This window comes from Pelagerythrobacter marensis, assembly GCF_036700095.1.
GTDB classification, from domain to species: Bacteria; Pseudomonadota; Alphaproteobacteria; order Sphingomonadales; family Sphingomonadaceae; genus Pelagerythrobacter; species Pelagerythrobacter marensis_A.
On sequence record NZ_CP144918.1, the window covers coordinates 2,268,826 to 2,326,496 of the forward strand.

General features: G+C 61.4%; 51 protein-coding genes, 1 tRNA gene and 2 pseudogenes (1 of these 54 running past the window's edge). 22 read left to right on the top strand and 32 right to left on the bottom strand.

What is annotated here, in order from left to right; translation table 11 throughout:
• Both rimK and V5F89_RS10730 read left to right on the top strand, forming a co-directional pair.
• Positions 1–609: the 3' portion of a 30S ribosomal protein S6--L-glutamate ligase gene (gene rimK, locus V5F89_RS10725; RefSeq protein WP_338445641.1), read on the top strand. 297 nt of this gene lie to the left of the window's left edge; only the last 609 of its 906 coding nucleotides appear in the window; its start codon lies beyond the left edge, outside the window; the stop codon is at positions 607–609.
• A 76-nt stretch (positions 610–685) separates the two neighbouring features.
• On the top strand, positions 686–985 hold the full coding sequence (locus V5F89_RS10730; protein WP_338445642.1) for a GIY-YIG nuclease family protein: 300 nt from the start codon (positions 686–688) through the stop codon (positions 983–985).
• Positions 986–1,054: 69 nt separating this feature from the next.
• Here the strand turns inward: V5F89_RS10730 and V5F89_RS10735 are convergent, their stop codons facing one another.
• The 5 genes from V5F89_RS10735 to rpsF all read right to left on the bottom strand — a co-directional run bounded on the left by V5F89_RS10735 (position 1,055) and on the right by rpsF (position 4,404).
• Positions 1,055–1,579: an N-acetyltransferase family protein gene (locus V5F89_RS10735; RefSeq protein WP_425334349.1), complete on the bottom strand. Its 525-nt coding sequence runs from the start codon at positions 1,577–1,579 to the stop codon at positions 1,055–1,057.
• Positions 1,576–3,015, bottom strand: coding sequence for an AMP nucleosidase (locus V5F89_RS10740; protein WP_338445643.1), 1,440 nt, complete (start codon positions 3,013–3,015; stop codon positions 1,576–1,578). The genes V5F89_RS10735 and V5F89_RS10740 overlap by 4 nt, the downstream gene beginning before the upstream one ends.
• Before the next feature lie 135 nt (positions 3,016–3,150).
• Positions 3,151–3,801, bottom strand: a complete 651-nt coding sequence (gene rplI / locus V5F89_RS10745; protein ID WP_338445644.1) for a 50S ribosomal protein L9 — start codon at positions 3,799–3,801, stop codon at positions 3,151–3,153.
• 13 nt (positions 3,802–3,814) lie between these two features.
• A complete protein-coding gene (gene rpsR, locus V5F89_RS10750; RefSeq protein WP_047805858.1) occupies positions 3,815–4,039 on the bottom strand; it encodes a 30S ribosomal protein S18 in 225 nt (74 codons plus the stop codon).
• Complete coding sequence (gene rpsF, locus V5F89_RS10755) at positions 4,039–4,404, bottom strand: 30S ribosomal protein S6 (RefSeq protein WP_338445645.1); 366 nt, start codon at positions 4,402–4,404, stop codon at positions 4,039–4,041. Before rpsF ends, rpsR begins: the two co-directional genes overlap by 1 nt.
• Positions 4,405–4,622: 218 nt before the next feature.
• On the opposite strand from rpsF, the gene V5F89_RS10760 reads away from it, so the two are divergent.
• On the top strand, positions 4,623–5,567 hold the full coding sequence (locus V5F89_RS10760) for a DUF808 domain-containing protein (RefSeq protein ID WP_338445646.1): 945 nt from the start codon (positions 4,623–4,625) through the stop codon (positions 5,565–5,567).
• Between the two features lie 136 nt (positions 5,568–5,703).
• On the opposite strand, the gene V5F89_RS10765 is transcribed toward V5F89_RS10760, so the two are convergent.
• Positions 5,704–7,131, bottom strand: a complete 1,428-nt coding sequence (locus V5F89_RS10765; protein WP_338445647.1) for a glutamate ligase domain-containing protein — start codon at positions 7,129–7,131, stop codon at positions 5,704–5,706.
• A gap of 190 nt (positions 7,132–7,321) precedes the next feature.
• On the opposite strand from V5F89_RS10765, the gene secG reads away from it, so the two are divergent.
• Together secG and V5F89_RS10775 are read left to right on the top strand one after the other, a co-directional pair.
• Positions 7,322–7,699 (top strand): preprotein translocase subunit SecG, encoded by a 378-nt coding sequence (gene secG, locus V5F89_RS10770; RefSeq protein ID WP_338445648.1) that lies wholly within the window; start codon positions 7,322–7,324, stop codon positions 7,697–7,699.
• A 92-nt stretch (positions 7,700–7,791) separates the two neighbouring features.
• Entirely contained in the window at positions 7,792–9,426 is a 1,635-nt protein-coding gene (locus tag V5F89_RS10775) for a CTP synthase (protein WP_338445649.1), read from the top strand.
• Positions 9,427–9,899: 473 nt separating this feature from the next.
• On the opposite strand, the gene V5F89_RS10780 is transcribed toward V5F89_RS10775, so the two are convergent.
• Complete coding sequence (locus tag V5F89_RS10780) at positions 9,900–10,397, bottom strand: Hsp20 family protein (RefSeq protein ID WP_338445650.1); 498 nt, start codon at positions 10,395–10,397, stop codon at positions 9,900–9,902.
• A gap of 168 nt (positions 10,398–10,565) precedes the next feature.
• On the opposite strand from V5F89_RS10780, the gene grxC reads away from it, so the two are divergent.
• From grxC to V5F89_RS10800, 4 genes are all read left to right on the top strand, one after another.
• A complete protein-coding gene (gene grxC, locus V5F89_RS10785; RefSeq protein ID WP_338445651.1) occupies positions 10,566–10,829 on the top strand; it encodes a glutaredoxin 3 in 264 nt (87 codons plus the stop codon).
• On the top strand, positions 10,826–11,656 hold the full coding sequence (locus tag V5F89_RS10790) for a carbon-nitrogen hydrolase family protein (RefSeq protein ID WP_338445652.1): 831 nt from the start codon (positions 10,826–10,828) through the stop codon (positions 11,654–11,656). The genes grxC and V5F89_RS10790 overlap by 4 nt, the downstream gene beginning before the upstream one ends.
• Before the next feature lie 9 nt (positions 11,657–11,665).
• On the top strand, positions 11,666–12,127 hold the full coding sequence (locus V5F89_RS10795; protein WP_338445653.1) for a DUF1178 family protein: 462 nt from the start codon (positions 11,666–11,668) through the stop codon (positions 12,125–12,127).
• A 39-nt stretch (positions 12,128–12,166) separates the two neighbouring features.
• Positions 12,167–12,243 (top strand) — tRNA-Arg (locus V5F89_RS10800).
• Between the two features lie 287 nt (positions 12,244–12,530).
• Here V5F89_RS10800 and V5F89_RS10805 read toward each other — a convergent pair.
• A complete protein-coding gene (locus V5F89_RS10805) occupies positions 12,531–13,334 on the bottom strand; it encodes a recombinase zinc beta ribbon domain-containing protein (RefSeq protein ID WP_338447563.1) in 804 nt (267 codons plus the stop codon).
• Between V5F89_RS10805 and V5F89_RS10810 the strand changes: the two genes are divergently transcribed.
• Positions 13,230–14,362 (top strand): IS3 family transposase gene (locus tag V5F89_RS10810; protein ID WP_425334350.1). Its coding sequence is split into 2 segments (ribosomal slippage): positions 13,230–13,485 and positions 13,485–14,362, totalling 1,134 coding nucleotides; the frame shifts between segments, so codons are not numbered across the junction. The genes V5F89_RS10805 and V5F89_RS10810 overlap by 105 nt on opposite strands.
• Positions 14,363–14,709: 347 nt before the next feature.
• Here V5F89_RS10810 and V5F89_RS10815 read toward each other — a convergent pair.
• From V5F89_RS10815 to V5F89_RS10880, 15 genes are all read right to left on the bottom strand, one after another.
• A complete protein-coding gene (locus tag V5F89_RS10815; protein WP_338445655.1) occupies positions 14,710–15,180 on the bottom strand; it encodes a hypothetical protein in 471 nt (156 codons plus the stop codon).
• A complete protein-coding gene (locus V5F89_RS13910) occupies positions 15,177–15,578 on the bottom strand; it encodes a Mov34/MPN/PAD-1 family protein (protein WP_425334351.1) in 402 nt (133 codons plus the stop codon). The genes V5F89_RS10815 and V5F89_RS13910 overlap by 4 nt, the downstream gene beginning before the upstream one ends.
• A 27-nt stretch (positions 15,579–15,605) precedes the next feature.
• Positions 15,606–15,950: a hypothetical protein gene (locus V5F89_RS10820; protein WP_338445656.1), complete on the bottom strand. Its 345-nt coding sequence runs from the start codon at positions 15,948–15,950 to the stop codon at positions 15,606–15,608.
• Positions 15,950–17,311, bottom strand: coding sequence for an RHS repeat-associated core domain-containing protein (locus V5F89_RS10825; protein ID WP_338445657.1), 1,362 nt, complete (start codon positions 17,309–17,311; stop codon positions 15,950–15,952). Before V5F89_RS10825 ends, V5F89_RS10820 begins: the two co-directional genes overlap by 1 nt.
• Before the next feature lie 35 nt (positions 17,312–17,346).
• Positions 17,347–17,841, bottom strand: coding sequence for a hypothetical protein (locus V5F89_RS10830; protein ID WP_338445658.1), 495 nt, complete (start codon positions 17,839–17,841; stop codon positions 17,347–17,349).
• 3 nt (positions 17,842–17,844) lie between these two features.
• Positions 17,845–19,557, bottom strand: coding sequence for an RHS repeat-associated core domain-containing protein (locus V5F89_RS10835; protein WP_338445659.1), 1,713 nt, complete (start codon positions 19,555–19,557; stop codon positions 17,845–17,847).
• Positions 19,558–19,929: 372 nt separating this feature from the next.
• Positions 19,930–24,198 (bottom strand): RHS repeat-associated core domain-containing protein, encoded by a 4,269-nt coding sequence (locus tag V5F89_RS10840; protein WP_338445660.1) that lies wholly within the window; start codon positions 24,196–24,198, stop codon positions 19,930–19,932.
• A 66-nt stretch (positions 24,199–24,264) separates the two neighbouring features.
• Positions 24,265–24,477 carry a hypothetical protein gene (locus tag V5F89_RS10845; RefSeq protein WP_338445661.1) on the bottom strand — a complete coding sequence of 71 codons (213 nt, stop codon included), beginning with the start codon at positions 24,475–24,477 and terminating at the stop codon, positions 24,265–24,267.
• Positions 24,478–24,605: 128 nt separating this feature from the next.
• Positions 24,606–25,574 (bottom strand): P-type DNA transfer ATPase VirB11, encoded by a 969-nt coding sequence (virB11, locus tag V5F89_RS10850; protein ID WP_338445662.1) that lies wholly within the window; start codon positions 25,572–25,574, stop codon positions 24,606–24,608.
• A 2-nt stretch (positions 25,575–25,576) separates the two neighbouring features.
• Positions 25,577–26,638 carry a TrbI/VirB10 family protein gene (locus tag V5F89_RS10855; protein ID WP_338445663.1) on the bottom strand — a complete coding sequence of 354 codons (1,062 nt, stop codon included), beginning with the start codon at positions 26,636–26,638 and terminating at the stop codon, positions 25,577–25,579.
• On the bottom strand, positions 26,631–27,344 hold the full coding sequence (locus tag V5F89_RS10860; protein WP_338445664.1) for a TrbG/VirB9 family P-type conjugative transfer protein: 714 nt from the start codon (positions 27,342–27,344) through the stop codon (positions 26,631–26,633). The genes V5F89_RS10855 and V5F89_RS10860 overlap by 8 nt, the downstream gene beginning before the upstream one ends.
• The gene (locus V5F89_RS10865; RefSeq protein WP_338445665.1) at positions 27,341–28,087 is read right to left on the bottom strand and encodes a virB8 family protein; all 747 of its coding nucleotides are present in this window, start codon (positions 28,085–28,087) and stop codon (positions 27,341–27,343) included. The genes V5F89_RS10860 and V5F89_RS10865 overlap by 4 nt, the downstream gene beginning before the upstream one ends.
• The gene (locus tag V5F89_RS10870) at positions 28,084–29,289 is read right to left on the bottom strand and encodes a type IV secretion system protein (RefSeq protein ID WP_338445666.1); all 1,206 of its coding nucleotides are present in this window, start codon (positions 29,287–29,289) and stop codon (positions 28,084–28,086) included. Before V5F89_RS10870 ends, V5F89_RS10865 begins: the two co-directional genes overlap by 4 nt.
• A gap of 3 nt (positions 29,290–29,292) precedes the next feature.
• Positions 29,293–31,668 carry a VirB4 family type IV secretion/conjugal transfer ATPase gene (locus tag V5F89_RS10875; protein WP_338445667.1) on the bottom strand — a complete coding sequence of 792 codons (2,376 nt, stop codon included), beginning with the start codon at positions 31,666–31,668 and terminating at the stop codon, positions 29,293–29,295.
• Positions 31,647–31,880 (bottom strand): type IV secretion system protein VirB3, encoded by a 234-nt coding sequence (locus V5F89_RS10880; protein WP_338447564.1) that lies wholly within the window; start codon positions 31,878–31,880, stop codon positions 31,647–31,649. The genes V5F89_RS10875 and V5F89_RS10880 overlap by 22 nt, the downstream gene beginning before the upstream one ends.
• 254 nt (positions 31,881–32,134) lie before the next feature.
• On the opposite strand from V5F89_RS10880, the gene V5F89_RS10885 reads away from it, so the two are divergent.
• A complete protein-coding gene (locus tag V5F89_RS10885) occupies positions 32,135–32,482 on the top strand; it encodes a TrbC/VirB2 family protein (RefSeq protein WP_338445668.1) in 348 nt (115 codons plus the stop codon).
• Positions 32,483–32,524: 42 nt separating this feature from the next.
• Here the strand turns inward: V5F89_RS10885 and V5F89_RS10890 are convergent, their stop codons facing one another.
• The 7 genes from V5F89_RS10890 to V5F89_RS10920 form a co-directional block, all read right to left on the bottom strand.
• Positions 32,525–33,148, bottom strand: coding sequence for a hypothetical protein (locus tag V5F89_RS10890; RefSeq protein ID WP_338445669.1), 624 nt, complete (start codon positions 33,146–33,148; stop codon positions 32,525–32,527).
• 519 nt (positions 33,149–33,667) lie between these two features.
• Positions 33,668–34,819 (bottom strand): RHS repeat-associated core domain-containing protein, encoded by a 1,152-nt coding sequence (locus V5F89_RS10895; protein ID WP_338445670.1) that lies wholly within the window; start codon positions 34,817–34,819, stop codon positions 33,668–33,670.
• A 163-nt stretch (positions 34,820–34,982) separates the two neighbouring features.
• Complete coding sequence (locus tag V5F89_RS10900) at positions 34,983–35,477, bottom strand: hypothetical protein (protein WP_338445671.1); 495 nt, start codon at positions 35,475–35,477, stop codon at positions 34,983–34,985.
• Between the two features lie 51 nt (positions 35,478–35,528).
• Positions 35,529–37,376, bottom strand: a complete 1,848-nt coding sequence (locus V5F89_RS10905; RefSeq protein WP_425334352.1) for an RHS repeat-associated core domain-containing protein — start codon at positions 37,374–37,376, stop codon at positions 35,529–35,531.
• Between the two features lie 186 nt (positions 37,377–37,562).
• Positions 37,563–37,835 (bottom strand): hypothetical protein, encoded by a 273-nt coding sequence (locus V5F89_RS10910; protein ID WP_338445672.1) that lies wholly within the window; start codon positions 37,833–37,835, stop codon positions 37,563–37,565.
• Positions 37,832–41,944 (bottom strand): RHS repeat-associated core domain-containing protein, encoded by a 4,113-nt coding sequence (locus V5F89_RS10915; protein WP_338445673.1) that lies wholly within the window; start codon positions 41,942–41,944, stop codon positions 37,832–37,834. Before V5F89_RS10915 ends, V5F89_RS10910 begins: the two co-directional genes overlap by 4 nt.
• A gap of 115 nt (positions 41,945–42,059) precedes the next feature.
• Positions 42,060–42,587 carry an Ig-like domain-containing protein gene (locus V5F89_RS10920; protein WP_338445674.1) on the bottom strand — a complete coding sequence of 176 codons (528 nt, stop codon included), beginning with the start codon at positions 42,585–42,587 and terminating at the stop codon, positions 42,060–42,062.
• A gap of 208 nt (positions 42,588–42,795) precedes the next feature.
• Between V5F89_RS10920 and V5F89_RS10925 the strand changes: the two are divergent.
• From V5F89_RS10925 to V5F89_RS10960, 8 genes and pseudogenes are all read left to right on the top strand, one after another.
• Positions 42,796–43,577: pseudogene (locus V5F89_RS10925) on the top strand (IS5 family transposase).
• Positions 43,578–43,749: 172 nt separating this feature from the next.
• Positions 43,750–44,394, top strand: coding sequence for a tetratricopeptide repeat protein (locus tag V5F89_RS10930; RefSeq protein WP_338445675.1), 645 nt, complete (start codon positions 43,750–43,752; stop codon positions 44,392–44,394).
• 233 nt (positions 44,395–44,627) lie between these two features.
• On the top strand, positions 44,628–46,082 hold the full coding sequence (locus V5F89_RS10935; RefSeq protein WP_338445676.1) for an RHS repeat-associated core domain-containing protein: 1,455 nt from the start codon (positions 44,628–44,630) through the stop codon (positions 46,080–46,082).
• A 388-nt stretch (positions 46,083–46,470) separates the two neighbouring features.
• Positions 46,471–47,412, top strand: a complete 942-nt coding sequence (locus V5F89_RS10940) for an RHS repeat-associated core domain-containing protein (RefSeq protein WP_338445677.1) — start codon at positions 46,471–46,473, stop codon at positions 47,410–47,412.
• A 450-nt stretch (positions 47,413–47,862) separates the two neighbouring features.
• Positions 47,863–49,020, top strand: coding sequence for an RHS repeat-associated core domain-containing protein (locus V5F89_RS10945; RefSeq protein WP_338445678.1), 1,158 nt, complete (start codon positions 47,863–47,865; stop codon positions 49,018–49,020).
• Positions 49,021–49,228: 208 nt separating this feature from the next.
• Positions 49,229–49,639, top strand: a complete 411-nt coding sequence (locus V5F89_RS10950; RefSeq protein WP_338445679.1) for a hypothetical protein — start codon at positions 49,229–49,231, stop codon at positions 49,637–49,639.
• A 236-nt stretch (positions 49,640–49,875) separates the two neighbouring features.
• A complete protein-coding gene (locus V5F89_RS10955; protein WP_338445680.1) occupies positions 49,876–50,955 on the top strand; it encodes an RHS repeat-associated core domain-containing protein in 1,080 nt (359 codons plus the stop codon).
• Positions 50,952–51,308, top strand: coding sequence for a hypothetical protein (locus tag V5F89_RS10960; protein ID WP_338445681.1), 357 nt, complete (start codon positions 50,952–50,954; stop codon positions 51,306–51,308). The genes V5F89_RS10955 and V5F89_RS10960 overlap by 4 nt, the downstream gene beginning before the upstream one ends.
• 88 nt (positions 51,309–51,396) lie before the next feature.
• Here V5F89_RS10960 and V5F89_RS10965 read toward each other — a convergent pair.
• Positions 51,397–52,178 (bottom strand): annotated as a pseudogene (locus V5F89_RS10965) (IS5 family transposase).
• 99 nt (positions 52,179–52,277) lie between these two features.
• Between V5F89_RS10965 and V5F89_RS10975 the strand changes: the two are divergent.
• The 3 genes from V5F89_RS10975 (at position 52,278) to V5F89_RS10985 (ending at position 56,421) form a co-directional block, all read left to right on the top strand.
• Positions 52,278–52,898 carry a hypothetical protein gene (locus tag V5F89_RS10975; RefSeq protein ID WP_338445683.1) on the top strand — a complete coding sequence of 207 codons (621 nt, stop codon included), beginning with the start codon at positions 52,278–52,280 and terminating at the stop codon, positions 52,896–52,898.
• Between the two features lie 167 nt (positions 52,899–53,065).
• Complete coding sequence (locus V5F89_RS10980) at positions 53,066–54,259, top strand: DUF1624 domain-containing protein (RefSeq protein ID WP_338445684.1); 1,194 nt, start codon at positions 53,066–53,068, stop codon at positions 54,257–54,259.
• 92 nt (positions 54,260–54,351) lie between these two features.
• Positions 54,352–56,421, top strand: a complete 2,070-nt coding sequence (locus tag V5F89_RS10985) for a TonB-dependent siderophore receptor (protein WP_338445685.1) — start codon at positions 54,352–54,354, stop codon at positions 56,419–56,421.
• Positions 56,422–56,575: 154 nt separating this feature from the next.
• Here the strand turns inward: V5F89_RS10985 and V5F89_RS10990 are convergent, their stop codons facing one another.
• Complete coding sequence (locus V5F89_RS10990) at positions 56,576–57,667, bottom strand: FecR family protein (RefSeq protein WP_338445686.1); 1,092 nt, start codon at positions 57,665–57,667, stop codon at positions 56,576–56,578.
• Between the last annotated feature and the right edge of the window lie 4 nt (positions 57,668–57,671).

Below are 57,671 nucleotides of genomic sequence, written 5' to 3' on the forward strand. Positions count from 1 at the left end.
AAGCTGCGCTCGATGCAGATCCTTGCCAAGCACGGACTGGGCCTGCCGCTGACCGCTTTCGCGCACGACCCGAAGCAGACCGAGGAAGTCATCCGCTCGGTCAAGGGGCCGCCGGTCGTGATCAAGCTGCTCGAAGGGACGCAGGGGATCGGCGTCGTCCTGGCGGAGACGGAAGCGAGCGCCAAGTCGGTGATCGAGGCGTTCCGCGGCGCCAACGTCAACATCCTGGTGCAGGAATTCATCAAGGAAGCCGGCGGCACCGATATCCGCGCGCTGGTGATCGGCGGCAAGGTCGTCGCCGCGATGCAGCGCACCGGCGCGCCCGACGATTTCCGTTCCAACCTCCACCGCGGGGGCAGCGCCAAGCTGATCAAGATCACGCCCGAGGAGCGCTCGACCGCGGTACGCGCGGCGCGCAAGATGGGCCTCAACGTCTGCGGCGTGGACATGCTGCGCAGCAACCACGGCCCGGTGATCATGGAGGTGAACTCCTCCCCGGGGCTGGAGGGGATCGAGGCGGCCACGGGCAAGGACATCGCCGGCATGATCATCGATTTCATCGCCACCAACGCCAAGGCGTGGAAGACGAAGACGAAGGGGAGGGGGTGACGACAACCGGTCATCCCATCACTCGCCCGTCACCCCGGGCTTGACCCGGGGTCCCGCTGCCTTTCAGTTCGACGGTATGGACAGGGAACGACGTGGTGGCTGGGTCTACATCATGGCGGACCGCTATCGCGGGACGATGTATGTCGGCGTCACATCCTCGATCGCCGACCGTGTATTCCAGCATCGCAAGAGAACCGGTTCATCCTTTTGCGCGCGCTATGGGCTGAATCGGCTGGTCTGGGCCGAACGAGGGGACTCGATAGAGGACTGCATCGCGCACGAGAAGCGGTTGAAACGCTGGAGGCGTGAGTGGAAATTTGCGCTTATCGAGAAAGGGAACCCGGACTGGCAGGATCTTTTCGATACGCTCGTGTAGCGCGCAGCAGCGGGACCCCGGGTCAAGCCCGGGGTGACGGTGGCGTGAGTGCACGCGAATGGCGGCGCGCTATAGCGTGCGAAACATCACCAGGGCATCGATATAGCCGAGCCTGGGATGGTCGAACGCCTGGGGCAGGCGGCCGACGATATCGAAACCCATCGATTGCCAGAGCTGCACGGCGCGCTCGTTCGAACCGACGACGAAGTTGAACTGCATCGCGCGGAAGCCTTGTCCCCGCGCGTGATCGAGCGAGTGGCGGCACATCAGCCGCGCTATCCCGCGGCCTGCCGCATCGGCAGCGGTTACATAGCCGCAGTTGCAGACGTGGCTGCCGCCGCCGGCCTGGTTCGGGCGGATGTAATAGGTTCCGAGAATGCGCCCGCCTTCGTCGGCGACGAAAGCCCGCGTGCGGCCCCCGGTCCAGTAGGCAAGCGCCGCCTCCCTGCTCATGTCGCGATCGAAGGCGTACGTCTCGCTTGCGCGGATTACCGGCTCGAGGATGGACCAGATGGCGTCGTGGTCGCCGGGGCCGGCCGGGCGCACATCGACGGCCGTCTCTCGCGGCGGTGGAGGCGCCCCGGTTTCCTTCACCGGAACGGCGGCTCGTTGAACGCCCGCAGCTTGCGCGAGTGCAGGCGATTGCCTTCCTCGCGCAGAAGGCGGCAGGTGGTGACGCCGATCTGCATGTGGGCGGCAATGGCCTCTTCGTAGAACCTGTTCGCCTGCCCCGGCAGCTTGATCTCGCCGTGGAGCGGCTTGTCCGACACGCACAGCAGCGTGCCGTAGGGGACGCGGAACCGATATCCCTGGGCGGCGATGGTCGCGCTTTCCATGTCGATCCCGACTGCACGGCTGAGCGACAGACGGCGGGCCGACTGGCTGTAGCGCAGTTCCCAGTTGCGGTCGTCGGTGGTGACCACGGTGCCGGTGCGCATCCGCCGCTTGAGGTTGGCGCCGTGGGTCCCGCTGACATCCTCCGCCGCCCTGGCCAGCGCCTGCTGCACCTCGGCAATCGCGGGCAGGGGGATTTCGGGCGGGAGAACGGGATCGAGGACATGATCGTCGCGCAAATAGGCGTGGGCGAGCACGTAGTCGCCGATCTTCTGGCTGGGGCGCAGGCCGCCGCAGTGGCCGATCATCAGCCACGCCTCGGGCCGCAACACGGCGAGGTGATCGCAGATCGTCTTGGCGTTCGAGGGGCCGACGCCGATGTTGACCAGCGTGATCCCGCCGCGGTTCTTCCCGATCAGGTGATAGGCCGGCATCTGATGCCGCCGCCAAGCCGTGTCGGACAGTTCGACGCGCGCGTTCTCGCGCGGGCTATCGAGATAGAGGCCGCCGGCCCCGGCGAGTGCGGTGCAGTCGTCGCTGCCCAGTTGCTCGCCCGCCCAGTCCACGAACTCGTCGACGTAGCGGTGATAGTTGGTGAACAGGATGAAGCGCTGGAAATGCGCCGGATCGGTGCCGGTGTAGTGCGCCAGCCGGGCGAGGCTGAAATCGGTCCGCAATCCGTCGAACAGCGACAGCGGAAACGGGTCGCCGGGCGCGCCGAGTTCGTATCCGTCGGCGATCTCGTCGCCGATATCCGCCAGCTCGGTCGCGGGGAAATGACGCGCCAGCTCGTTCGGGCTGATCCCCGCCAGCTCCGCCCCGGCCTCGCCATCGAGCACATAGGGGAAGGGGATTTCCTGCCGCGACAGCGCGACTTCGCAATCGACGTCGTAATCGCTGGCGATCAGGCGCAGCTGTTCGGCCAGATAGTCGGCGAAAAGGCGGGGCCGGGTCACCGTGGAGGCGTAGATCCCCGGGGCATTGAGGCGGCCATAGGCGCGGCTGCTGTCGGCAGGGCGCGTGCCGCCGCGAAAGCGCAGCCGGATTTCGGGATAGGCGTAGCTGCCGTCGCTGCGCTTTTCCGGCTTGGGCAGGGTGCCTTCGCGGGCGAAGGCAACGATGTCGGCGCGCAGGCGGTCGACCGATTCGCCATAGAGGCGGATCAGGTCTTCGATGATTTTTTCAGGTGATTCCATCGGCGGCAGATAGCGCCGCTCGCATGACATTTCAAAGTCCGGCGTGCCGTGTGGACAACGAAAAAGGGCGCGACCTCCAGACGAGGCCGCGCCCTTCGCGTGTTTCTTCCGGCTCGCGCCGGCCGTGCTCCGGGATCAGCTTTCGCGGCTATCTTCCCCGGCATCGGCATCGGCCGCGTCGCCTTCGGCGTCCGACTGTTCGAGCATGTCGGCCGGGATTTCGCCCGGTTCGAGCGTCGGATCGACGGCATTGGCCTGGGCCATTTCCTCGATTTCCTTCTGCTCGTCTTCGAACATCTGCGCGAGCACGTCGATGCCCTGGCTCTGCAGTTCGGCCTCGTCTTCCGAGCGGGCGACATTGGCCTTCACGGTGACGTTGACTTCGGGGTGCAGCGCGATCGTGACGTCGTGCATGCCGATGGTCTTGATCGGATGCCCCATGACGACCTGGCGCTTGTCGATCTCGTGCCCCTTGTCGGCGAGGCCCGCGACGATGTCGCGCACATTGACCGAGCCATAGAGCTGGCCGGCATTGGACGAGGCGCGGATCAGGACGATCTCGACGCCGTCGATCGTTTCGCCCTGCTTTTCGGCTTCGCCGCGACGTTCCGCGTTTTCCTTTTCCAGGCGTTCGCGGTTGGCTTCGAAGACCTTGCGGTTCGCCTCGTTGGCGCGCAGCGCCTTCTTCTGCGGCAGCAGGAAGTTGCGGGCGTAGCCGTCCTTGACCGAGACCACATCGCCGATGTTGCCCAGGTTGCCGATGCGTTCGAGGAGGATAATGTCCATGTCTATTCTCCTCTCACTTCACGACGTAGGGCAGCAGGCCGATGTGACGCGCGCGCTTGATCGCCTTGGCGAGTTCGCGCTGCTTCTTGGCACTGACGGCGGTGATACGGCTGGGGACGATCTTGCCCCGTTCGGACATGAAACCCTGGAGCAGGCGCACGTCCTTGTAATCGATGGTCGGCGCGTTCTTGCCCGCGAAAGGGCAGGACTTGCGGCGGCGGAAAAACGGACGGGCCATCAGTCGCGCTCCTCGCGGTCGGCGCGACGCTTGCGGTCGCGGTCGCTCTTGCGCATCATCACGCTGGGGCCGCTTTCGTGCTCGTCGACGCGCACGGTCATGTAGCGGATGATGTCTTCGTTGATACGGGTCTGGCGCTCCAGCTCCTCGACAACGGAGCCGGGGCCCTCGATGTTGAGCAGGACGAAATGCGCCTTGCGGTTGCGGTCGATCTTGTACGCGAGGCTCTTGAGGCCCCAGGTCTCGGTCTTGGTGACCTTGCCGTCGTTCTTCTCGACGATTTCGGTGGCGGTTGCCGCCAGCGCGTCGACCTGGCTCTGGCTCAGGTCCTGCCGCGCGAGAAAGACATGCTCGTAGAGAGCCATGCTTCGCTTCCTTCACTCTGCAATGCCGATCGCTGGCTGATCCGCGGGATTGCGGGGCCCCTCCGGCTTTCTTCGTTTCCCTGCCCGGGCGGATTCGTCCGGGGCGGGGAAGGCGGGCACATAGCGCCGTGGGCGGGGAATGCAAGGCAAAGGTTGGGCTTGTGCGACATGCGCGCCCGCGGCAGTGCGGCACAAAGGCTTGCAAAGCAGGAGGTTCGATGCCCGGCGGTCTTGTCGCTCTGCTCGACGATGTTTCGGTAATCGCCCGCACCGCGGCGGCCTCGATCGACGACGTGAGCGTCGCGGCGAGCCGTGCGGGGACCAAGGCGGCGGGCGTGGTGATCGACGATGCCGCGGTCACCCCGTCCTACGTCACCGGCCTTTCCCCGGCGCGCGAATTGCCGATCATCTGGAAGATCACCAAGGGCAGCCTGAAGAACAAGCTGCTGATTCTCCTGCCCGGCGCCTTGCTGCTCAGCGAGTTCCTGCCCGCCGCGATCATCTTCGTCCTGATGCTCGGCGGCGCCTACCTCAGTTACGAAGGGGCGGAGAAAGTCCTGGAGAAGCTGGGCGGCAAGAAGCACGGCGAGACGCTGGCCGATCCGATCGCGGACCCGGCCGCGTTCGAGAAGAAGCGCGTTTCGGGCGCGATCCGCACCGACCTGATCCTCTCGGCCGAAATCATGGCGATCACGCTCAACGAAGTGGCGGTGGAAACTTTCTTCACCCGGGCCGCCGTGCTCGCGCTGGTCGGGGTGGCGATCACCATGGTGGTCTATGGCGCGGTGGCGCTGATCGTGAAGATGGACGACGTCGGCCTGCACATGGCGGGACGGGAATCCTCGTTCTCGCGCCGGATCGGGCGGTTCCTGCTGGCGGCCATGCCCAGGCTGCTGACGGCGCTGTCGGTGATCGGCACGATCGCGATGCTCTGGGTCGGCGGCGGGATCATCCTCCACGGACTGCACGAGGTGGGCCTGCATGGCCCGTCAGACTGGGCGCACGGCGTGCAGCAGGCGGTCGAGCAGGCAACCGGCGACCTGTCGGGCATTCTGGGCTGGGCGACCTATGCCGCGCTGTCGGCGCTGTTCGGGCTGGCGCTGGGCGCCGCGATCGCCTTCGTGCTGCACAAGGTGTTGCGAGTGGGGGCCGGGGGGCATTGAAACCGTCGCGATTTCCGGCGCGGGCTGGACCTTTCAGAAACCATAATGGTGTTTTTTGCTTGACATCGTGACGCTATTTGGTTAGAAAACCGGAACATCGCGATAGTGCGATTCGGGACGGTCCCGTTCCGCCGCTCTACCCCAGCCTTTCCAGCAGATCGCGCGCGAACCCGCTCAGCGTGTCGTCGCGTGCGCCCATGATCACCACCCGGTCGCCGGGGCGGGCGATGCAGGCGATGCGATCGCCGCAGGCCTTGCGGGTGGGGATATATTCGGCCTGGCCGCCGGCGTCCTCTATCAGGCGCACGATCCGCTCGCTGCCCTCGCTGCGATCGACCGTCCCGCCGAAATAGACCGGATCGCACAGGATCGTGCGATCGTCCGGGCCAAGCTCGCGCGCGAAAGTTTCCGCCAGTTCCGCCCCCATCTGGCGCAGGGGGCCGTAGCCGTGGGGCTGGAAGAAGGCGATCACCCGCCCTTCGTGCGCCTTCAGCGTGCGCAGGGTGGCAGCGCACTTTTCGGGATTGTGCCCGAAGTCGTCGATCACCGTGATGCCCGCGGCGGAGATGCCGACCAGGTCGAACCGGCGGGCAAGGCCGCGGAAGTCGGCCAGGGCGGCGACCGCCGCACTCACCGGCACGCCTGCCGCCGCTGCGGCGGCGATGGCCGCCAGCGCGTTCGACAGGTTGTGCCGCCCCGGCATATGGAGGGTTAGTGCATGTTCGCTGCCATCGTGCCGGTCGATCACCAGCGCCGCCTGGCGGATCGGCCCTTCGGCGACCGAACCGGACACGACCCCGATCTGCGCCTTTTCCTGCGCGATCCCGAAGGTGATGACCTCGTTCGCGCGCGGCAGCAGGGCCAGCGCCTCGGCATTGTCGGCATTGATCACCGCGATCCGGCTGCGGGCGAGGAAATCGCCGAACAGCTGGCGCAGCTCGTCCATCCCCTTGTGATCGAGGCTGACGTTGAGGAGCACGCCGATGGCGGGGCGGTAAAGCGCGATCGAGCCGTCGCTCTCGTCCACCTCGCTGACATAGATGCTTTGCCCGCCGACCAGCGCGCTGGCGTTGGGCCGCTCGGCGGAGACGAAATTCTTCATCACTGCGCCGTTCATCACCGTCGGGTTGCGGCCTGCGGCGTGCATGATCCAGCCGAGCATCCCGGTGACGGTCGACTTGCCGCTGGTGCCCGCCACGGCGAGACCGGCGCCGGCGGTGTTGAACAGGATCGAATTGAGCTGCGCGCGGCTCATCCGCAGGCATCCCAGTTCGGCCGCCCGGACGATTTCGGGCACGGTGTCCTCTACCGCGGCCGAGGCGACCAGGATCTGGCGGTCGGACACGATCCCGCTGCCGTCCTGCGGGTGAAGCGCGAAACCCTGGGCTTCGAGCGCGGCGAACTTGCCGGGCGTGCGCCCCTGGTCGCGGCTGCGATCGCTTCCCGCGACGTCCGCCCCGCGCCCTTTCACGATCTGGGCGAGCGGCAACATGCCCGATCCGCCGATGCCGCAGAAATAGAACGGCCGGGCGAAAAGTTCTTCGGTGGTGGGGATTTCCTGCATCGGGCGGGTTGGTATTCAGTTGTGCGAACCGATACAAGCGCGCTTGCCCCTGCGACCGCCGGCGCCGCCGGGACGGCCGCTGCCGGCGGGCCGGGCCAATCCCCGGCTTGCCCCCGCGCGCCACAGTCCCTAGATGCCCCGCCAGAATGTGCCGCGCGCTGAACGCCGGCAAACGGATCGAGATTGATAGATGTCCCTGTTCATTTTCCTTTTCGTGCTTCAGGCGATGGTCGCCGCGGGTCTGGTCGGCGTCGTGCTGATGCAGCGTTCCGAAGGCGGCGGCCTCGGCATCGGCGGCAGCCCGACCGGGCTGATGAGCGCGCGCGGGGCGGCCGATTTCCTGTCGCGGGCGACCAAGTGGCTGGCGATCGTCTTCGTCGCTCTGTCGATAGCGCTGGCCGCGATCGCTGCCGAATCGGGCGGACAGGACAGCATCACGTCCACGCTCGACCGTTCGGTTCCGGCCGATCCGCTGGGCCAGGCGGCTGGCGAAACGCCGGCCCCTGCCGCACCCGCCGCGCCGCCTGCCGAAACGAGCGACGACCCGCTGGCCGGCGCGACCGAATAACCCTTCCGATTGCGGTAAATGTGGATTGCGGGCGCCGGCCCGCCGCATTCCGCTTGCCTCGACTCCACTCGCACGCTTAAGGCCCGACTCCCATGGCGCGGTACATATTCATCACCGGCGGCGTGGTTTCTTCGCTCGGCAAGGGTCTGATGGCGGCGAGCCTCGGCGCACTGCTGCAGGCGCGCGGCTACAAGGTCCGCATCCGCAAGTTCGATCCCTATCTCAACGTCGATCCGGGGACAATGAGCCCCTATCAGCACGGCGAAGTCTATGTGACCGACGACGGGGCCGAAACCGATCTCGATCTGGGGCATTACGAACGGTTCACCGGCGTTTCGGCGCGGCAGAGCGACAACGTCACGTCCGGCCGAATCTACCAGCAGATCATCGCGCGCGAGCGGCGCGGCGATTATCTGGGCGCGACGGTGCAGGTGATCCCGCACGTGACCGACGCGATCAAGGAATTCGCGCTCGCCGATCAGGACGATCACGATTTCATTCTGTGCGAGATCGGCGGAACGGTGGGCGACATCGAATCGCTGCCGTTCATGGAAGCGATCCGCCAGCTCAGGAACGAGCTGGAGCCCGACCAGACGCTCAGCGTCCATGTCACGCTGGTGCCCTATATCGCCGCAGCGGGCGAGCTGAAGACCAAGCCGACGCAGCATTCGGTGCGCGAGCTGGCGAGCCTGGGCATCAAGCCCGACGTGCTGCTGTGCCGCTGCGAGCATCCGTTGCCCGACAGCGAGCGGCGCAAGATCGCGCAGTTCTGCAACGTGCGGCAGGAAGCGGTGATCCCGGCGCTCGACGCATCGTCGATCTACGCCGTGCCGCTACAGTATCATGGCGAAGGGCTCGACAGCGAGGTCCTGCGCGGCTTCGGCATAACCGACGCGCCGGAGCCCGATCTTGCCGCCTGGCACGATATCGTCGACCGGTACGAAAACCCCGAAGGCGAGGTGACGATCGGGGTCGTCGGCAAGTATGTCGGCCTGCCCGATGCGTACAAGTCGCTCAACGAAGCGCTTGTCCATGGCGGCCTGGCCAACCGGGTGAAAGTCAATATCCGCTGGATCGACGCCGAGATCTTCGAGGAAGACGATGCCGAGATCGCTGCCCGGCTGGAACCGCTGCACGGCATCCTTGTGCCCGGCGGTTTCGGAGAGCGCGGATCGGAAGGCAAGATCGCCAGCGTCCGTTTCGCCCGCGAGCGCAAGGTGCCCTTCTTCGGTATCTGCCTGGGGATGCAGATGGCCTGTATCGAGGGCGCCCGCAGCGCCGGCCACCATTCCGCCTCCTCGACCGAATTCGGCGAGACCGACGAGCCGGTTGTGGGCATCATCACCGAATGGATGAGCGAAGAAGGGCTCCAGAAGCGCGAAGCCGACGGCGATCTGGGCGGTACTATGCGGCTTGGCGCCTATGATGCCAGGCTGGCGGACAACAGCCGCGTGTCGCAGATCTACGGCGGTGCAACGCAGATTTCCGAACGCCACCGCCATCGCTACGAGGTGAATTCAGCCTATCGCGAGCCGCTGGAGCAGGGCGGGCTGATCTTTTCCGGCATGTCGCCCGATGGCCTCTTGCCCGAAATCGTCGAGCGCCCCGACCATCCCTGGTTCGTTGGCGTCCAATTCCATCCGGAGCTGAAATCGAAACCGTTCGACCCCCATCCGTTGTTCGCCGGATTCGTCGCGGCGGCGCTGGATCAGTCGCGCCTCGTGTGATCGGCCGCTGCGGCGCGTTTCGTGCTTGTCATCGGTAGATTGCGCAGCAAGCGTTCCCGGCGCGTCGCGCAATTTCCCGTGCCGTTCTGGCACATCGGGCGAAGCATCCTTGCGCCGCGACTTTACATTTGTTGATTTTGGCGCATGATACGCTGCGACATTCGCGATTTTTCGCGGCTCGAGTCGTGCACATGAACGGTCAGGCAACTCGGCTTGACTCGGGAGTGATCGTCTTCTGCGACCCGGACGATCACACCTCGGGACAAGGCGGCGTACGCGCCGCGGGGGCGGGCTTTCGGGTTCGCCCCCAATTGCACGAGGCCGGGCCGATCACATGAAATCGGGGAGGCGTCGTCCTTGCCGCCTTGCTTGAAACCGGATCGGGAACCCGCCCCCGCTTCGAAAATCGAAAAACGGGGGGCGAGGTCCCCTCGCTGGGCCGTCCCGCCGATATTACCGCGGGACGCAGCGGATCAGGCCGCGTCGGCCTTCTTCTCCGCCTCGGCGCCATCGTCCGCATCGTCGTCGCGCACGACCTCGAGCGTCTTCTGGCCGTTTATGGCGATTTTCTTCGGCCGCATGGCGTCGGGCACTTCGCGCACGAGGTCGATCGCAAGCAGGCCGTCTTCGAGGCGCGCGTTCTCCACACGGACGAAATCGGCCAGTTCGAAACGTCGTTCGAACCCGCGATTGGCGATGCCCACGTGCAGCATCTCGCCGTCGTCATCGCCGTCCTCACGCTTCTTGCCCTGCACCACGAGCAGGTTCTGCTGCGCCGTGATGTCGAGGTCGCCCGGCCTGAAACCGGCGACGGCAAGCGTGATGCGATAATTGTCTTCGCCGCGGCGTTCGATGTTGAACGGCGGATAGTTGTCGCCCGAATTCGTGCGGGCCTGTCTTTCGAGCAGGTCGAACAGACGGTCGAACCCGACGGTCGAGCGGCGATAGGGAGTAAAATCGAAACGGTTCATCGAAACAAATCCTCCTTGGAGCAATTTGACATAAAGCAGGGCCCGCAAGCGGCGCCCGGCAATATTTCGGAGAACGCGTCCATTGCGGCACGCGCCTCCATTCGTCAGATAGGATGCGCTGCGATCGGTTCAAGTGTCCCATGCAGCAGAAAAAATAGAGGTTATTCAATGGCAAAGCCCCAAGTCGATATCTATACCAAGTTCGGGTGCGGTTATTGCTATCGCGCGAAACGCCTGCTCGACGGGAAAGGTGTCGACTATGCCGAGCACGATATCACGATGGGCGGTCCGAAACGCGAGGAAATGATCGCGCGCGCGCCCGGCGCCCGGACGGTGCCGCAGATCTTCATCGGCACGACCCACGTCGGCGGGTCGGACGAACTTCACGCGCTCGAACGCGAGGGCAAGCTGGACGCCCTGCTCGCCGGATGACGCGGATCGCCGTTCTTCAGATGACATCGGGCATCGTGCCGGCAGACAATGCCGCCGCGATGGCGGACGCTGCACGGGAAGCGAAGGGCGAAGGGGCGGAAATGCTCTTCACACCCGAGATGTCGGGCCTGCTCGACCGCGATCGCGGCCGGGCGGCGCAGAACATTGCGCGGGAGGAGGATGACCGCGTGCTCGCTGCGATGCGCGAGGCGGCGGCGGAGCAGGGCCTGTGGATCGCTCTTGGATCGCTCGCCGTCGCGCTGGACGAGGGCGGCGACGACGGGGCCCGATGGGCCAACCGGAGCTTTCTGATCGGGCCGGACGGGGCCGTCGCGGCGCGCTACGACAAGATGCATATGTTCGACGTCGACCTCGCCAGTGGCGAAAGCTGGCGCGAATCGAACGCCTATCGACCCGGAAACGCGGTCGTGACCGCCGCGACGCCAGCGGGCCGGCTGGGCCTTGCCATCTGTTACGACTTGCGTTTCCCCGCGCTGTTCGAAGCGCTGGGCAGGGCGGCGTGCGACGTTATCGCCATACCCGCGGCCTTCACTGTCCCGACCGGCCGGGCGCACTGGCATGTCCTTCAGCGCGCCCGCGCGATCGAGGCGAGCGCCTTCGTCGTTGCCGCGGCGCAGGTGGGGCAGCACGCCGACGGGCGGCGCACTTACGGGCACAGTCTGGTCGTCGACCCCTGGGGCGAAGTCCTGCTCGACATGGGTGGCGAGCAGGCGGGGGTGGGTTTCGCGGACATCGATCGCCAGCGGATCGCCGACGTCCGGCGCCAGGTGCCGAGCCTTGCCAATCGCCGCAAAATGCCTGACTAGCGCGCCGCCATGATCGTATTCGACCTTTCCTGCGCCGAAGGCCATCGTTTCGAAGGCTGGTTCGGCTCGTCTGGCGAGTTCGCCGAACAGCAGGCGCGCGGCCTGGTGGTTTGCCCGCAATGCGGATCGGCCGATGTCGCGAAAGCGCCGATGGCGCCAGCCGTTCCCGTGAAAGGGAACCGGCGTGCGGCGGAGCCCGGGCCGAAGCGCCAGGTCGCCGGGGGCAAGATTCCCGCCGAAGTCCGCAAGGCGATGGAGGCGCTGGCCCGGGCGCAGGCCAAGGCGCTCGAAAACAGCAAATGGGTCGGCGACGGCTTCGCCGAAGAATCGCGCGCCATGCACTATGGGGAGAAGGATCTGGAAGCGATCCACGGCAAGGCCACGCTCAAGGAAGCGCAGGAACTGCTCGACGAAGGGATTTCGGTCGCCCCCCTGCCGTTTCCGGTGACGGAGCCGGACGAACTCAACTGATTGCCAGCGCCGGCCGGGTCCCCTAAACGCCTGCCGCGTGCGCCCGTAGCTCAGTCGGATAGAGCATCGGATTCCTAATCCGGGGGCCACAGGTTCGAATCCTGTCGGGCGCACCATTCTCGAACAAGCGAGAAGCTGCGGGCGTGGTTTTGGCCACGCCCCCTGCGGCACTCCGGGCCAGCACGGCTTTCGAGCCGCCGATGCGGGTTTCTCTGTCTTCGACTCGGACTTCGCTGAGTAGTAGGCGGACATATGCTTGACGCAGATCGGGCGGGCCATGATGCAGCTTCTCGCGCAGAAGCAGAGCTAACTTCTCGATTTTGTCCGTCGTGACCACTGGCTCCGCCATGGCGAGGCGGCGCGTCAGGTCTGAAATCTGCTCGGCTAGCTCGTCCCGCCGGAATCACAGATTGATCAGACGCTCGCGCATCAACGCGTCTCCAGCATCCATCAACCCTTTCTCGACTAGCTCCAGCAGCCGGGTGATGCCTGCTTCGGCTTCCTTGTGGTCCTGTCGCATCTGCCGCAGTCGTTCGCGATTGCGATCCTCGCGTTCGAGCGCGGTACGCAGGTAGTCGCTGAGCAGGCCAACGAGATGATCGGGTTGCAATATCTGCTTCGTCACCTCGCCGATCACGATGCCATCGAGCTTGTCCATCGGCATGCGCAGACCCTTGCAGCCGAAGGGACCTTCCTTGAGGCGGGTGGAGCAGCAGTAGTAGCGATACTGCCCGCCCTTTCCGGTGTTCTCAATCAGAGCCGCTCCGCAATTGCCGCAGCGCGCTACACCCGCCAGCAGTGTCGGCGAGTAGACGATACGCGGCGCGACCCGCTTTGGCGACCTGCTCTGGAGCAGCGCCTGCACGGCGTTGAAAGTCTTTTCTTCGATGATGGCAAGAACCTCGAAGGGCACCCATTCGAAGGGCGGACGAGGCCAACCGTTGCGGCTGTCAGTGCGGTTAAAATGATGCAGACCGTGATAGGTAGTGGAGGTCAGAATATCGTGAACGCCGCCCGTGGTTGCTCTGCCACCTGAAAACTGGACCGCTTGGAAGTAGAGTTTTCTGCCGTATGTTCCTTCGGCTGGGCGAGGAGTTGTGGCATGAAGGCATCGAAGTTCACGGACGCGCAGAAGGCATTCGTGGTCAAGCAGGGTGAGGAGGGCACGCCGGTTGCGGAGATCTGCCGCAAGGCGGGGATCAGCCAGGCGACGTACTTCAACTGGAAGAAGAAGCACGCCGGGTTGCTGCCATCGGAGATGCGCCGGCTGCGGGAGCTCGAGGATGAGAACGGACGGCTGAAGAAGATCGTGGCGGATCTGACGCTGGATCGTGAGATGCTGCAGGATGTCATCAAACGAAAGCTCTGAGGCCGGATCGGAAGCGCGAGATCATCGACGAGGTTCGGCAGGACTGGCAGGTGACGATCCGCAGGGCATGTGCCGCACTGCACTTCGATCGTTCGACCTATCACTACCGGTCCCGCCGCACCGATCCGGCCTTTTTGAAGAAGCGTATCAAGGAGATCTGCGAGACGCATGTCCGCTACGGCTATCGACGCGTGTACTACATTCTTCGCCGCGACGGTTGGGTTGTGAACATGAAGAAGGTCTATCGCCTTTACAGGGAGTTAGATCTCCAGCTCAGGAACAAGACGCCCAAGCGTCGGGTCAAAGCGAAGCTGCGGGAGGATCGCACGATGGCGATCCGGCCGAACGATGTGTGGGCGATGGACTTTGTTCATGACCAGCTGGCGACTGGCCGCAAGCTGCGTATCCTGACGGTGGTCGATACGTTCTCGCGTCTGTCACCGGTGATCGACCCACGGTTCAGTTACCGGGGCGAAGATGTGGTTGCGACGCTGGAAAGGGCTTGCCGGAAGATCGGCTATCCAAAGACGATACGGGTGGACAATGGCAGCGAGTTCATCTCGCGCGACATGGATCTGTGGGCTTACCAGCGCGGTGTGATCCTGGACTTCTCCCGCCCAGGTAAGCCCACAGATAACGCGTTCATCGAAGCGTTCAACAGCAAGCTACGGAGCGAATGCCTGAACGCGCACTGGTTCCTGTCGCTGCAAGATGCTTGCGAAAAGCTGGAGGCATGGCGTAGACACTACAACGAAGAGCGACCGCACAGCGCGATCGGGAATATCCCCCCGATCTTGCTGGCAAACTCAGCCGGTGCAACCAGCCCACCGGACCCGAGAAAGGCGGAAAACTCCAGGCCCGAGTGATCCAAGGTTGGGTAGCAGTGCAACAACCGCCCGGCTCTAATCCCAGCTGGAGGAAAGCTGGGGGTCACGTCAACCTTGCTACACTTCCCCTGCAGCACCCGCTGCGTACGGTGTGCTCGCAGATTACCCACCTGCGAGTGGCGAGACCGGGCCTGCACCTGACCATGACTGGAGACCATGAACCGCGATGCCGATGGGAGCGAGGCGGCACCGGAACGGTGCCGGATCGAGCCGCTGGGGGTGCCGTCAGAACCGCCGCTAATGATGTGCCGGGGAGGGATATTCGGCGCGGTCAGTGCCAGCGCTTCTATCTTGCTGTGGCCCCAAATCCAAAGGAGCGGCATGTTTCAATCGGCTTGTGGAACATCGCGGATTTCCCCTTCGATAGAGAAGTTTCCTTTAACGACCACACCGCCGCGCAGGTCTGGCACCCTGCCGTAGATTCCCGGCGTTTCGGATTTGCTACCCTCAAACGACACGCGAAGTATCTTTTCGCGCGGCGAATCAAGCAACGCGCTAACTTCGTCCGGCGGAGTATCTAAAAAATCCAGCGAGTAGGCACTTTCGATTGACCCACGCTCAAGGTCTTCTTTATTTAGAAAAAGCAAAGAAGTATCGAAATCGACCAACCAATACCCATTCATCTGCTCAGTTTTGAACTGAGCCACGCATTCCGGAGTTCCATAAAACACCGTCTTGCCGGCAGATTCTACCGTGCAGTCTTTGCCTTGACCTTTTTCCGAATTTTCCGTGCAACCAGCGAAGAATAGCACCTCGAGCAAAAGGGTGTATGTGACTGAGGCTTTCGTTGTGCTCATTTGCAGACGCGCTCCGTGCCGACAACTACGTTGCCAAGCTCCCGTCCGTTATCGCCACCGATAAACGAGAGATATCCTCGACGCTCTGCCGTGATGCCATCCATGGACGAGGGGTATAACCGATTACCTGGATGCGTATGAAAACCTCCGACAAGGCGGTCACCATACTGCTGGGCGGCTCTGTTATATACGATCTGGTCAAGTCTGCCCGTGTTGGCCGAGTTGCCCGCATAAATATCTGTTGCCCCAAACCCACCGTCTGCCAATCGAACTATGAAAAAGAAATGCTCATTCCCTGTCTGCGCGGTTCGACCAATTGCCAGACGGGCCGCAAGGTGAAAGAGATTGCTGCGCTGAATTTCATCGGAAAGCTGGGCATCAGAGCCACTGAGGGGCACCCACGAGCACGGCGGATCATTTTGCGGCTATCCTTCAGACGGCAACTCCTTAGCTATGTACCAATAAACCACTCCAACAAGAATGGCATTGATTGGTATAAGAAGTACGAACGGAAAACCTGGCACCAGTATTAAAAAGGCAGCCATTACAACCGTCGCAGGCAGCATGAACATCGCGAGAATTCTGATGATGTCCCCTCTTGGTTTTCGCTTCTTATGATCTTGATAAGTGTAGAAGGATAAAGCCAATGCTAGTAAGAGCGAGGCTGTGAGGTCAGTTTCAACTTCGCCCATGCCAACGGCGATGGGTACAACCAGATAGAAAGCGGCCATGCTTATGAGCACTATCGCCGTTACAGCGCGATCACTCATTACGAGCCGCTCCGGCACTGCACAAAGCGATTCCCGATTTTCTGCCCTTCGTACAGGATCCCAGCTGCCGCTGTAACTCCGCCCCCGACCTTGGCGCCGCGCGCGAATGCACTGCCTACAGACGCTATGCCTCCGGCGTTCGCAGTTCCCTTGCCTGCCAAGGAAATGACGCCGCCAATCCCATCCTTTGTTGCAGCAGAGTAACCCAAGGCGGCGACACTGACGGTCCCTCCGACTAGCGCTCCGACAATTCTCGCTTTCGTAGATAGGACAAAAGCTGCTCCGCCAAGCACAGCCAAAGCCGCACCTGTTGGGTCTTCAGCGACTGCATCATAAGCGCAGGAGGAGATTGAGGGCTCCTCCTCCCTTTGCGGCGGCAGACGTCCACCGCCGAAACCATCTTCGGGTGAGGGTGAGGGGGCTGGCCCGCTGGGAGGAATGATGCCTTCACCTCCGTTGTCTTTGCCTCCGCTCCCTCCACCACGGCCAGTGTCAGCGCAGACCACAACATGGTGGTCCCATTGCTTTGTTTCCGAGTTCCAGACCCATTCGACCCCGCTTTTGCAAAGCCCCAGCGGATCGACGAAGTTAGCCGGATCGCTGCCCACATAGTTGTAGAGGTTCATCCCGTCGGCATATCCGATGGGATCGGTCTGGAGGAACCGGCCGAGGGTGGGCGAGTACATACGCGCCTTGTAGTAGTAGAGGCCCGCTTCCTCCAGCCACACCTGCCCGGTGTACTGGAACCGCCCGAGGTTGTCGTCGGCAGGGATGCCATACTCGTCGTAGGCATTGGCCCCGAGCAGCGCTCCGCTCGCATTCGACACCGCGATGATCGAGCCACGCTCGTCGGCGTGGAGGAACCGGCGGTTCGTCGTGCCTGAGCCTTCGTACCACACGATCGGGCTGTCGATCCCGGGGCCGTGGACATAGCGCCGCAGCAGCTGGTTCGAGGTATTGTACTCCCCGATCATCGCGATCCCGTCATAGCCGAACCGCGTGGTCGGGCCACCGCTGGTGAGGTCGTCCACCTGCCACAACCGCCCGAGCGGATCGTAGGCCAAGCTCGCTGCACCCGTGACCCCGGTCAGCAGGTTCTCGCTGGTATAGGCGAACGTATCGGTCCCCGAGTTGGTCAGGTTGCCGCGCGTATCGTAGGACAGCGTAACGCCGCCTGCGCTGGTCAACTGGTTGCGACCGTTGACCGTGTAGATCCGGTCGACATTGTAGAGCCCGTCGAACGCATAGGCATCGTTCGACTGTGTGGCCTGCGTTCCCCATGCAGCTCCTGCTGCGTAGGTTGTGCTCGATAAACTCCATAATTCGCGGGGATGATCCGGTTTCTGAACCCGATCGTTCAAAGGGGAAACGAAGTTGAGCCAGCGACAGATGGGGTCTAATTTTCGCCGCAGGGATTAGCATCAGTTTCAGCGGCAGAGCGGTTCAGTTGTACGCCCTCCATCGTTTCCAAGCCTGTTACAACCGCGCGGTGGAAAGCCGAATCCTTGCCTTCGTTCTTATGATAAAAGAGGCTTACGCGGAGGTCTTCACCAACGCTGCCAAAGTTCGACGCTATGAGCAGAACCTTCCCATCACCATTCTGAATGTCAGCCTGTATCGGCTTGCCTTCAGGAATGACCGCAGGATTTGCGTCAATGGTTTCGAGGTCAGCTTTCGCCTGCCCTCCATATTCGCGAAAGCGATAGCCAAATCGATCCGATATGCCGCGAAGCAAGCCCATCGCTCGATCAGCTTCGCCCGAGCGATCAAAACATACATACAGAGTCTGGTCCGCGCGTTTACTGCCCTCACAAGCTTGTAAAGCAAGAATTCCCATCAGAAGCGCGATGAGAGCGGCAATTCGACGTGCCTCGAGAGGTCGATCGATCATCTCTTACCTCTTGAGATTAGGAGTGCCATTCTTCGCAGCGCAATAGTTGGCCACAGCATGTGCCATGCCTCCGAAAATAAGTGCCCCAACCAGATTATTGAACGTCGGGTTATCTCCTGACCCCGTTCCGGTTATGTTGATGGATGAATATCCTCCGCCAAGATCATTGACTCGAATCTCCACCCTCCCAGGATGGAACCGATGATCAGGCCCAGTGACATTGGTGATCGTGCGACTTCTAGGATCGACTGTCTGGGTTATAGGATCGCCAAGGGGCGCGAGAGTGAGATCGTGAGTGCCAGATCGGGCGAAAGGCGCTCCGGGTGCTGAATTTCCGGCACCTCTAACGGCCCCAAAAGCGCTGTCGGCTGAACACTGGGTGACCACGCTGATATTATACCGATGCGTATTTTGCGGCAGACGTCCACCGCCGAAACCATCTTCGGGTGAGGGTGAGGGGGCTGGCCCGCTGGGAGGAATGATGCCTTCACCTCCGTTGTCTTTGCCTCCGCTCCCTCCACCACGGCCAGTGTCAGCGCAGACCACAACATGGTGGTCCCATTGCTTTGTTTCCGAGTTCCAGACCCATTCGACCCCGCTTTTGCAAAGCCCCAGCGAATCGACGAAGTTAGCCGGATCGCTGCCCACATAGTTGTAGAGGTTCATCCCGTCGGCATATCCGATGGGATCGGTCTGGAGGAACCGGCCGAGGGTGGGCGAGTACATACGCGCCTTGTAGTAGTAGAGGCCCGCTTCCTCCAGCCACACCTGCCCGGTGTACTGGAACCGCCCGAGGTTGTCGTCGGCAGGGATGCCATACTCGTCGTAGGCATTGGCCCCGAGCAGCGCTCCGCTCGCATTCGACACCGCGATGATCGAGCCACGCTCGTCGGCGTGGAGGAACCGGCGGTTCGTCGTGCCTGAGCCTTCGTACCACACGATCGGGCTGTCGATCCCGGGGCCGTGGACATAGCGCCGCAGCAGCTGGTTCGAGGTATTGTACTCCCCGATCATCGCGATCCCGTCATAGCCGAACCGCGTGGTCGGGCCACCGCTGGTGAGGTCGTCCACCTGCCACAACCGCCCGAGCGGATCGTAGGCCAAGCTCGCTGCACCCGTGACCCCGGTCAGCAGGTTCTCGCTGGTATAGGCGAACGTATCGGTCCCCGAGTTGGTCAGGTTGCCGCGCGTATCGTAGGACAGCGTAACGCCGCCTGCGCTGGTCAACTGGTTGCGGCCGTTGACCGTGTAGGTCCGGTCGACATTGTAGAGCCCGTCGAACGCATAGGCATCGTTCGACTGTGTGGTCTGCATCAGCTGCCCGGCGGGGTTGTAGGTAAAGCCGCGCGTGTTGTCGGCCGATGTCCCTGCAAGGTTGGCCGCAATCGACGACAGCCGCCCCACAGGATCGAACGCCAGCGACTGGCTTGCACCGTTGGCGAACGTCACCCCGGTCGGCTCGCCTTGCGTATTGTAGCCGTAGCTTGCCAGCACGGTGGAGCCGTTCTCGCGGATGGCCTTGATCGATCCGTCGGTGTGGTATTCGTAGGTGACATAGAATCCGTCAGGCCAGGTCATCCGCGTGCGGCGACCGGCGGTGTCATACTGATAGCCGACCGTCCCCAGCGGTCCCGACTGGCCGGTGTTGCGCCCCAGCGCATCGTGCGCGAACGCCAGCGTCTGGCCGCCTTGCACCGCGCTCGTCAGCCGGTTCATCAGATCGTAGCCGTAGGTCGCATCGGGCTCGTGCTCTGCGCTCGCAATTCCTTGAGCCTGGCTTGGATGTCGTCAGCAAGTCCTTCATAATAGCCCTGCACCTGTGCGAAGCCCTCCGAAGCAGAAAAGCAGCATTCAGTCCTCTATGAAAGATTCGATGATCTTCTCTTTTATGAACTTCATCGCCAAATATACGATGTAAGAGAGGAATAGAAAGCCTCCAAAAAGGGCTAATAGAACAGGGAGCGACGGAGCGCTCGGATCGTCGGTGAATGCGACAATCGCAATAACTACGACGCCTAGGGAAAGCACGCCGACCATGATTGCGAGCGTCCATTTCCAAATGGCTTCAGCGAGCGCCCTTTTAACCATCTACTGACATCCAAGCTGTGGCGTTGATATAGTACCGGAAAACCGTTGTCCTACTGCACCATAGGCTCCCGCAGCAAGTCTGCCTCCGGACCCACTCCAGTCAGCGGGCTTGTCGTTGAGGGGACGAACAATCTCAACGCCGAGACCATCACCAGCCCCACCTTGCAAAACAGTGTCCGAAGAGCCGCTGAGAATATTTGCGGGACCATCACTTCCGCTCATGCCGAAGTTTGGGCCAGCTCCTGCAAAAAGCCCTAATCCAGCGAGAGGGGTGATCGAGCCTGAAATCGAGAGCTGTGACCCTCGAAGGCTTGGCCTCCCATTGGCATCGGTCGGTATATTAATAGCCCCGGAAACGCCTAGGGATAAACCGACAATTCCTAGAAAGCCCGTTGCTCCCGTACCAACATCGAGTTTCAGACCAGGTCTGGTAGGACATGGCTCATCCCTTTGCGGCGGCAGACGCCCGCCACCGAAGCCGCCGCCAGAGGGTGAAGGGAAAGAGTGCCCCGAAGACCACGGCCAGATTGATGGCCTTCTTTTTGGAGCCGTTACGCAAATTTGTCCTTCGTGCGGGGGTGGGCAGTTCTCCAACCCCAACGGATCGACGAAGTTGACCGGATCGCTGCCCACATAGTTGTAGAGGTTCATCCCATCGGCATATCCGATGGGGTCGGTCTGAAGGAACCGGCCGAGGGTGGGCGAGTACATACGCGCCTTGTAGTAGTACAAGCCCGCTTCCTCCAGCCACACCTGCCCGGTGTACTGGAACCGCCCGAGGTTGTCCGAGCCAGGGATGCCATACTCGTCATAGGCATTGGCCCTGAGCAGCGCTCCGCTCGCATTCGACACCGCGATGATCGAGCCACGCTCGTCGGCGTGGAGGAACCGACGGTTCGTCGTGCCAGAGCCTTCGTACCACACGATCGGGCTGTCGATCCCGGGGCCGTGGACATAGCGGCGTTGCAGCTGGTTTGCGGTGTTGTACTCCCCGATCATCGCGATCCCGTCATACCCGAACCGCGTGGTCGCACCGCCGCTGGTGAGATCACCCACCTGCCACAGCCGGCCGAGCGGATCGTAGACCATGCTCGCTGCACCCGTGACCCCAGTGAGCAGGTTCTCGCTTGTATAGGCGAACGTATCGGTCCCCGAGTTGGTCAGGTTGCCGCGTGTATCGTAGGACAGCGTGACACCGCCCGCACTGGTCAACTGGTTGCGGCCGTTGACCGTGTAGACCCGGTCGACATTGTAGAGTCCGTCGAACGCATAGGCATCGTTCGACTGTGTGGTCTGCGTCAACTGCCCGGCGGGGTTGTAGGTAAAGCCGCGCGTGTTGTCGGCCGAAGTCCCGGCTAGGTTCGCCACGATCGACGACAACCGCCCCACCGGATCGAACGCCACCGCCTGGCTTGCACCGTTGGCGAACGTCACCCCGGTCGGCCGGCCTTGCGCGTTATAGCCGTAGCTTGCCAGCACGGTGGAGCCGTTCTCGCGGATCGTCTTGATCGAGCCATCGGTGTGATACTCGTAGGTGACATAGAATCCGTCAGGCCAGGTCATCCGCGTGCGGCGACCGGCGGTGTCATACTGATAGCCGACCGTCCCCAGCGGTCCCGACTGGCCGGTGTTGCGCCCCAGCGCATCGTGCGCGAACGCCAGCGTCTGGCCGCTTTGCACCGCGCTCGTCAGCCGGTTCATCAGGTCGTAGCCGTAGGTCGCATCGGGCTCGCTGCCGGGCAGGTTCTTGGAGATCAGCCGGTTCAGCGCATCGTAGCCATAACCGATCGTCTGCCCGTCGCGCAGGCGGCGCGCGGTGACGTTGCCCGCTGCATCGTAGGTCAGCTGTTCGTAGTCCGAGGCGTTGGACGTGTTCTTCGTCGTCGGATGCGGATAGCGCGTCTGCCGCAGCCGGTCGTGCCCGTCGTAGATATAGGTCGTGCGGTTGCTCTCGCCATCGGTGAGAGTCTGGGTACGTCCGTTGGGCGTGAACGTCGCCACGAACTCGTTCGAGACCGCGGTGCTTCCCACGCCGCTCTCGACACGAACGACACGGTCATCGCCATCGTAGTGGTTTCTCGTGATCCGGTCGGGCCCGTTCGCCCCCGTGGTCGACATCGTGCAGGCCGAAGCCGGGAGCGAGGCCCACACCGCCGGGTTCATCCGAACGGCCGTGCAGGTCAGGCGATTCTGCGTGTCGTAGCTGTATTGAGTAAGCTGGTAGATTACACCACCCGACACCAGCTTCTGCACCGCCAGGTTGCCCTTCGTGTCGTAGACGTTCTCGACCGACTGGTTGACTGTCATCGCGTTCAGGGCTGCCTCGGTCGTGCCGGAAGCGGTGCCGAACTCGCCTTTGATCAGTCGGTTGCCGGAATCGTACGTGTAACGTGCTGCCCCACGTCTGATGGCGCCCGAGCCATCGGGATCAGGACCAATAATGCCGCGGCGGCGATCCAGCGTGTCGTAGAAATAGTGCGTCGTGTCCGCCGACCCGGGCAGGGGCCCGTCCTCGCTGATCAGGTTGTCGCGCCCATCGTACGCGAACGCGGTCGTTGCGCTGATTGCGCCATCGCCCGATGACACCGTCACGCTGCTCGGCAGAAGGTTTGGGGTGTCGTAGGCGATTGCAACGCGCTGCTCGTTCGCCGTGCCCGAACAAGTCGCGGCGGTGGCGCACGTGCGGATCAGCGTCATCTTCCATTGCGGCGTCAACTGATTAAGAAGACTCCCGCCTGAGCCCCTCTTTTTCGCATAGAGCGATGAATAACTGTAATCGATCGTAGGGCGAGGTTGACCCGAAGCCGGGGCAGGCCGCTGAACCCGCGTCACCAGACCATGCGCAGCACCGTAAGTGTAATCGGTCCGTTTGCCGCGCTCGTCGATCGTGTAGTTCGGCTTGTTGCATTTCAGGGGGTTGGTGCAGGTCGCATCGAACCCGGCACTGCTGACAATATTGGCCACACCCGAACCAGGTTTGCCAACCCGGGTCGTGGTTGTGATATTCCCTCGCGCGTCGCGTGCGTACTCGACATAGTTGCCTTCCTCGAACGTGATTCGGATCAAGCGGCCGTTTGCATCGTAATCGAACTCTGTCGTACTGCCTGAAGCATCGGTGATACTCGTCGGCCTTCCGGTATTGGGATCGGATATGACTTCGCCATCCGAGCCGCCCGCATCGCCCATGTCGACGACGGTGTCTCCGCCGCTCGAACTCCAGCTGTATGACTTTGTCTCGCCATCGTCCGTAATCGACGTGACGCGGTTCGAAGTGTCGCGGGTGATGATCAGCGAGTCCGTACTGTGTCCCGGCTTCCGCACGGAGAGGCCCGAAGCGGTGCTCGTGATACGCCAGTTGCCGGCCCGGCTGTTGTTGATCTCGAGAACGTTTGCCGAGGGGCGATTGTAGGTCACCTTCGGCCAGGTCGAAGCGACGGTTCCGCATCCAAACGTAGAGCATGTCTCTTGCGAAGTATCGACGAACGTAACCGATTCTCGCTCGAACCAGTCTGGCGCGGGGAATCCGCCATTGTAACTCGATTGATCGGACTTGAAATCGACCAGCATCGCGTAGCTGGAATTGCTCATGACCGATTTCATGCGGATCGGAGCGAAACAGGTGTAGTTACCGCTGCCGTCGGGGATAACCAACTGCCCGTTCCTGTAGCACCTAACCGGCACGTCCCAGTTTAGGGTATAAACGGTCCCGTCCGGCCGCGAGATCGACACGGGCAAACCGCAATCTGCGTTTGAGTTGCACCCGGCCCCGCCGTACTGCATACCCGGTTCTCCGAACCCATATCCAAGGTTTTCCGGCTTTGAATAGTTGATCTGGGTTCCATCAGGCGCCGTATATCTCCAGCCCTCGGTTGTATTAACCAATGTGCCGCCATTCGCCTTAACAGCTGTCCAGGAGCCACCTTGCTGAATAAATTTGTCGGCAATCTTCCCCAGGCTGATGGTCGCACTGGATTGGCTGCCGGAAGTCTGGACCCGAAGCGTACCCGTCCAATTGTCCTGGAGGCCGCTCTGCCCGTAGTAGCGCACCAGCGCGACGCCGCCATCCTCGGGACCGATCCGTCCTTCAACAATATCGAGATAGTACCTTCCCGTAACGAGATCGACGCCGTGCTCCTCCGTATTGACGTATGGGTCGGGTGTAGCTGCCTCCTGTTGCGCCAGTGCCGGCGCCGCAAGGCCTGCGCAAAGCACGGTCGTGGTATAAAGAACTGCGCGCTGCAGTGCGCGAAATCTGCGCCCCCTGTACATATTTCCCCCCTGCGATATTATTCGATTATGCGCTTCGCCCACTGCTTCCAGGGCGTCGATTGCAGATCAGGCCGATGCCCCGGTGGTCTTTACGCGCTTCCGGTTATCGGCCTTGTCGTGCTGGTATTCTGTATCGACACCGTTATTCACCGTGCCCGACCGTTCGACCTTAACGAGGCGCCCCTTCGCATCGTAGGTGTAGGTCACTGTCTCGGTTGCCTGTGCCGCGATCGGCAACATGGCCAGGATGGCCCCTGCCAGCGCACCGATTCCCCGCATCGCTCCATCCCCCTTTGCTTGCGACTCGACAAGTTTTGCATGGAAGCGAAAAGGTGTGAAGAGGTAATTTAACACTATTGTCAAACTTGGTGCCGGATCAGGGAAATCTCATCATAATTTCGGTAACATCAGTCTTTGATGAGCACCTCTGCAACTCTCCGCCGCCCTTCGCGTCTTTCAAGCTGCACGAACACATCGACACTTTCGCGCACGTAATGCCGCACATCGTCGCGAGCGAGGCGTGATCCGGCTTGCAGAACCAGCAGCGTCAGTTGCTCGATCGCGCGCGTCGGCGTGTCAGCATGGATCGTCGTCATCGAGCCGGGATGGCCGGTATTGACCGCGCGCAGGAATGTGAACGCCTCGCTGCCGCGCAACTCGCCGAGGATGATCCGGTCGGGCCGCATACGGAGTGCGGCAATCAGCAAATCCTCGGCACCGATCTCGGCCTCGGACAGTTGTCCGCGCGCGGCGATCAGTCCGACCGCATTTTCGTGCCGGACCTTCATCTCCTCGGTATCTTCGATCAGGATCAGACGTTCGTCGCGCGGGATCTCGGCGAGCAGGGCGTTGAGGAAAGTCGTCTTGCCGGTGCTGGTCCCGCCCGAGACCACGATATTGCGCCGCTCACGCACGGCAGTGCGCAGGAAGCTTGCCGCCTCGGCTCCGCTCAGGGTACGCCAGTGATGCTCGCGATCGATCTCCGCCGTGCCGCCTTCGAGTTGTGCGAACGCATCTTCCTCCTCCCAGTCGGCAAGCGAGAGGTCGGCCGAGACGTGGCGGCGGATTGCAAAGACATGTCCGCCACGGGTCGCAGGCGGGCCGACCACCTGGACGCGCGAGCCGTCGGGCAGACTCGCGGCGAGAAGCGGCTGTGCGCGGCTGATCCCTTGCGAGGAATGCGCCGCGACCTGCCGTGCAAGCCGCGCCAGGAGCCGATCGTCGAGCGCGGGCTCCTCGACGCGCTCGATCGTGCCACCCAGGGTTTCGATCCAGACCTCGCCCGGACGGTTTATCCAGATGTCGGTGACATCTTCACGCGTGAGCCACGGCGCCAGCGGAGCCAGAAAGCTGTCGAGATAGTAGCCGGCTTCCACGCTCAGGAATCGACGGTCGAGAAGTCGAGATCGCGCGCGACGAACACCGAGACGCTCGCGCCGTGCTTGACCTTGAGCGTCCGCTGCACCTGGTCGCCCTGAGTAACGTCGATATTCTGCGTGGAGCCCGGCAGGGCAACGACCACCCCATCGGTTGCCTTGCGCGTGGCGACGCCCACGCCGATGTCGAGAACGGACTGGAGGATCGCCCCGCCGAAGCGCTGGAAGAACTTGCCGTCGACTTTCCCGCGAACGCCGGCACGGCCCAGCGGATCGGACGCGGGAGAGTCGAGCGCGATGGTCACGCCGTCAGGCCGCAGCAGCCGCGTCCAGCGTACGAGCGCGCGGTTCTGGCCCGCCTGGAGGCCGGCTTCGTACTCGCCATAGAGCCTGCTCCCACGCGGAACGAGCACGCGCGAGCCGTCGAACCCGTAGACATCTCGCTGGACGAGAGCGCGTACGCCGCCGGGCCTCGTCGAATCAAGTGCGGTTTCGAGCACCGCCGGAATGACAGTGCCTTGCGGCACGGTGAGCGAAGGATTGGCGAGACGACCGGCTCGTACGCGCGCATCGCTCCCGGGCCTGTCGGCGGCGGACGAGGGCAGCGCCGGCGCTGCCCTCGCTTCGTCGAATACGACCGCTGGCGGCGATGGCGGAGGCGCATAGGGTTCGATCGGTTCGCGCGGAACTTCGACGATACGCACCTGGGCAGGTGGAGGGGTGAGTTGCGGCTGCGGCCTCGGTGCTGGAGGTGTCGTTGGTGCATCTGCAAGCCGGTCGGGCTCGACCGGGCCGGGATCGAGAAACTCGCGCGGCAGCGCGAGCGGCGGCGGGGACGAGATACGTGATGCGGAGTCCGGCAGATTGGCGGTTATCGTCGCCCGTTCGATATCGGCGCGGTTGGCGCTCATGACCGAGAACAACCAGAGGCCGCCGATCAGCAAGGCGGCAAGGAAGAGCCAGAGGCCCAGGTTGCCGGGGCTGGCCCGCGCTACGATCGGGCGGATATCTTCGCCCGGGCTTTCCTCGATCGGATCCTGAGGGGCCGTCGCGGAATCAGCCATCGTGCCTCTCCGGCCTGGTGGAGCGCACGGCGGTCGCCTTCTCCTTGTCGATCCGGAAGACGAGTTCCTGCCACACACGGTCGATCTCGTAGACGTCCCCGCGCATATAGCCGTTCACGACCTGCTCTTCGCCCGAAGGCCCGATGGCGAACACGGCGGGCAGCGCCTGGTCGGGGCCGAACACGATCCGCGTGCGCACGCCGTCGTCGCTGATGGATACCGGTCGTACCTCCCGGTCCCCCTTGATGCGGTAGGTCCAACGCGCACCCGTCGGCTCGGTCGCAGGCTCCGGTATCTGTTCGAAGGCAGGCTCCTGCTCATATCCGTAGAGGAACCGCACCAGATAGGCGGCCATCAGGCCCGTTCCGGTCTGCAGCCGCATGCGGTAATTGCGCTGGTCGGTCGCGACCAACACCGTGCCGGCGGCGTCCTGTACTTGCGGGATCACGAACAATCCATCGCGCTCGGCCGAGACCTTCACCTCGAACGCCCTTGTCGCATCGAGCGTGACGCGCTGGACTTGTTCGCCCGGCTCGAAAAGCACGGTGAGACCCGTCATCGGGAGTGCCGTCAGCAGGTATTCCCCGTCGGGAGTCCAGTGCACCGTCTGGAGACGCGGGTTCTCGGCGCCGGGCTGCGGCATGACCTGCGCCTGCAACGGTGCTGCAAGCGCGATTATAGAGACGAGGAAGGCGGGTGCCCTCATGGTGTCCCAGCGCCGTCTACATCGCGAGCGGCTTCATCGGTCGTGCGCCGGGTCTCGATCACTTCGGGCAACGTCTCGGCATCGCGCCGGTAGCGCGTCACCTGAAATCCCAGCGGGTTGAGCAGCCGGTCGGCCTCGCTCATCTCCGCAGGTGAGAACCCGTAGTTGACCACCGCTGCCCAGTACTCAGGTGCCTGCGGCTGCGCACCCGGATCGTTTCGGATCGTGGTGAAACGCACCAGCGAGCTGTCGGCCGAGAGCGACGAGACGCTGCGTATTTCGACCGCGATCGTTCCGCCGCGCGGCATGAAGCTGAGCGGGCTCGCCGGATTCGATGCCTGCATCCGCGCGATATAGCGCTGGCGCGCCTCGGGCGCGCTCCACAGCGCGACCTTGCGGTAATCGTTCTGGAGACTGTCGGCATCGAAGCTCTCGCGCGCGGTGACGTACTGGACGAGGAACGAACGGGTGAGCGCCGCATCGGGCGCGATCACCTGCTCGTCGAGCGGCGCCAGCGCTTCGACATTGCCTGTCTGGCGGTCGACCAGCAGCGTATAGGGCTCGACCGTCTTGAGCGGCAACAGGATGACCAGCGCGATCGCCAGGAGCAGCGCGATCACGCTCGCGACTGCGGCCACGATCCATGCCGTACGGCGCGAGCGCTCGAGCGTCTCGGTGACGCTGGTCGCCCAGCTGTCGGCGATCTCGATATCTTCGTGATCGAAGGGTTCGGGCGCGTTCACGATTGTTGTCCCTCCCGGCGCCGCGCAACCATCGAAGCACGGTGCGCGGTGCGGCGATACGAACTGCCCAGCCTTTCACCGGGGCCGACCGATGGAGTCGCCGATCCGTGTACAGTGGAAGTCGTGCCCCCGGTCGTCAACGTGCGGTAGCTCATCCGTTCGTGCACAGTGCGCTGCTCGCGGTCGACCAGGCGCTCGACACTGTCCGCCGTGCGCTGTGCGCGGCTTTCGAGATAGACAGGAGCGCTGCTGGTTGTCGATGCCGGCCGCAGCTTTGCAAGGCCGTCCGGCAGCCGCACTTCCGGCACATGGAGCGAAGGCCAGCCGCGCGTGAATGCCACTTTCGCCAGCAGCCAGATCGCACCGGCCTGAATCAGCGCGAAGGCCAGCGTGATCGCGAACAGCTCGATCGGCGCGGAAGGAACGCCGTAACCGAGCCCGCGCACCCGCACGGCATCGGCGAGCCAGGGCTCGAGGATCGCCAGCTCCACTGCAAGGACCACACTGATGCCGACCGCGCCAAGCACCGAAAGAACAAGGCCTCGCAACCACCCGGCGAACAGACCCCGGGTGGCCTCGAACAGCAGCAGGCCGGCAGCAAGCGGGGCGAGCGCAAGCAGCAGGCCGGCAACAAGGCGCAAGAGGCCAACCGAACCGATCGTACCGGCCAGATAAAGCAGACGCGACCAGCCAAATGCGGCTTCGTCCTGCAGCGCGGTGCCGGCGAACGTGGTGCCCGCTGCGCCGTCGCCAAGCAGTTGCCCCGCCGTGCGGCCGGTGCCGATCTCGGTCAGGTGCATGATCGCGGCGTCGACCCGCTGCAAACGTTCGACAAATCCCGCGGAGGTATCGCCGATACCGGGCGTTGCGATGCCGCTGGCGATCTCCGCCGGGCCGGCGATCGCAACGTCATGGACCACCGTTCGGAACGCTGGCCAGGAGAAGGTGAGCGTCAGGACAATGCCGACCTTGAGTGCATCGTAGACGAGGTCGCGCGCGCCGGGGCCGGGGCCGAACAGAAAGCGCAAGCCGATGATCGCGATGAACAGCGTCAGCAGCCCGGCCACGACCGTGGAGGCGAGCGAACCCGGCTGCCCCAGCGCCTGATACCCGAAGCTGCCGAGCAGCTGCGCCTGGCAATCGATATGCTCCAGCGTTCTCGACAGGAACCGGTCGCCGGTGACGATGGCTGCGCAGGCCATGGCTCAGGCAGCTTCCCCGAGCAGGGCCGGTATCCAGTCGTCGGGATTGTCGCCGGTGGTCGGCAGCAGGCGGTCGAACAACCGCACCGTGCTTTCGCGTCCGGACAGGATCGTCAGCAGATCGTTCTCGCCCGACAGGTCGAGCCGCGCGACCACGCTTTCCTTGCCGTGCCGGATCAGGAAGCAATGCGAGGAATCGGGCAGGGTGCGAACAAGATCGAACTCGTGCCGCGTCAGCCCAAACCCGCCCATATAATCTTCCGCGCGCGCCTTGGGATTGATCATGAAGATCTGCGTCGCGGCTTGTTCGACGATCGCGCTCGCGATCCGGCTCTCGAGCGCGTCCTGCGCGCTCTGGGTCGCAAAACCGACGATCCCGTTGCGCTTGCGGATCGTCTTCTCCCAATCCTTGATCCGCCGCACGAAGACATCGTCGTCGAGCGCTTTCCAACCCTCGTCGACCACGATGATCGCCGGCGAGCCGTCGAGCCGCTCCTCCACCCGGTGGAAGAAATAGAGCATGGCCGGGGTGCGCGCTACGGGATCGTCGAGGATCGCGGTCATGTCGAACCCGACTGTCTCCTGCGCAAGGTCGGTCGTGTCGCGTTCGTTGTCGAACAGCCAGGCGCGCTCGCCATCGCCCCACCACGGGCGCATACGCGAATAGAGATCGCCTGCGCGCGGGCGGTCGCCACCGCGGAAGAGCTCGACCAGATGGCGCAGCCGGCGCCGCTCGCGCGGCTGAAGATAGTTCGTCTCGATCGCCTCGCGGATCGCCTCCTGCTCTTCGGCGGAAACGCCGCCGGCAAGCAGCGCAAGCCACTCGCCGAGAAAATCGCGGTTTGCCGGCGTGTCGGGGAGCTGCAGCGGGTTGAGACCCGAGGGCGCATCGGGCCGCAACCGGTCGTAGCTCCCGCCGATTGCGCGGATGAACAGCTCCGCGCCTCGATCCTTGTCGAAGAAGATAATCCGGGGGCTGAACTTGCGCGCCTGCGAAAGCAGGAAATTGAGCACCACCGTCTTGCCCGAGCCCGACGGCCCGATCACGGTAAAATTGCCTAGATCGTGATGATGGAAGTTGAAGAAGTATGGCCCGGCCGCGGTCGTCTCGAACAGCGTCACCGCATCGCCCCAGTGATTGCCGTGCGGCTTACCCACGGGGAAGTTGTGCAGGCTGGCGAGACTTGCAAAGTTCGTCGTCGAAACCAGCCCGCGCCGGGCGATATACCGGAAGTTGCCGGGGAACTGCGCCCAGAAGGCGGGTTCGAGCGCAATGTCCTCGCGCACTGCGTTGATGCCGAGATCGGCCATCAGCGCGATGACTTCGGCGACATTGGCATCGAGCGCCTTGAGGCTGTCGGCGTGCACCGCGATCGTCGTGTGATGTTCGCCGAAGCCTGCGCGACCCGCGGCCACTTCGTCCTTTGCATTGACGAGTTCGTCGCGCAGCGACAGCGCCTCGTCCTCGGCCGACTGCATCCGCCTGAGGACGAGGTTCATCCGCGACAAGGCTTCGCGCCGTTCCACGAGCGCGAAGCTCTGCGTCAGGTCGAACGCGAACGGCAGACGGGCGAGTTCGTCGAACATGCCCGGCATCGTCCGTCCCGGCCAGTCCTTGATCGAGATCATCGCGGTGAAGCTGCGCGGCAGATGCCCGGCGGGGGCCAGTTCGATCGCGTGCTGGCCGAAGCTGACCCGCCGCGCCGGCACATGATGGCCGAGGTCGCCCCGCGGCACAGCGACCGGGCGCATATCGTGGTTGAAGAGCCACGAGAGGAACTCGAGCGGTTCCGATCGGCGGCCTTCGGCCGTCTCGTAGATCGTAAGCAGATGCGGATCGTAGTGCCCGAGCGCCGCCATCAGTGCTTCGCGCGCGTTGTCGAGTGCGTGCTTTTCGGCTGCGAGCCGTTCGGCATTGCGCCCGCTCGAGCGCGAGAACCAGCTCTTCAAGCGGTCGGCCGAGCCAACACGCCCCTGCAACGGGCGACGAACGATCGTCAGGAACAGCTCGTTGACATAAAGCTGCCGCTCCTCGAAGCGCGCCTTCCACCGCGCATCGAGCCAGCGGCTGAAGGAGTCGGGCGGGTTTGCGCCCATCGCGATTGCCGCAGGCCGTCGCACTAGGTGGTGGTACACCGCATACCGCGACGAGCCGAGCGCGCGCAGCATCGCGTCGCGAAGGGTCGCGCGGTAGTTGAGTTCGTCGCTGTCGGCAGTCTCGAACAGCAGGCCGCCGAGGCGGATCGTTTGCATCAAGAGGCCGTCGCGTGTCTCGATCGTCGCATCGTCGATATGCCGGGCATACGGCAGGTGCGCGCCCGCCGGCGCTTCGCGCGCCATCACCTTGGGATCGCGGGTCAGGGACGGTAGGAGTTGCATCGCCACAGCGCGTGGTTCTTCACCCGCGGGCAGTTGCGCACGCGCGTGAGCCAGAGGTCGACGAACCGCGGTTCATGGAGGCATAGGACCATGCCTACGCCGTGAATCACAAGCGCCGCGAGCAGCACCCACCAGCTCTTAAAGATCAGGAACAGCTCGACCGCTATGACCGCGTTGATCACGAAATAGCTGTAGGTCACGCCCGCAAACATCTGCGGCCGGGTGAGCCCGGTAAACAGAACGTCCTGGCGAAGATCTTCGGCCAATGTGTGCGAACCCCTCCCTGAGGTTTGAGTCATACAAAATTCGGTGACGATGCAAAGGGGTGTTGGCGAAATAGCTGCTGTCGCTCGTTCAGGTCAGCTCTGTCCGAAGAGAGCGGTGTTGATTCATTGCAATGATCTGCGAAAGTTCGTTCCGGCGACACACCAAAGTGAGCGAGAATGGGCGTCCCATGGCCGGGCGGGTGACGATATTCGAACGGACTTCAGCCAGTCCACTGGGCGAGGCGGTCGGATGGCTCACTGCCACGCTGCTCGGCAGCGTGGCGACCATTCTGTGCGTGCTCGCGATCGCGTTTGTCGGACTGATGATGCTGTCGGGACGCCTCCCGATCAGGCGCGGGTTTCAGGTCGTGATCGGGTGCTTTTTGCTGCTGGGCGCCCCCCTGGTAGCCTTGACGTTCACCGACGTCTGGCGTCAGCCAATACCCTCGCAAGAGCCGGTTATGATCGCGGAACCCGCAGATCCGCGCGGAAATCTTCCGCCCGCGGACTACGATCCATACGCGGGTGCCTCGTTGAGGCGCGATTGACTTTCCGCGCTTGAATTTATCGTCCTGGGCAGACGTCTCGTCTCATCGGCGCAGTCGGAGATTCCTTCCGCCATTGAGAAAGTAATCAGAATTCGTAACAGATGACCTGACTACGTTTGAGGGGGCAGGGGTTTGACGCGATACTTCTGGCTGAGATCGTCCGCTGTCGCGCTTGTCTTGGTAGCCAACGCCAATCCCGTCCTGGTGCAGTCCAGCCTGAGGCCTGCGACTATGATCGCCCGAGGTCCGGTTGAGCCGCCCCAGGCCGTCGTAGCGCAACGCCGCAGCCGCCGTGCCGGCAAGCGTCACGCCCGTCATCCGGTTCTCCGGATCGTAGCTGTAGCTGTTCGCCCCGTCGGAGATGAGATTGCCGCTGTTGTCGTAGGCGAACACCGCCGGGCCGGCAGTGGTGTACTGGTTGAGGTTGTTCACCGCATAGTCGCGGTCGGTGTTGACGTGGTAGGCCTTGCCCAGAACGTAAGCATCGTTCGAGATCGTCCGTGTCAGCACCTGACCCGCAGGGTTGTAGGTGAAGTCGTAGTAGACCAGCCCCGAGTGGTTGAGCCGCGACGGTCGCGACAGCGGACCATGGGTTACCACTGTCGCCCGGCTGTTCGCACGGTCGATCCGCGTCATCCGGCCCGGCGCATCGTAGGTGTAACTCACCAGTGCCGTGGTGTCTCATGGGCGCGATCGCCATCGCTGCAGCCGTCATCCGATGGCTGTAGTGAATTCAAATCCTAGCCGACCGCAAAGAAACTAAAATAATTAAATAAAACATGAATAATAGATGATAGAGAAAAAGCGTATAGAATCCGAATTCTGCTACTATAAATAATAGAAGTTGAGGCGTGCATTAACAATGGAAGAATAAAAGCCGTGGTCCACAACCAGGGGCTGGAGACGATATCTGATGTCATCAACGAAAAGTTTTCACCCAACAAACTTGAAGATTTACTAAAATATGCATTATATAATTTAACAGCCATCTCAAATATAGCAAAAAACACAATGGATAAAATAATTACAAACCTATTGTGTGAAATGCGAGTGGATGATTTTATAATCTCCTCTAGCAGAACGTAGAAAACAAACATTTTAATTCCAAGGAGTAAGAAGAGCGCGCTAGAAAGGAAAGTGGCGATATACAGCGCTGCTCCAATAATTAATGATGTCATCGCCCGCTTAATTATTGCCATTTTCACAGGCCTGTCGCAAGGCTGATTTAGCGGATCCTGAGACAGCTCCGCCTAGCCCGCCTATTATTCTCTTTCTGGCACTCGACTGGGGAACAATTTCTGTAGGTGATGGCTCTCCGAGCAGTCTGCGCCCTCCTTTTTCGGCGCCATCAACGGCAACCTGACCGGCATCAATTTCTCCTTCAAGACAATTCTCAAGGTATTTCTTTGCTTTTTCTCGTTCCTTTTTAGCTTGCTCAAATATCAACTCTGAAAAATATCGCAACAACCCATAACGTTCATCCGGCTGCGGGAGGGGTACAAGTGCAGAAGCAGCGCTTCCGATAGAGACCGTCGGAATGGGTTTCTTATTCCTGAACCCTTGCACAACGATATGGTTGTCTCCATCGCTTGGTGCCAATTTATCCTTTTCGATCACGCAGTCACTTTTGACAAGCGCAATGCGCGAGCCAGTGCATAACCCCGTTGGATCGATCCCGTTCGCCGGATCGTTTCCGACATAGGCATACATGTTCATGCCGTCTTCGTACCCGATGGGATCGGTTTGCATGAACCGGCCGAGGGTGGGGGAGTAGAACCGGGCCTTGTAGTGGTACATGCCGACCTGCGGCAGCCACACCTGGCCGGTGTACTGGAACCGCCCGATGTTGTTGGGCGAGGGCATGTCCCTGTTGTCCAGGGTGCCTATGCCCCAGTCGTCGTAGCTGTTGATCGCGAGGACGCTGCCGGTGCTGCCGGTCACCGCGACGATCGAACCCTGCACATCGGCATGGAGGAAGCGCCGCGCGCTCGCCGCAGTGCCGGCGCCCTCGTACCACACCAGCGGATCGTCGGCCCCCACTGCCGCGCCGTGCACATACCGGCGGGTGAGCGTGCCGGCGCTGTTGTACTCGGCCACCAGCGCATCGCCGTCGTAGAGATAGTACCCCGTCGCCTCGCCCCCGCCCGAGGTCCGGTTGAGCCGCCCCAGGCCGTCATAGCGCAACGCCGCAGCCGCCGTGCCGGCCAGCGTCACGCCCGTCATCCGATTCTCCGGATCGTAGCTATAGCTGTTCGCCCCGTCGGAGATGAGATTGCCGCTGTTGTCGTAGGCGAACACCGCCGGGCCGGCAGTGGTGTACTGGTTGAGGTTGTTCACCGCATAGTCGCGGTCGGTATCGAAAGTGTTTCAGCCGAACACACATCCGTTCGATGTTCGCACCTCCTTGTGTAAAACGTGCTGCTCGCTTCTTTTTAACCCTTGAATACTAACGCAACGAGGTGCGAATCGCCTGACCGATCGAGCAGATCAGTTAAGGCGGTCAATTGACAGTAAAGTTCCCACCACAAAGGGTCCACATCACAGCGACCTCATCTCCACCTTGAGTGCTTAATATCTCCACAAATCGCGAAAGAGATCCATCTTGATCTATGTAAAAATTAATATGATTGCCTTCTGATGAATGACCTTCCACTATATAAGAACCGTTTCTTATTTTAAGTGAGCTATCAGATATAGCTTCTGTTATAAAATTACTCTTAGGAAAAGAGAACATAAATTCTCCGTCATATTCATAATGTCCTCCACTGTCCTTTCTTATTATTTCCCCTCCCTCGAAGTTTCCTTCTGTCATCTCGGAGGCGTCCAGCGCTCCGGAGCTCACAAAGGTTTTCATATCGTCATTTATGTACAACACGGTGTCGTAGCCAGTGCAGTATTTTGCCATATAGTCAATTTCCGAGGAGCATGACGATAACGTTGCAGGCAAACCTATTGCTGCAATTGCTACACGGTGGGATATTGATTTGCTATCCATGGCGCTCCTTTTGGAGATGATTTAGGTGTATGGCTTCCATCGCCTTTAATATTAACAGCTAGTGGAGAAGTAAAATCCCTTTAGTGGCGGACATCCCCCATCAGCCAATCCGTGCCGTTTGATGAAAGCTCGCGCGCGGTTATCAATCACCTGATGCACACCGGGAATAGGGTTCAAGAAAGAATAGAAGGGATGATACGCCTCGTGGGCGATCAACCGTGCCATGTGAGAGCCATTCATAAAACTACCTCGAAAAGAGGTGCTAATTAACATGTCACCTCGACTTCCGGATGCGTCAGGTTGAAATCGGGCTGGAGCTCGCGAAGAACCTTTATATCTGGCTCCGACATAGATGCTGTTTGTTCGGCTCAATAACTGCTGCCCCTGTGACGATTGCGTGAAAAACTGGGTGACGACACTTACAAATGCGGCCTGGGCCATGGTTGTGCCTATCCCTCGCAATATCGGGGGCACGGAGTTTACATTCTCCGAGATATCAGCGCCATCGTTCGCTACGATGGCGCTACGAAAATCATCGCCAAGATCATTAAGCTGCCCACGAGATAGGTCGTCTCTACCATTGCCGTCAAAGTCGGCATCCACGGTTACGCATGCGCCTCCTTGTCTCACCCTTGAGCCAGTAATAGGTGTGCAGACTTTCGCCATACCGAACGGATCAACCCCATTGACAGGATCGTTTCCGACATAGGCATACATGTTCATGCCGTCTTCGTACCCGATGGGATCGGTTTGCATGAACCGGCCGAGGGTGGGGGAGTAGAACCGGGCCTTGTAGTGGTACATGCCGACCTGCGGCAGCCACACCTGGCCGGTGTACTGGAACCGCCCGATGTTGTTGGGCGAGGGCATGTCCCTGTTGTCCAGGGTGCCTATGCCCCAGTCGTCGTAGCTGTTGATCGCGAGGACGCTGCCGGTGCTGCCGGTCACCGCGACGATCGAATCCTGCACATCGGCATGGAGGAAGCGCCGCGCGCTCGCCGCAGTGCCGGCGCCCTCGTACCACACCAGCGGATCGTCGGCCCCCACTGCCGCGCCGTGCACATACCGGCGGGTGAGCGTGCCGGCGCTGTTGTACTCGGCCACCAGCGCATCGCCGTCGTAGAGATAGTACCCCGTCGCCTCGCCCCCGCCCGAGGTCCGGTTGAGCCGCCCCAGGCCGTCATAGCGCAACGCCGCAGCCGCCGTGCCGGCCAGCGTCACGCCCGTCATCCGATTCTCCGGATCGTAGCTATAGCTGTTCGCCCCGTCGGAGATGAGATTGCCGCTGTTGTCGTAGGCGAACACCGCCGGGCCGGCAGTGGTGTACTGGTTGAGGTTGTTCACCGCATAGTCGCGGTCGGTGTTGACGTGGTAGGCCTTGCCCAGAACGTAAGCATCGTTCGAGATCGTCCGTGTCAGCACCTGACCCGCAGGGTTGTAGGTGAAGTCGTAGTAGACCAGCCCCGAGTGGTTGAGCCGCGACGGTCGCGACAGCGGACCATGGGTTACCACTGTCGCCCGGCTGTTCGCACGGTCGATCCGCGTCATCCGGCCCGGCGCATCGTAGGTGTAACTCACCAGTGCCGTGGTTCCGTTCTCCCGGATCGCGGTCACCTGCCCCGCGGGTGAGTAGTCATAGGTGACGTAGAACCCGTCGGGCCAGGTCAGCCGTGTGCGCCGCCCGGCCAGATCGTACTGATAATTGAGCTGCCGCCCGTCCTGCGTCGCGCGGCTCCTGCGCCCCAGAGCGTCGTAAAGATAGCTGATCGTCGAAATTCCCGAACGGCTTACCTGCGTCTCGCGCCCCAGACCGTCGTAGCTGTAGGCGATCGCCGGATCGCTCGTCGAATAGCTCGTCGACGTCAACCGGCCGGCGTCGTCGTAGCCATGGGTGATCAACTGACCGCGGCGGTTGCGCCGCTGGGTGACGCGCCCGCGACTGTCGTAGGTGAGCTGCTCATAGGTGCTGTCGGGGAAAGTCGTGCGCCAGGGCCGGTCATAACTGTCATAGGCATAGTTGGTCCGGTTGCCGTTACCATCCTCGCGCCAAGCGATCTTCCCGTTCTCGCAAGCATATCGCTGATCTTAAGAAGGAGAGAAGTGCAAGTATAAGCGAACGGCCTCCTTAACCTGATCCAAGCTTAAAAAACCAACGTCGGGGGATTTTGGATTCTGCGGGTCAAAAATCGCTAAATCTTCCTGCAACGAGAGAATTGCCCTTTGCGAAGGATGATCTAACTCATAGATTCTATCTGAGCTGACTAAATCATCGATAAATTTCATTAAATTATCGAATGATCCCTCATCATCAGAGAGAAAAAGGCTGGCTAATTTATATAGCTTCTGAATATCGTTCATTTTGGTATAAACTTTGACCCCCTGTCAATAACGGTAATGATTCTGAATCCCCTTTCATAATTAGCAATAACAGTAATCCCTCGGCCACTTTCCGAGGTTGCTGAAGCTAGATCATAGCGATAATTTCCATTATTTTGCAATGTTACGATACCTTTCCGTCTGGCTTCCTCTACCCGCGCTTCTGATATACCCCTTTCCTGCATTCTTTGCCGCGCATGGACGGTGTAACTATCTCCTGGTTGATCTGAACCTTCACCTGCCGGTTCAGACCAAAGTAGGGAGACCGCTGCACCCCCGATTCGTCCGGCAAACCGGCCGAGCCACTTCAGCACACCCTTGCTTGCATCATCCTCGTCTAAAGGCGGTCCGTTATTATGTCCCCGTCCCGGCGCCCCCTGCAACCCATTGTTGTTTCCTTTAGGCGCAACATTGGCGGTTTCCACCCTAGACGGCGTCTCCCTGATCCCGGCGAGGATGGTGTCACCTGAGCAGCTTGCGCTCACATATCCCTTAATCAGAGTCCCGCATGTCCCAGTCGGATCAACCCCATTGACCGGATCGTTTCCGACATAGGCGTACATGTTCATGCCGTCTTCGTATCCGATGGGATCGGTTTGCATGAACCGGCCGAGGGTGGGGGAGTAGAACCGGGCCTTGTAGTGGTACATGCCGACCTGCGGCAGCCACACCTGGCCGGTGTACTGGAACCGCCCGATGTTGTTGGGCGAGGGCATGTCCCTGTTGTCCGGGGTGCCTATGCCCCAGTCGTCGTAGCTGTTGATCGCGAGGACGCTGCCGGTGCTGCCGGTCACCGCGACGATCGAATCCTGCACATCGGCATGGAGGAAGCGCCGCGCGCTCGCCGCAGTGCCGGCGCCCTCGTACCACACCAGCGGATCGTCGGCCCCCACTGCCGCGCCGTGCACATACCGGCGGGTGAGCGTGCCGGCGCTGTTGTACTCGGCCACCAGCGCATCGCCGTCGTAGAGATAGTACCCCGTCGCCTCGCCCCCGCCCGAGGTCCGGTTGAGCCGCCCCAGGCCGTCATAGCGCAACGCCGCAGCCGCCGTGCCGGCCAGCGTCACGCCCGTCATCCGATTCTCCGGATCGTAGCTATAGCTGTTCGCCCCGTCGGAGATGAGATTGCCGCTGTTGTCGTAGGCGAACACCGCCGGGCCGGCAGTGGTGTACTGGTTGAGGTTGTTCACCGCATAGTCGCGGTCGGTGTTGACGTGGTAGGCCTTGCCCAGAACGTAAGCATCGTTCGAGATCGTCCGTGTCAGCACCTGACCCGCAGGGTTGTAGGTGAAGTCGTAGTAGACCAGCCCCGAGTGGTTGAGCCGCGACGGTCGCGACAGCGGACCATGGGTTACCACTGTCGCCCGGCTGTTCGCACGGTCGATCCGCGTCATCCGGCCCGGCGCATCGTAGGTGTAACTCACCAGTGCCGTGGTTCCGTTCTCCCGGATCGCGGTCACCTGCCCCGCGGGTGAGTAGTCATAGGTGACGTAGAACCCGTCGGGCCAGGTCAGCCGTGTGCGCCGCCCGGCCAGATCGTACTGATAATTGAGCTGCCGCCCGTCCTGCGTCGCGCGGCTCCTGCGCCCCAGAGCGTCGTAAAGATAGCTGATCGTCGAAATTCCCGAACGGCTTACCTGCGTCTCGCGCCCCAGACCGTCGTAGCTGTAGGCGATCGCCGGATCGCTCGTCGAATAGCTCGTAGAGGTCAACCGGCCGGCGTCGTCGTAGCCATGGGTGATCAACTGACCGCGGCGGTTGCGCCGCTGGGTGACGCGCCCGCGACTGTCGTAGGTGAGCTGCTCATAGGTGCTGTCGGGGAAAGTCGTGCGCCAGGGCCGGTCATAACTGTCATAGGCATAGTTGGTCCGGTTGCCGTTACCATCCTCGCGCCAAGCGATCTTCCCGTTCAGGGTGTAATCGAGCTTGATCTCGATATTGCCCGCCGCGCCATTGAGCACGCCGTAACCACCCACTGTCTGCTTGAGGCGGCCGAGTACATCGTAGGTATGCCGCTTGATGCGGTCCGCTCCCATGCTGCCGGTCGTGCCCAAAGAGCAGGCGGAACTCGGCAGCGAGCCGAATACGGCAGGGTTCATCCGCACGGCCTCGCACAGCAACTGATTGCGCGCGTCGTAGGTGAACTGCGTCACCGCCTTGAGAGCGGCAGTATTATCATATGTACGAGTGTGGGTGCGCAGCCGGCGGCTGTTGTAGCTGTGCCGCACGTCCTGCAGGAGAGAGAGCACGGTTGCGGTGGGGCTCGTCACATGGCCGGTCTCGATTCGCGTCGACTGATCGTCGGCGTTCCGGTACGTGATGCGCGTCGCTGCCCGATTGGTGCCGTTGGCACCCTGTGGTGCGATTTCCCAGGTTCTGCGGCCAGCAGTATCGTATCGGTAGTAGACCGCATCGCCGGTGCCCGGCAGAGGCCCGTCTTCGGAAATCAGCCGACCGGCGTTGTCGTAGCTGTACGTAGTGATTGCACTCAGCGTTCCCGTGCCGTTGGTTCGTGTTACAGTGCGCGGGAGCAGCGTGTTGTTCCAGTACGTATAAACGGTGCGCTGCTCGGTCGCAGTCCCGCAGGTGTGCGCTCCGCCACTTGCAGTTACGCTGCATACGCGTTCGCGCACGAGACGGGTAATCCCGCCGCTCGTCTGGTATTCATAGATGGTCCGCTTGCGATAGCCGTTCGCGCCTGTCGGCTCGGTCCGGGTCAACATCCCTCCATGCGTGGCCCAAGTGTAGTCCGTTTGCTTGCCGGCCGCGTCGCGGGTCCAGTTGGGCTTGAAGCACTTCACGTTGGCGCAGGCGCCGCCGCCCGGCCCGGGGGCGGCGGGCACCGTGTAGTTCGCAGTCTCGACAAGGTCGGTGCCGCTGGTCGGCCGCTCGCGCCTCTCGACGATATTGCCATGATTGTCGTAGACAACATGTACCGAATTGCCCCGAGGGTACGTGATCTGCGTCAGCCGCCGCTCGCCATCATAGCCGTAGTGCGTCGTCCGATTGAGGCCGTCCGTGACGCTCGATATTACGGCCGCAATCTCGTTGCCGGCTGGCACATCGTTGACCACCGTACGCTTGTAGTTGTTGGGGCCCGTAACAACGACCTGCTCAAGGTCACAGTGCGAGTAGCCGCACCGGCCGCTGACGGTAGTTGGCGTAACCGCATAGTTCCAGGTCACGCCGTCCTTCACCACCTTTGTTACCCAACGGCCCGAGCCTGTTGCAGAAAAGCTGTCGTTGCCCATTCCGGGAAGGCGCTGCGTCACCGCGGCCGTTGTTGAAGGGGTGTATACCAGGTCGGTGCAACAGCCCCACTGACGGCCGGCGAGATCGGTGATCGTCCCGTCCGTGCCGTAGGTATGCCGCGCAAGCGCCGTCGATAAATCGGCGGAACGGTAGATCGTGGCTTGCGCCAATTGGCTCCATTGATAGGTGTCGGGTGCACCTGCTTGATAGGTCATCCGCATCTCGTAGCCGAGGTTGCTGACCACACGTGTCGGCCTGTGGCGGATGAGGACATTGGGGATCTCCACCACTTTCTCGTAGGTGAAAGTCAGTGCTTCGCCATTCGGCCAGGTGACAGAGGAGGCATGGAGTGCGAAATCTTCCTTGGACCCGTTGTCCTGACGGTTGACCAGACTGTCGAATGTGATCCGAACACCTGTCCCGCCTTGCATGTAATAGTAGGTTCGGCCGCCGCTGACCGATGCGCCATTGTGCGACAGCGTCGATCCGTTATTAGCAACCGGCCAGCAACTATCCTCGATGCACTCAAAACTCTCTGAAGTCCCGCCGCCGGGGTTGATCTGAATAAAAGTCCGACGAATTTCCTGATTGAAGGTCTCGGACCCGGTCATCACCGGAACCAGGAGCTGCAGCCTTTCGAGCCGAAGATTGGGCGCTGCGGGCACGGAGAGGACCGGCACCGGATACTTCACTCTGCCCGAGAGCATGTCGACCCCGTTGGCATCGGGCTCCACATTGAGCGGATCGATCTCCTGCGCACGCGCCGGCGCGGTGAAGATCACCAATGCGGCGAGAAGAATAAAGCCTGCCCTCAGGGACCGTCGCGCAGTGCGTGCCACCTGCCTCCAGAAGCCTGCCGACCGCCTCTTGCTGTCCAATCCTGCCAAAAACCGATTTCTCACCGCTTCCCCCTAACGCGTCGATTCCATTATTCTGGGCTGATCAAAGATCGGCCTACATGCAGATTGCGCTGGTCACGTTGACGTACAGCACGCCGTCGCCGGTCGCGCCTCGCGAATCCTCTACGGTGTAGTTGATCGGAAAGCCGCCGGTTGCGCCAGAAGAGGCCACCTTGATCGAGGTCGTTCCAGATATGCTGGGCGACAGGGCTCCCGAGACCGCGATCACTTTCAGAGGGTAGTCTCCGTCCGCATCGGTGTCGTTTTGCACGACGTTGAACGTGGCGAACGAGCACGCTGGCATGGTCCCATAGTCGGTGTTCGCCACCGGAGGGGTATTCGGCGGAGGCGGGGGTGGGGGAGGAGACGGTGATGGGGTACCGCCCGCCACCTTGTGGTTCGAACGATTGCCTGCCGGATCGTAACTGGTGATGTTGATCACCCCGCTGGCCGGACCGCCCGAACGCGAACTCCCGATCAGCCGCCCCTGGGCGTCGTATTCATAAGTGGTCGTCTCTGCTGCGAACACGCCGCTTGCCAATGCCGCAAGCGACACGGCGGTCAGCCATCGTCCGGATCTCACGCGCCCCTCCTCGGTTGCTCCCCTGTATGCTGAAACTACCTATTCGGAGCGCTATGTAAATAGGTGATAAGACTCATGCTTTCAGAGTCGGCGAGCCTCGAAATTTATCTATACTTCATTGCGGTATTACAGTCTCTAGGCCGTGTTGACAAAAGGGGTTCCCAAGCTGTCCGGGTTCTGATTCAAGACTGCTTTTTGCGGAGCAGTTATGGGTCGCGGGGATTTGTCGGACGCGGAATGGGAGGTGATCGGGCCGCTGTTGCCGCCTGAGCGTGGGCGCTGGGCGAGGCCTGCGGGCGACAACCGGCGCTTTCTCAACGGCATGCTGCATGTCTTGCGGGTCGGTTGTCCTTGGCGCGACATGCACGAGCGATACGGCAAGTGGAACTCGGTCTATGTGCGGTTCCGGCGCTGGGCCGAACAGGGTGTCTGGGATGCCCTCCTGCAAACGCTGGTCGATCTGGGGCTTACCGACGACTGGCAGCACATGATCGACAGCACCAGCGTTCGCGGCCACGTCTCGGCAGCGGGCGGGAAAGGGGGGCTTGTGCGAACGCTCTTGGTCGATCACGCGGCGGCTTTACGAGCAAGATCCACGCCCGATCGGACAATCAGGGACGCCCTCTCGGCTTCATCCTGACCGGCGGCGAAGCCTCCGACTACATCGCCGCCGAGCCGCTGATGGCGATCCCGGTCGCGACACCCAAGGCCCTGCTGGCAGATAAGGGTTACGATGGCGACCGCTTCCGCGAGAACCTGCTGATCCGAGGCATCCTGCCGATCATCCCGCCCCGCTCTAACCGCAAGGTGCCCGAGCATCCCGACTACCGTCGCTATAAGGATCGCAACCGCATCAAGCGCATGTTCGGCAAGCTCAAGCAGCAGCGCCGCATCGCCACACGCTACGACAAGACGATCCTCTCCTTCGAGAGCTTCCTCAACCTCGCCGCAGCGCGCCTATGGCTGAAATCTTATGTCAACACGGCCTAGGGCCACACCGACGCAACCCAAGCCTACGCCGATGCCTTGGTGGCTCAGACTATTGAACAGAATTCCTGTGCCGATAATTATTGTTGATCCGCAGATGATCCCCCGATGCGACGCGCCTTCGGCGAGTGACGATGCTTGCCAAGCCTGACCAGAAAGTAGTCGAGTACCTGAAATGCAAAGGAAAAATTCGAATGAAGAGATTAGAAGTTTTTTGAGATGCGGAGAGAATTTGACCCGAGAATGGAAAGATGAAAGATTAGCAGGACAGGTCTGGGATGCTCTTTCCCTTGCGGATAGCGACGCTGAGGCAGGCCTTGAGAAGCTTACTGACTTGGCAGACCAAAATTCTGCCTTAAGCGCATATTATCTCGGTGATGCTTTCTTATTTGGCCGATACGGAATTCCAAAAAACTACGACAAAGCAGAGCAATGGCTTCGAAAATCCGCGTCATTGGGATCAGTTGAAGGTCGTTTTTTGCTTGCCCAGTTTCTTCAAGGCTCTGACAAGCCCAAGAGGGCAATCGAACACTATGAAATATTAGCAAACAAAAAATTCTCGCCAGCCACATACTCACTGGCCATCCAGTATTTGAAAGGAAATTTACTCAAAAAAGATCTCAATAAAGCCAAGCACTATTTTGAAATGGCCAGGCAACAAGGACATCTACATTCTTGGCATTGGCTATCATTCCTACAGCGAACTTACGGTGAGAATGTAATTTGCAGAACAAAGGGTCTGATCAATCTGGTGCTTATGTCTGTTCCTTTCATCTACTACAGGGTTTTCCGTCCAGAAAGTGATCGATTACGAACATGATTTATGCAGTGAGCATTTTAATTTTCCAGATTTTGTGGTTGCTGTTGGCCTACCTCGGCTCATCTGCCGGATCAACCTCCGCATCCAGCACACTGGACACGGCGCCCGCTGCATATGAAGCGCAACGCGGTCAGGGGGTTGTGCTGATTTTGGCGGTTCGACTGCAGCGATGACGATCGCGCCCATGAGACACCACGGTACTGGTGAGTTACACCTACGATGCGCCGGGCCGGATGACGCGGATCGACCGTGCGAACAGCCGGGCGACAGTGGTAACCCATGGTCCGCTGTCGCGACCGTCGCGGCTCAACCACTCGGGGCTGGTCTACTACGACTTCACCTACAACCCTGCGGGTCAGGTGCTGACACGGATAATCTCGAACGATGCTTACGTTCTGGGCAAGGCCTACCACGTCAACACCGACCGCGACTATGCGGTGAACAACCTCAACCAGTACACCACTGCCGGCCCGGCGGTGTTCGCCTACGACAACAGCGGCAATCTCATCTCCGACGGGGCGAACAGCTATAGCTACGATCCGGAGAATCGGATGACGGGCGTGACGCTGGCCGGCACGGCGGCTGCGGCGTTGCGCTATGACGGCCTGGGGCGGCTCAACCGGACCTCGGGCGGGGGCGAGGCGACGGGGTACTATCTCTACGACGGCGATGCGCTGGTGGCCGAGTACAACAGCGCCGGCACGCTCACCCGCCGGTATGTGCACGGCGCGGCAGTGGGGGCCGACGATCCGCTGGTGTGGTACGAGGGCGCCGGCACTGCGGCGAGCGCGCGGCGCTTCCTCCATGCCGATGTGCAGGATTCGATCGTCGCGGTGACCGGCAGCACCGGCAGCGTCCTCGCGATCAACAGCTACGACGACTGGGGCATAGGCACCCTGGACAACAGGGACATGCCCTCGCCCAACAACATCGGGCGGTTCCAGTACACCGGCCAGGTGTGGCTGCCGCAGGTCGGCATGTACCACTACAAGGCCCGGTTCTACTCCCCCACCCTCGGCCGGTTCATGCAAACCGATCCCATCGGGTACGAAGACGGCATGAACATGTATGCCTATGTCGGAAACGATCCGGCGAACGGGATCGATCCAACGGGTATGTGCACTGGCTCGCACATTACCAACGAAGATGGGACCTGTAAGGCAACTGGCGGTTGGACCACTGGAATTCAGGGTGCGGCGCAGGGCATGCAGATAAGGCAAGGGATTCGCGAAAATCTTACTCAACAACTAAGAATGGCGGCTGAAGGCCGGTGTGCGGGTCCAAACTGCCCGACAGATTTTGCCGAACTAAACGACGCCGACAAAAGACTTGCTGGGGAGATACTGAACTCAAAAAAAGTGGTGGCAGCAATGGTGCGATCTTGGGAGAGGACGCTTCATGGCGGCAAAGAGCGAGGCTTCTGGATTTACGAAGATAGACAAGGACGAGGATTCTTCCCTGGCAAGGAGAAGGTTGGGACTGAGAAATCGATCCAGCTTGGAAACCCGTTGAATGCGCTCCAACTAAAGAGAGAGCATGGCGGCTGGTACGGGCTACCTCAAGCTCGGTTCCATACTCACCCAGGAAATTATCCAGATGCCGTACGTCCATCTAGAGCAGACCTAAATAGACCTGCATACCTGATGTTCATTTACACATACCGAGGAATAATATACGGTAGAAACTAGAATTATTTACTTGCAAGGGAGCATCGTGAGATGAGATCGATGTCGGCTATTCTTGGGGTTTTCTGTAATGTAATTATAGCGCCGTTCCTGATGAGTCAGAGTCTATCATTAGAGATAGATGCAGAGATTCAATCCAAGATTTGTGACGTCAGAAAGGAAGATTTTTCTAGATACTATTGGTATGAATTTATCGCGACAAGAGATGGCTTCCTAATAGACACAATGAGAGTGCGGTTTGCCATCATTGAAGATGGTAGGAATATTGTTCTACCAGTCGCCCAGCTCCCGAATAAATATGAGAATTCTGATAGAATAAAGTCTTTAGGGATTTATAGTATTGAAAGCGGTGAAATAGAAAATGTGAGGTGCTTTTAATGCCCCAAGTGGTATGGCGCAGTTCATCTATGCGGGAGACGAGTTGACCGCAGAGTTTAATGCTTCGGGCACAATCCTGCGGCGCTATGTTCACGGGACACAGGCCGACGATCCGCTGGTGTGGTACGAGGGCGCCGGCACTGCGGCGAGCGCGCGGCGCTTCCTCCATGCCGATGTGCAGGATTCGATCGTCGCGGTGACCGGCAGCACCGGCAGCGTCCTCGCGATCAACAGCTACGACGACTGGGGCATAGGCACCCTGGACAACAGGGACATGCCCTCGCCCAACAACATCGGGCGGTTCCAGTACACCGGCCAGGTGTGGCTGCCGCAGGTCGGCATGTACCACTACAAGGCCCGGTTCTACTCCCCCACCCTCGGCCGGTTCATGCAAACCGATCCCATCGGGTACGAAGACGGCATGAACATGTACGCCTATGTCGGAAACGATCCGATCAATAAAACGGACCCCACCGGCGAGGCCGCAGTCGTTGGAGCGATAGTTGGCGGTGTGCTCGATCTGGGAATCCAAACTGTGGTCGAAGGCAAGTCGTTGGAAGAAGTCGACTGGGGCGATGTAGCGATCAGCGCAGTCTTGGGAGCTACAGGCACCGGTTTGGCAAATGTGGCCAATAAAGCTTTGAAGGCTGAGAGAGCAGCAGCTCGTGCACAGAATGTCCGCCAGGCAGCCCAGCGTTCGTCAGAGCGGGCCGGAGGCACCGGGAGACAGCAAAGGGCCGCAGCACAAGATCGGCGCGCTCAAGCTGAGCGAAGAGCTGCACGAAGCGACTCGCGTCGCGCGGTTGCCACTGGTGCCGCAGCGGCAGCTGCGGGAGAAGCAGCCAAGCGGGCTTCACCGCCGGTCACTACACCGAAGGATGATGGTCAGCGGACTCCTCGGCGTCATGATGAGGACGAGAGGCGTCGGCGACTAATGGGAAATCTGTTGCAATGAAAAATCACAACGCTAGGCGAATGATGGCTATGCTATCCATCATCATCGCGATTGCCTCGGCGGCCTACCTCAGTACTCAGATTAAGCCTTACGTCAGCTTCGCAGAGCGAGCGGTATTGACCATTGGTTATGCATACGGCGTTGGGATGCTTGGTGTTCAACTGTCGACGAGTTCGAGGAAGGAACTCGCCCAGAAGTTGCGAACCTTCTTCCTTGGAAGATAGCGCTGGCATTTGTCCTAGGCCGTGAATCCATTAACGCGACGGTGTCAGAGTCTTCTTGATCTGTCGCACCGCCCAGATGACAATTGGGACTGTCAGGATCACGAACACGATAAATCGGGTGTTCCACTGCTCACCGCTGAAGAAGGCAATCAAGGCAGCGGCAAAGAAGAATAGTGTCCAAGACATCCAGGCTTTCATGGGTCCATCGTATAATGCCCCAAGTGGCATGGCGCAGTTCGTCTATGCGGGAGACGAGTTGACCGCAGAGTTTAATGCTTCGGGCACAATCCTGCGGCGCTATGTTCACGGGACACAGGTCGACGACCCGCTGGTGTGGTACGAGGGCGCCGGCACTGCGGCGAGCGCGCGGCGCTTCCTCCATGCCGATGCGCAGGGCTCGATCATTGCGGTGACCGGCAGCTCAGGAAGCGTTCTTGCGATCAACAGCTACGACGACTGGGGCATACCTTCGCCAGCTAACCTCGGTCGGTTCCAGTACACCGGCCAGGTGTGGCTGCCGCAGGTCGGCATGTACCACTACAAGGCCCGGTTCTACTCCCCCACCCTCGGCCGGTTCATGCAAACCGATCCCATCGGGTACGAAGACGGCATGAACATGTATGCCTATGTCGGAAACGATCCGATCAATGGAGTCGATCCGACGGGGTTGAGTTGTGACGACAATTCCGATGGTAAAGAATACAGTTGCAAGGTCGATAACCCAGACGAACCGACACCGAGCGATGGGGGCAACCTTATCGTCGTTACCGGCAAAAAGCAGGACAGCGGCATCACCGCTGGCGACGTTGGAAATTTCCTCGGCAGGGCCGTACTTGAACTGGCCCCTGGCGGCGCTGCGGTGGACTGCATGTTCATCTCGCAATGTGACACCACCGACAAGTTTTTGGCGGGCGTCGATCTGATCCCCGGTCTCGGAAAACTCGGAAAACTAGGCAAGCTGCGAAAGCTGGGGCGAGCTTGTGGGTGTGTGGTCGCTGGCGCGTTCGTCTTCACTCCGGAAGGACTTCGTGCGATTGAAACACTCGAGGTTGGCGACCTCGTCTATGCTTACGACGTGACGACCGGCGAGGTCGTGCCGCAGTCGGTGCTCGACGTCATCAAGACCGAACCGAAACCGACCTACAGCGTCGTACTGCGAGCGGCCAGCGGCGAGATTGCGCGCTTCGAAGCGACCGACGATCATCCTTGGCTCAATGCAGCCAGAGAGTGGCACACCACAGAGGAACTAGCCGTAGGCGACCTACTCGTGGCAGCCGATGGCGAGCGGTTTGAAGTGATCGAAGTTGGTCTTACCGGCGACGTGGAAGTCGCCTATACGCTGACCGTTGACATGCTTCACACCTATATCACCGGTGGTGCATAACGCCTGCCGCACATTGCAGACAGGTGGTAGGACCATCAAAGATTCGACCGCGCAGGCGTTAGGATTTTCTAACAAGAGAGACGCTGGCAGGGCTTTAGAAGCGATGAAGAGAGACGTGGGCCTGCCCAACAATCACCATGGAAAGATAATGAGCGATGGGTCATATGTCGATGCAAGCACAGGCGGCGTTCTTGGAATATATTAGACTATGCTAACTAATTTTGATGACACGCGGGTGTTTTGCCAGCTTTACATATCTTCAAACGACGTTGATCCGAACTGGATTTCGGATATTCTTGGTTTGAAGGGGCGAGGCTTCTCTAAGGGTGAGCCTGCGGAAATCGGAGGAAAGCACGCTGAGCGAGCATACGGCACGTGGAGTTATGAAGCATTTACTGAAGACGAAGTTCCTGACAAAATGGTATCCGAAATGCTCGATTTGATAGCCGCAAAAATTCCGGTTTTTAGAGAAATCGTGAAGAGAAGTTGTGCGAAGTTTCGCGTTAGAGTTCATTGCGATGGTTCGACACGTGATCAAATATTCAGCCTTTCAGTGCCGATGAATAAGTTTGGACAACTTGAAGAGGTCATTTCAGACTTTGAGTTGGTAGTACTGTAGTAAGGGATTGCGGGATTACGGTGACCCGTGGGAATTACGGTGACACATGCAATAACCTCCAAATAGGTGTTCATCGCGCAAATCTCTTTCCTACACGCCTTTCCTCTGACGGACTCGCCATCCGCTCTTTCGATTCGTCTGCTCATCCCACCCCCGCTAGCGGCCGCCCACGCACCTCGTGAGAACGCCCGCACCGGAAGTTCCGCCCGGGACCCTGTCATTCCTGTCAACCGCATGTGACCTTCGGCGCGCCATCGGCGCCAATTCCGGCCGAACCTTCGCATGACGTTCCGCCGTCCGACAGCGGCTGCCATGGCCAGTGCGAATATTGGGACCATTCGCAAGTTCCGGCGTGGGTTCCGGAACACGACACGCAGTTCCGCCCCCGCCCCGACGATCCGCTGGTGTGGTACGAGGGCGCCGGCACTGCGGCGAGCGCGCGGCGCTTCCTCCATGCCGATGCGCAGGGCTCGATCGTCGCGGTGACCGGCAGCACCGGCAGCGTCCTCGCGATCAACAGCTACGACGACTGGGGCATAGGCACCCCGGACAACAGGGACATGCCCTCGCCCAACAACATCGGGCGGTTCCAGTACACCGGCCAGGTGTGGCTGCCGCAGGTCGACATGTACCACTACAAGGCCCGGTTCTACTCCCCCACCCTCGGCCGGTTCATGCAAACCGATCCCATCGGGTACGAAGACGGCATGAACATGTATGCCTATGTCGGAAACGATCCGATTAACCTTTCAGACCCTACTGGTATGGTTTCAATGCGCGGTTGCGGCTTTCGGATAGAGGGGGTGAACAACTGTAGCGGCTCTTCTTACTTCGCGTATGAAAGTGCTCTGTCAGCACACAGAGCAGAAACAGCTAATCTAGGTGACGAACAATCGACAGCTGGTCAAATGGCCGAAGGGATACGACGATCGGAGCAGCGTGGTGAGCCTGGAGAATCTGGCGCCCAAGCAGCCGCCGCGATTCTCGAAGCCGGAGAGCGAGCTGGCGAAGCGAGCGATATGGGGCAGACAACGGGCGAGATTATCGCCGCGGTCTTCATCGGAACTATAATCGTCACTCCCGACTCGGATGATTTTAGACAAGGTGGGCGGCTACGTGGTGGAGCCATTCAGGATGAGCGCGGGCGCATATTCGTTCGTGATGTGGATGGGCATGGAGGCAGCAGCTGGAAGGTGTGGCGCAGCAGGCGAGAATTTGAAAAAGGAGGACAGCAGTTCTCTGTTAGGAGCGATGGGCGAATTGTGAAAACGAAGCAAAACCAGACAGGTCGAGGGCGACGTGGGAGGCGCAGGTGAATTCTTTTATTGATGATACGCTTCCTCCGCTAGAGGTCGACCGTCACCGTCTTATCGAAATTTTGGACAAATTGGTCTCTCTTTGGCCCTCAGAAATCCTATGCGACGAGAAAACCTTGGGGCTTGATAATTATGCTTGTCGTTCTCTTGTTCAGCCTTCGAGAGATGTGAGAGAAAAATTTGAGCGTCAAGACTGGGAAGACGACATCGAGATCGCCGGTATAGCTATGGACTTCTTAGGTATGGCAATAAAAAATGCGTCAAGATACCTCACCGTCATTCGGCCAGCAGATTTAGATTTTGATATGATCGTTTCAAACATTCAATCTCGCGATGATGTCCTCGTACGGTAGCACCGTACGACGTTGAAATTTAACTCGCCCATCACTTCGGTTGAACTGCCCGGCTTCATCACCGGATCGTCTCTCGCAGTGGGAAAGCCTAGGCCGTGTTGACATAAGATTTCAGCCATAGGCGCGCTGCGGCGAGGTTGAGGAAGCTCTCGAAGGAGAGGATCGTCTTGTCGTAGCGTGTGGCGATGCGGCGCTGCTGCTTGAGCTTGCCGAACATGCGCTTGATGCGGTTGCGATCCTTATAGCGACGGTAGTCGGGATGCTCGGGCACCTTGCGGTTAGAGCGGGGCGGGATGATCGGCAGGATGCCTCGGATCAGCAGGTTCTCGCGGAAGCGGTCGCCATCGTAACCCTTATCTGCCAGCAGGGCCTTGGGTGTCGCGACCGGGATCGCCATCAGCGGCTCGGCGGCGATGTAGTCGGAGGCTTCGCCGCCGGTCAGGATGAAGCCGAGAGGGCGTCCCTGATTGTCCGATCGGGCGTGGATCTTGCTCGTAAAGCCGCCGCGTGATCGACCAAGAGCGTTCGCACAAGCCCCCCTTTCCCGCCCGCTGCCGAGACGTGGCCGCGAACGCTGGTGCTGTCGATCATGTGCTGCCAGTCGTCGGTAAGCCCCAGATCGACCAGCGTTTGCAGGAGGGCATCCCAGACACCCTGTTCGGCCCAGCGCCGGAACCGCACATAGACCGAGTTCCACTTGCCGTATCGCTCGTGCATGTCGCGCCAAGGACAACCGACCCGCAAGACATGCAGCATGCCGTTGAGAAAGCGCCGGTTGTCGCCCGCAGGCCTCGCCCAGCGCCCACGCTCAGGCGGCAACAGCGGCCCGATCACCTCCCATTCCGCGTCCGACAAATCCCCGCGACCCATAACTGCTCCGCAAAAAGCAGTCTTGAATCAGAACCCGGACAGCTTGGGAACCCCTTTTGTCAACACGGCCTAGCACACAGACTGGCGGATGTTCGCCTCGTGGCGCTGACGGCGACGCCGCCATATGATGCCAGTTTTGCTGAATGGTCTCGCTACGAAGAGCTGTGCGGCCCCATCGATCTTGAGATCGGCATTCCGGAATTGGTGCGGAACGGCGACCTCTGTCCGCACCAGGATCACTTGATCCTGTCGGAGCCGACGGAAGACGCGCTCGCGATGCTGGACAGGCGGCGAGCGGCCATCGGGCAATTGCAGCTCGACCTTCGCAGTGACGAAGGCCTGCTCGATTGGCTTGCTGCGCATCCTTGGCTCACCGAACCTGAAGGGCATGTCGAGAAAATCGTGGAAGCACCGGAAATGCTCTCGGCGGTGCTGGTGCTGCTGGCGTCAGCCAAACGCATCTTCATCATCTTGGGCGCGCCATTCTCGAACAAGCGAGAAGCTGCGGGCGTGGTTTTGGCCACGCCCCCTGCGGCACTCCGGGCCAGCACGGCTTTCGAGCCGCTGATGCGGATTTCCCGATCGTTCACACGCACCTCGCTGATCAGCAGCCGGTATAAGTCTGACGCAGGTCAGGCGGGCCGTGGTGCAGCCTATCCCGCAAGAGTAGCGCCAGCTTCTCGATCTTCGCTGGCGTGGTTACCGGCTCGGCCAAGATGAGGCGACGGGTGGATCGGAAATCTGTTCGGCGAGTTCATCGCGCCTGAACCGCGGATGGACCAACCGCTCGCGCATCGAAGCGTCCTCGGCATCCATCAGCCCTTCGCAGCCCCCCCTGAGCCTAAAGGGTTGCGTCGTATGTCACGTTGTATCATGCCGCTGAGGCAATGAACCGGATTTCCTTACCAATCACCGCTGCACCAGCCGTTCCCATCAGCATCCCCGGCGTTCGGCAGCGTATCACTTCGATCGACGCGCTGCGCGGATTCGTCATTCTGCTCATGCTTGTCGATCATGCGCGCGAGTTCTTCTACTATCACGCGCAGGTCAGCGACCCGATGGACATAGGTGCGACGGATCCGGCGCTGGCGCTGACGCGCCTTACCGCGCATCTGTGCGCGCCGGTCTTCGTAGCGCTCACCGGATTGGGAGCTTTTCTCTACGGGGAATCCCGAGGGGGCAAGGCGGCCGCGTCGGAGTTCCTGCTGAAACGCGGGCTCTTCCTCATCGCGCTCGAACTCACCATCGTGAACTTTGCCTGGACGTTCGATCTGACACCCGCGCGGATCTTCCTCCAGGTCATCTGGGTCATCGGGCTCTCGATGATCGCGCTGGCAGGCTTGCTGTACCTTCCGCGCCGCTGGCTGGCCGCCTTCGGCGTCGTCATCGTCCTCGGGCACAATCTGCTCGATCCGATTGCGTTTGCGCCGGGCGAGGCCGGCTACGTGCCGTGGGCCGTGCTGCACGACCGCAGCGTCATAGATCTGCCGTGGGGCGGCGATGCGCGTACGTCCTACCCGCTCTTGCCGTGGATCGGCGTGATCGCGCTCGGCTATGCTGTCGGCCCCTGGTTTCGAGGCGATCTGTCGTCGGCCGACCGGCAGCGGCGGCTCGTGTGGCTGGGCGCCGGCATGCTCGCGCTCTTCGCGATCCTGCGCACGATCAATCATTATGGCGACCCGCTGCCGTGGATGACAGGCCCGACCTTGCTCCACACCATCCTGAGCTTCCTCAACGTGACCAAGTATCCCCCGTCGGCCGACTTCCTGCTGCTGACGCTGGGCTTGGGGGCGCTGATCCTGGCATGGTTCGAGCGCCTCCCGGAAGACGCTACGCGGTGGCTGGTCGTCTTCGGATCCGCGCCGCTCTTCTTCTATATTCTGCATCTCTACCTGCTGCACCTGCTCAACCTGGCCGCGGCCGCGATCTGGGGACCCGGCGAGGCGGCGCTGTTCAGCCTCTCCAGCGTCGGCGCGCTCTGGGCGCTCGCGGCGGCGGTGGCGATACCCTGCTGGTTCGCGTGTCGCTGGTTCGGCCAGGTGAAGCGAAGCAGCGGCCGATGGTGGATGCGCTACCTCTAACCGCACGCCACCGAGGACGGCAGCCTGTTGACAACGCGGCTCTCTTTGATCAGTGCGAAATGATACATCATAACCTTTGAGGCATTCCCTTGTTGCATCGATCCGTCGCAGCGGCGCTTCTGCCGCCGGTCCTGCTGTGCGCCAACGCCGCATCCGCCCAGACCGGCGAGGCCGACGCTTCGCCCTCCGAAGAGGGCGTGATCGTGGTGCTCGGCACCCGCCAGGCGCAAGCCGATCCGACTCTGTCGTCGGGGACCGTGACCGAGACCATGTCGCAATCGAGCCGCGCGATCGAGCGCGACCTCCTGACCGAAGCGGGGGTCTACCGGCTGTCCGAGGCGCTGGAACTGGTGAGTGGCGTCAGCAACCAGAACAATCGCGGCGGCGTGATGGACAATTTCGCGATCCGCGGCTTCCTCGGCTCACCCGATGGCGGCGCCGAGTACTATGTGGACGGGTTCCTCGCGAACCGCGGAATGGCCCCGCCGCGCGATCCGGCGACGACCGAGCGGATCGAGCTCCTCAAAGGCCCCGCCGGCGCGCTGTTCGGCGACATCGATCCGGCGGGCCGGGTCAACATCGTCAGCAAGACCCCGAGTTTCGAGCCCGCGGCCCACGCCATCCTCACCTACGGATCGTTCGACACCCGCCGCGCGGAGGTGGACGTGACCGGTCGCGTGACCTCGACGCTGGCCGCGCGGCTCGTGGTCGCCGCCGAGGATAGCGACGGGTGGCGAGACCATGTCCCTCTCGAGCGGCGCGTGGTGGCACCCTCGCTCACCTGGCGGCCGAGCGACAGCGTTCGCATCACCTATGTCGGAGAGATCACGCACTTCGACACGATGTTCGACCGCGGCATGCCGGCCATAGACGGCGATGCCAATGCCCTGCCGCGGGAGAACTTCTACGGCGAGCCGGGCGACGGGCTAACGCACTTTCGCAACGAGAGGCACCAGTTGACCGGCTTCGCGGAGCTGGATGGCATATGGCGCCTTAACGGCGGGATAGCATGGCGCACCGGATCGCTTCGCGGCTTCTCATCCGATCAGTCGCGGCTGGTGGACGGGCGGACGCTCTGGCGACAGCGGCGCTCGCGCGACTTCCTGGTGGAGGATCTGTCGGCGCGGCTCGAGCTGTCGGCCCGGATCGGCAGCCACCGCCTGAGCGTGGGGGCCAAGGGCTACATACTCGACTACGCCGAACGCTGGATGCGCCGCAATCCGAGCGCCGAGAACCCTTATGCGATCGACGTGTTCGCCCCTGTCTACGGGGCATCCCCGCCCGAGCTTCTGCCTTTTACCAACAATGACGAGAACCGCTGGTCGGGGACCATTTATGCCGAAGACATGTGGGAGGTGAGCGACCGCCTGACGCTGGTGGGCGGCGTGCGACTGGACGCCTATCGCCAGCGCATCGTCAACAACCGCACGGGCGAAACCGGCCGCGCGATCGACGAGCCCGTCAATTTCCGCATCGGCGGGCGCTATCGGCTCAGCGACGTCGTCGCGCTGCACGCGAACTGGGGCGAAAGCTTCCTGCTCAATTCGGGCACCGACCGTGACGGGCAGGGCTTCGGCCCCGAACGCGCCGAGGGATGGGAGCTGGGCGGCACCGCAAGCTGGCCAGGAATCGATCTCGCGCTCACCTGGTTCGACATCCGCAAGCAGGGCATCCTTACCAACGATCCCGTCGATCCGAACTATCTGGCACCTGTGGGCAGTCTCGACAGCCATGGGATCGAAGTGGACCTGTCGGCGAAGCTCGGACCGCACTGGCAGATCGTCGGCAATTACGCCTGGACCCACGCGCGCGCCGACGACAGCAGCTTTGCCACCGACAGCGTGCTCAACGTGCCCGAACATGCCGGCACCTTGTTCGCCGTCGGCGAGTTCGTGAACGAGGCGGGGCGGGGCCTTACGGTCAGCGCCGGCTTGAACTACGTCGGCGCGCGCCCGGGCGCGATCGACGCAAGCGGGCTCGTCCTGCCTGCCTATGCCAAGGTCAAGGCTGCGGTGACTTACGCTTTCTCGCCCCGGCTGAGCGTCCGTGCGGAAGCCGACAATCTTCTCGACGAGCGGTATGCCCACAGCTCCTACAGCCCTTTGTGGATCTTTCCCGGCCAGCCCCGGACGGTGCGGGTGTCGCTTCGCATGGGATTCTAGGGACGCCCGCCCCGCCGAATTATAGTGGTTCAGGCCGCTGTTCCGCTTGGCTTTGCAGCCCTCATCGTCTCTGTCGTTCGATCGGCTGGCTTCCATTCAGCCGGGCACTCCGAAAGATCCGCGGCTTCATCCTCGTTCGCCGTGTCGTCGGCGATCAGCGATCCGCGGGCGTCGGAGCTGGCTCCGCAGCGGGCCGTGCCTTGTCCCAAACGATCACGTATCGGCCTCCGGCATCCTTGAGCGCCAGGCCCTTGCGATTAAGCTCGCCTCGCAGCGTCGCGACCGCATTGTCCCGGCTGAAAGTTCCGGAAACCGCGATACTCGCCATGTCCGGGCTATCGAGCGTGAAGTTCCTGCCGGTGAGCGTTTCCACTTCCGCAACCACGCGGTCCAGCCTTGCGCTGTCGAATTCGAGCCTCGGCGGTGCGGTTCGGGAGCGGTCGCGCCTACCTTCGGCACGGTCGGCCGACGGCGCTTGGGCACCATACTGCCTCCGCGGCATTGGCGACCCGCCCAGGTCCGCTTTCGTCAGGGTCAGTTTCGACTTGGCCGGGTCATAGACCGCCGTATCGCCCGATGTCAGCTCGAGGTCTCGAAAGCCTTCTCCCGTAAGGCGGACCGATCCTTCGTTCAGTTTCACGCGGGTGCGTTCCCGGTCGTGTGCGACTTCGAACCGCGTGCCCGTGACCACCACGGTCACTTCCCCCGCTTCGACGGAAAACCGGGTCCCGTTCGTGCGCACATCGAACGCCGCCGTACCCTTCATAAGGCGCACCGAACGGGCATCGTCCTCCGACAGGACGAATATTCGCGAGTTCGGAGCGAGGGCGATCTGCGAGCCGTCCTTCATGGCGATCTGTTCGGCTTCGCCAGTGGCTACATATTCCAAGTAAGCCGGGCGATCGGGCGGCAGAACCACGACCAGGGCGGCAATTGCAGCCGCAACTGCGGCCGCTGCGCCGAACCCGCCGAGCGTCAGCGGTCGAAAAACGTTACCGATGAGATCCGCGAACCGAGGCTGGACCCGCTGGTTGGGCACCGCATATTCGGGCGCGCGGTCCCAGGCCTCGAGGGCGAGATCCAGCGCGGCAACGTGCCGCACGTCCATTCGCAGCCAGTCGTCGAGTTCACGCTTGCGCGCCGGCGTCAGTTCGCCCGTCTGGATGCGGTTCACCCAGCGCGCGGCTTCGTTCACGATCTGCCGGTCTTCGGGCCCCATTTCCGGTGCTGTCGCGGGTCTCAGCATGGGC

Bases quoted from the DNA above. Each gene is read 5' to 3' on its own strand.
- V5F89_RS10775 (WP_338445649.1), top strand. From the start codon at position 7,792: ATGGCGCGGTACATATTCATCACCGGCGGCGTGGTTTCTTCGCTCGGC.
- secG (WP_338445648.1), top strand. From the start codon at position 7,322: ATGTCCCTGTTCATTTTCCTTTTCGTGCTTCAGGCGATGGTCGCCGCG.
- V5F89_RS10945 (WP_338445678.1), top strand. From the start codon at position 47,863: ATGGCGCAGTTCGTCTATGCGGGAGACGAGTTGACCGCAGAGTTTAAT.
- V5F89_RS10880 (WP_338447564.1), bottom strand. From the start codon at position 31,880: ATGTTTGCGGGCGTGACCTACAGCTATTTCGTGATCAACGCGGTCATA.
- rpsR (WP_047805858.1), bottom strand. From the start codon at position 4,039: ATGGCCCGTCCGTTTTTCCGCCGCCGCAAGTCCTGCCCTTTCGCGGGC.
- V5F89_RS10990 (WP_338445686.1), bottom strand. From the start codon at position 57,667: ATGCTGAGACCCGCGACAGCACCGGAAATGGGGCCCGAAGACCGGCAG.
- rpsF (WP_338445645.1), bottom strand. From the start codon at position 4,404: ATGGCTCTCTACGAGCATGTCTTTCTCGCGCGGCAGGACCTGAGCCAG.
- V5F89_RS10790 (WP_338445652.1), top strand. From the start codon at position 10,826: ATGACGCGGATCGCCGTTCTTCAGATGACATCGGGCATCGTGCCGGCA.
- V5F89_RS10830 (WP_338445658.1), bottom strand. From the start codon at position 17,841: ATGATCGATCGACCTCTCGAGGCACGTCGAATTGCCGCTCTCATCGCG.
- V5F89_RS10730 (WP_338445642.1), top strand. From the start codon at position 686: ATGGACAGGGAACGACGTGGTGGCTGGGTCTACATCATGGCGGACCGC.
- V5F89_RS10795 (WP_338445653.1), top strand. From the start codon at position 11,666: ATGATCGTATTCGACCTTTCCTGCGCCGAAGGCCATCGTTTCGAAGGC.
- V5F89_RS10780 (WP_338445650.1), bottom strand. From the start codon at position 10,397: ATGAACCGTTTCGATTTTACTCCCTATCGCCGCTCGACCGTCGGGTTC.
- V5F89_RS10740 (WP_338445643.1), bottom strand. From the start codon at position 3,015: ATGGAATCACCTGAAAAAATCATCGAAGACCTGATCCGCCTCTATGGC.
- V5F89_RS10815 (WP_338445655.1), bottom strand. From the start codon at position 15,180: ATGAGCACAACGAAAGCCTCAGTCACATACACCCTTTTGCTCGAGGTG.
- grxC (WP_338445651.1), top strand. From the start codon at position 10,566: ATGGCAAAGCCCCAAGTCGATATCTATACCAAGTTCGGGTGCGGTTAT.
- V5F89_RS10935 (WP_338445676.1), top strand. From the start codon at position 44,628: ATGACGCGGATCGACCGTGCGAACAGCCGGGCGACAGTGGTAACCCAT.
- V5F89_RS10835 (WP_338445659.1), bottom strand. From the start codon at position 19,557: ATGAACCGGCTGACGAGCGCGGTGCAAGGCGGCCAGACGCTGGCGTTC.
- V5F89_RS10930 (WP_338445675.1), top strand. From the start codon at position 43,750: ATGCAAAGGAAAAATTCGAATGAAGAGATTAGAAGTTTTTTGAGATGC.
- V5F89_RS10765 (WP_338445647.1), bottom strand. From the start codon at position 7,131: ATGCAGGAAATCCCCACCACCGAAGAACTTTTCGCCCGGCCGTTCTAT.
- V5F89_RS10820 (WP_338445656.1), bottom strand. From the start codon at position 15,950: ATGAGTGATCGCGCTGTAACGGCGATAGTGCTCATAAGCATGGCCGCT.
- V5F89_RS10870 (WP_338445666.1), bottom strand. From the start codon at position 29,289: ATGGCCTGCGCAGCCATCGTCACCGGCGACCGGTTCCTGTCGAGAACG.
- V5F89_RS10855 (WP_338445663.1), bottom strand. From the start codon at position 26,638: ATGGCTGATTCCGCGACGGCCCCTCAGGATCCGATCGAGGAAAGCCCG.
- V5F89_RS10910 (WP_338445672.1), bottom strand. From the start codon at position 37,835: ATGAACGATATTCAGAAGCTATATAAATTAGCCAGCCTTTTTCTCTCT.
- V5F89_RS10875 (WP_338445667.1), bottom strand. From the start codon at position 31,668: ATGCAACTCCTACCGTCCCTGACCCGCGATCCCAAGGTGATGGCGCGC.
- V5F89_RS10845 (WP_338445661.1), bottom strand. From the start codon at position 24,477: ATGCGGGGAATCGGTGCGCTGGCAGGGGCCATCCTGGCCATGTTGCCG.
- V5F89_RS10900 (WP_338445671.1), bottom strand. From the start codon at position 35,477: ATGGATAGCAAATCAATATCCCACCGTGTAGCAATTGCAGCAATAGGT.
- V5F89_RS10980 (WP_338445684.1), top strand. From the start codon at position 53,066: ATGAACCGGATTTCCTTACCAATCACCGCTGCACCAGCCGTTCCCATC.
- V5F89_RS10950 (WP_338445679.1), top strand. From the start codon at position 49,229: ATGCTAACTAATTTTGATGACACGCGGGTGTTTTGCCAGCTTTACATA.
- V5F89_RS10840 (WP_338445660.1), bottom strand. From the start codon at position 24,198: ATGTACAGGGGGCGCAGATTTCGCGCACTGCAGCGCGCAGTTCTTTAT.
- V5F89_RS10760 (WP_338445646.1), top strand. From the start codon at position 4,623: ATGCCCGGCGGTCTTGTCGCTCTGCTCGACGATGTTTCGGTAATCGCC.
- rplI (WP_338445644.1), bottom strand. From the start codon at position 3,801: ATGGACATTATCCTCCTCGAACGCATCGGCAACCTGGGCAACATCGGC.
- V5F89_RS10940 (WP_338445677.1), top strand. From the start codon at position 46,471: ATGGCGCAGTTCATCTATGCGGGAGACGAGTTGACCGCAGAGTTTAAT.
- V5F89_RS10860 (WP_338445664.1), bottom strand. From the start codon at position 27,344: ATGAGGGCACCCGCCTTCCTCGTCTCTATAATCGCGCTTGCAGCACCG.